Origin of the sequence: Staphylococcus gallinarum, assembly GCF_000875895.1 — a bacterium.
In the GTDB taxonomy this organism is placed as follows: Bacteria; Bacillota; Bacilli; order Staphylococcales; family Staphylococcaceae; genus Staphylococcus; species Staphylococcus gallinarum.
The window spans coordinates 1-54,186 of the sequence record NZ_JXCF01000018.1 but is presented as its reverse complement, the minus strand read 5'-3'; the positions used below and the strand labels follow the sequence as shown (position 1 = coordinate 54,186).

Annotated in this window: 52 protein-coding genes, 6 tRNA genes, 1 rRNA gene and 1 pseudogene; 11 read left to right on the top strand and 49 right to left on the bottom strand. The window is 33.6% G+C overall.

Annotated elements, in window-relative coordinates:
* The 13 genes and pseudogenes from SH09_RS09980 to fdaB form a co-directional block, all read right to left on the bottom strand.
* Positions 1-401, bottom strand: a pseudogene (locus SH09_RS09980) (serine hydroxymethyltransferase); the annotation flags it as partial.
* A 22-nt stretch (positions 402-423) separates the two neighbouring features.
* Positions 424-948 (bottom strand): TIGR01440 family protein, encoded by a 525-nt coding sequence (locus SH09_RS09975; RefSeq protein ID WP_042739501.1) that lies wholly within the window; start codon positions 946-948, stop codon positions 424-426.
* A gap of 140 nt (positions 949-1,088) precedes the next feature.
* Positions 1,089-1,514, bottom strand: a complete 426-nt coding sequence (locus tag SH09_RS09970) for a low molecular weight protein arginine phosphatase (RefSeq protein ID WP_042739500.1) — start codon at positions 1,512-1,514, stop codon at positions 1,089-1,091.
* The gene (locus tag SH09_RS09965; RefSeq protein WP_042739499.1) at positions 1,511-2,557 is read right to left on the bottom strand and encodes an L-threonylcarbamoyladenylate synthase; all 1,047 of its coding nucleotides are present in this window, start codon (positions 2,555-2,557) and stop codon (positions 1,511-1,513) included. Before SH09_RS09965 ends, SH09_RS09970 begins: the two co-directional genes overlap by 4 nt.
* Before the next feature lie 88 nt (positions 2,558-2,645).
* Positions 2,646-3,488 carry a peptide chain release factor N(5)-glutamine methyltransferase gene (gene prmC / locus SH09_RS09960; RefSeq protein ID WP_042739498.1) on the bottom strand — a complete coding sequence of 281 codons (843 nt, stop codon included), beginning with the start codon at positions 3,486-3,488 and terminating at the stop codon, positions 2,646-2,648.
* Entirely contained in the window at positions 3,475-4,551 is a 1,077-nt protein-coding gene (gene prfA / locus SH09_RS09955; RefSeq protein WP_042739497.1) for a peptide chain release factor 1, read from the bottom strand. Before prfA ends, prmC begins: the two co-directional genes overlap by 14 nt.
* Positions 4,551-5,150, bottom strand: coding sequence for a thymidine kinase (locus SH09_RS09950; protein ID WP_042739496.1), 600 nt, complete (start codon positions 5,148-5,150; stop codon positions 4,551-4,553). Before SH09_RS09950 ends, prfA begins: the two co-directional genes overlap by 1 nt.
* Before the next feature lie 194 nt (positions 5,151-5,344).
* Positions 5,345-5,602: a type B 50S ribosomal protein L31 gene (locus SH09_RS09945; RefSeq protein WP_042739495.1), complete on the bottom strand. Its 258-nt coding sequence runs from the start codon at positions 5,600-5,602 to the stop codon at positions 5,345-5,347.
* A gap of 143 nt (positions 5,603-5,745) precedes the next feature.
* Complete coding sequence (gene rho / locus SH09_RS09940) at positions 5,746-7,062, bottom strand: transcription termination factor Rho (protein WP_042739494.1); 1,317 nt, start codon at positions 7,060-7,062, stop codon at positions 5,746-5,748.
* 289 nt (positions 7,063-7,351) lie between these two features.
* Positions 7,352-8,779, bottom strand: a complete 1,428-nt coding sequence (locus SH09_RS09935) for an aldehyde dehydrogenase family protein (protein ID WP_042739493.1) — start codon at positions 8,777-8,779, stop codon at positions 7,352-7,354.
* Between the two features lie 314 nt (positions 8,780-9,093).
* Positions 9,094-9,414 carry a winged helix-turn-helix transcriptional regulator gene (locus SH09_RS09930; RefSeq protein ID WP_042739492.1) on the bottom strand — a complete coding sequence of 107 codons (321 nt, stop codon included), beginning with the start codon at positions 9,412-9,414 and terminating at the stop codon, positions 9,094-9,096.
* A 93-nt stretch (positions 9,415-9,507) separates the two neighbouring features.
* Positions 9,508-10,767, bottom strand: coding sequence for a UDP-N-acetylglucosamine 1-carboxyvinyltransferase (locus SH09_RS09925; protein WP_042739491.1), 1,260 nt, complete (start codon positions 10,765-10,767; stop codon positions 9,508-9,510).
* A gap of 328 nt (positions 10,768-11,095) precedes the next feature.
* Positions 11,096-11,956, bottom strand: coding sequence for a class IIb fructose-bisphosphate aldolase FdaB (fdaB, locus tag SH09_RS09920; RefSeq protein WP_042739490.1), 861 nt, complete (start codon positions 11,954-11,956; stop codon positions 11,096-11,098).
* A 218-nt stretch (positions 11,957-12,174) separates the two neighbouring features.
* On the opposite strand from fdaB, the gene SH09_RS09915 reads away from it, so the two are divergent.
* Positions 12,175-12,696, top strand: coding sequence for a DUF2529 family protein (locus tag SH09_RS09915; RefSeq protein WP_042739489.1), 522 nt, complete (start codon positions 12,175-12,177; stop codon positions 12,694-12,696).
* 161 nt (positions 12,697-12,857) lie between these two features.
* Here the strand turns inward: SH09_RS09915 and SH09_RS09910 are convergent, their stop codons facing one another.
* The 4 genes from SH09_RS09910 to SH09_RS09895 all read right to left on the bottom strand — a co-directional run bounded on the left by SH09_RS09910 (position 12,858) and on the right by SH09_RS09895 (position 16,756).
* A complete protein-coding gene (locus tag SH09_RS09910; protein WP_042739488.1) occupies positions 12,858-14,468 on the bottom strand; it encodes a CTP synthase in 1,611 nt (536 codons plus the stop codon).
* 326 nt (positions 14,469-14,794) lie between these two features.
* Complete coding sequence (gene rpoE, locus SH09_RS09905; protein WP_042739487.1) at positions 14,795-15,340, bottom strand: DNA-directed RNA polymerase subunit delta; 546 nt, start codon at positions 15,338-15,340, stop codon at positions 14,795-14,797.
* Positions 15,341-15,450: 110 nt separating this feature from the next.
* Positions 15,451-16,311: a GNAT family N-acetyltransferase gene (locus SH09_RS09900; protein WP_042739486.1), complete on the bottom strand. Its 861-nt coding sequence runs from the start codon at positions 16,309-16,311 to the stop codon at positions 15,451-15,453.
* A gap of 73 nt (positions 16,312-16,384) precedes the next feature.
* Positions 16,385-16,756 carry a VOC family protein gene (locus tag SH09_RS09895; RefSeq protein ID WP_042739485.1) on the bottom strand — a complete coding sequence of 124 codons (372 nt, stop codon included), beginning with the start codon at positions 16,754-16,756 and terminating at the stop codon, positions 16,385-16,387.
* A 90-nt stretch (positions 16,757-16,846) separates the two neighbouring features.
* Between SH09_RS09895 and coaW the strand changes: the two genes are divergently transcribed.
* Positions 16,847-17,644 (top strand): type II pantothenate kinase, encoded by a 798-nt coding sequence (gene coaW, locus SH09_RS09890; RefSeq protein ID WP_042739484.1) that lies wholly within the window; start codon positions 16,847-16,849, stop codon positions 17,642-17,644.
* A gap of 124 nt (positions 17,645-17,768) precedes the next feature.
* On the opposite strand, the gene SH09_RS09885 is transcribed toward coaW, so the two are convergent.
* The 3 genes from SH09_RS09885 to SH09_RS09875 all read right to left on the bottom strand — a co-directional run bounded on the left by SH09_RS09885 (position 17,769) and on the right by SH09_RS09875 (position 20,954).
* Complete coding sequence (locus SH09_RS09885; RefSeq protein WP_042739483.1) at positions 17,769-18,434, bottom strand: DUF2750 domain-containing protein; 666 nt, start codon at positions 18,432-18,434, stop codon at positions 17,769-17,771.
* Positions 18,435-18,576: 142 nt separating this feature from the next.
* Positions 18,577-19,773, bottom strand: coding sequence for an L-aspartate--L-methionine ligase LdmS (gene ldmS / locus SH09_RS09880; RefSeq protein ID WP_042739482.1), 1,197 nt, complete (start codon positions 19,771-19,773; stop codon positions 18,577-18,579).
* Positions 19,770-20,954, bottom strand: coding sequence for a M20 family metallopeptidase (locus SH09_RS09875; RefSeq protein WP_042739481.1), 1,185 nt, complete (start codon positions 20,952-20,954; stop codon positions 19,770-19,772). The genes ldmS and SH09_RS09875 overlap by 4 nt, the downstream gene beginning before the upstream one ends.
* A 273-nt stretch (positions 20,955-21,227) precedes the next feature.
* Here SH09_RS09875 and SH09_RS09870 point away from each other — a divergent pair, with 273 nt between their 5' ends.
* Positions 21,228-21,698 (top strand): S-ribosylhomocysteine lyase, encoded by a 471-nt coding sequence (locus tag SH09_RS09870; protein WP_042739480.1) that lies wholly within the window; start codon positions 21,228-21,230, stop codon positions 21,696-21,698.
* A 497-nt stretch (positions 21,699-22,195) separates the two neighbouring features.
* Here the strand turns inward: SH09_RS09870 and SH09_RS09865 are convergent, their stop codons facing one another.
* The 4 genes from SH09_RS09865 to deoC are packed head-to-tail and all read right to left on the bottom strand — an operon-like array spanning position 22,196 to position 25,753.
* Positions 22,196-22,549 (bottom strand): DoxX family protein, encoded by a 354-nt coding sequence (locus SH09_RS09865; RefSeq protein WP_042739479.1) that lies wholly within the window; start codon positions 22,547-22,549, stop codon positions 22,196-22,198.
* On the bottom strand, positions 22,546-23,733 hold the full coding sequence (gene deoB / locus SH09_RS09860) for a phosphopentomutase (RefSeq protein ID WP_042739478.1): 1,188 nt from the start codon (positions 23,731-23,733) through the stop codon (positions 22,546-22,548). The genes SH09_RS09865 and deoB overlap by 4 nt, the downstream gene beginning before the upstream one ends.
* A 12-nt stretch (positions 23,734-23,745) precedes the next feature.
* Positions 23,746-25,047 (bottom strand): pyrimidine-nucleoside phosphorylase, encoded by a 1,302-nt coding sequence (locus SH09_RS09855; protein WP_042739477.1) that lies wholly within the window; start codon positions 25,045-25,047, stop codon positions 23,746-23,748.
* Between the two features lie 43 nt (positions 25,048-25,090).
* Positions 25,091-25,753: a deoxyribose-phosphate aldolase gene (gene deoC / locus SH09_RS09850; protein ID WP_042739476.1), complete on the bottom strand. Its 663-nt coding sequence runs from the start codon at positions 25,751-25,753 to the stop codon at positions 25,091-25,093.
* Positions 25,754-25,927: 174 nt separating this feature from the next.
* Between deoC and deoD the strand changes: the two genes are divergently transcribed.
* Positions 25,928-26,638 (top strand): purine-nucleoside phosphorylase, encoded by a 711-nt coding sequence (deoD, locus tag SH09_RS09845; protein WP_042739475.1) that lies wholly within the window; start codon positions 25,928-25,930, stop codon positions 26,636-26,638.
* Positions 26,639-26,826: 188 nt separating this feature from the next.
* Here deoD and SH09_RS09840 read toward each other — a convergent pair whose 3' ends face one another.
* The 9 genes from SH09_RS09840 to SH09_RS09800 all read right to left on the bottom strand — a co-directional run bounded on the left by SH09_RS09840 (position 26,827) and on the right by SH09_RS09800 (position 35,023).
* Positions 26,827-27,273: a Dps family protein gene (locus SH09_RS09840; protein WP_042739474.1), complete on the bottom strand. Its 447-nt coding sequence runs from the start codon at positions 27,271-27,273 to the stop codon at positions 26,827-26,829.
* 183 nt (positions 27,274-27,456) lie between these two features.
* Entirely contained in the window at positions 27,457-28,320 is an 864-nt protein-coding gene (rbsK, locus tag SH09_RS09835; protein ID WP_042739473.1) for a ribokinase, read from the bottom strand.
* 27 nt (positions 28,321-28,347) lie between these two features.
* Positions 28,348-28,731: a thiol-disulfide oxidoreductase DCC family protein gene (locus SH09_RS09830; protein WP_042739472.1), complete on the bottom strand. Its 384-nt coding sequence runs from the start codon at positions 28,729-28,731 to the stop codon at positions 28,348-28,350.
* Positions 28,732-28,974: 243 nt separating this feature from the next.
* Complete coding sequence (locus tag SH09_RS09825) at positions 28,975-30,345, bottom strand: EVE domain-containing protein (RefSeq protein WP_042739471.1); 1,371 nt, start codon at positions 30,343-30,345, stop codon at positions 28,975-28,977.
* Between the two features lie 73 nt (positions 30,346-30,418).
* Entirely contained in the window at positions 30,419-31,399 is a 981-nt protein-coding gene (locus SH09_RS09820) for a YeiH family protein (RefSeq protein ID WP_042739470.1), read from the bottom strand.
* A gap of 208 nt (positions 31,400-31,607) precedes the next feature.
* Positions 31,608-31,838, bottom strand: a complete 231-nt coding sequence (locus SH09_RS09815) for a hypothetical protein (RefSeq protein ID WP_042739469.1) — start codon at positions 31,836-31,838, stop codon at positions 31,608-31,610.
* A 28-nt stretch (positions 31,839-31,866) separates the two neighbouring features.
* On the bottom strand, positions 31,867-32,802 hold the full coding sequence (locus SH09_RS09810) for a type I phosphomannose isomerase catalytic subunit (protein WP_042739468.1): 936 nt from the start codon (positions 32,800-32,802) through the stop codon (positions 31,867-31,869).
* A gap of 648 nt (positions 32,803-33,450) precedes the next feature.
* Positions 33,451-34,149, bottom strand: a complete 699-nt coding sequence (locus tag SH09_RS09805; RefSeq protein WP_042739467.1) for a FadR/GntR family transcriptional regulator — start codon at positions 34,147-34,149, stop codon at positions 33,451-33,453.
* 217 nt (positions 34,150-34,366) lie between these two features.
* Positions 34,367-35,023, bottom strand: coding sequence for an SDR family oxidoreductase (locus SH09_RS09800; protein ID WP_042739466.1), 657 nt, complete (start codon positions 35,021-35,023; stop codon positions 34,367-34,369).
* A gap of 154 nt (positions 35,024-35,177) precedes the next feature.
* Between SH09_RS09800 and SH09_RS09795 the strand changes: the two genes are divergently transcribed.
* Together SH09_RS09795 and czrB are read left to right on the top strand one after the other, a co-directional pair.
* Positions 35,178-35,477 (top strand): ArsR/SmtB family transcription factor, encoded by a 300-nt coding sequence (locus tag SH09_RS09795; RefSeq protein ID WP_042739465.1) that lies wholly within the window; start codon positions 35,178-35,180, stop codon positions 35,475-35,477.
* 19 nt (positions 35,478-35,496) lie between these two features.
* On the top strand, positions 35,497-36,465 hold the full coding sequence (czrB, locus tag SH09_RS09790) for a CDF family zinc efflux transporter CzrB (RefSeq protein ID WP_042739464.1): 969 nt from the start codon (positions 35,497-35,499) through the stop codon (positions 36,463-36,465).
* 237 nt (positions 36,466-36,702) lie between these two features.
* On the opposite strand, the gene SH09_RS09785 is transcribed toward czrB, so the two are convergent.
* Entirely contained in the window at positions 36,703-37,434 is a 732-nt protein-coding gene (locus SH09_RS09785; protein ID WP_042739463.1) for a metallophosphoesterase family protein, read from the bottom strand.
* A gap of 130 nt (positions 37,435-37,564) precedes the next feature.
* On the opposite strand from SH09_RS09785, the gene SH09_RS09780 reads away from it, so the two are divergent.
* Entirely contained in the window at positions 37,565-38,668 is a 1,104-nt protein-coding gene (locus tag SH09_RS09780) for a hypothetical protein (RefSeq protein WP_042739462.1), read from the top strand.
* Positions 38,669-39,168: 500 nt separating this feature from the next.
* On the opposite strand, the gene SH09_RS09775 is transcribed toward SH09_RS09780, so the two are convergent.
* From SH09_RS09775 to glmS, 4 genes are all read right to left on the bottom strand, one after another.
* On the bottom strand, positions 39,169-40,023 hold the full coding sequence (locus SH09_RS09775; RefSeq protein WP_042739461.1) for an HAD family hydrolase: 855 nt from the start codon (positions 40,021-40,023) through the stop codon (positions 39,169-39,171).
* A gap of 41 nt (positions 40,024-40,064) precedes the next feature.
* A complete protein-coding gene (locus SH09_RS09770; protein ID WP_042739460.1) occupies positions 40,065-40,874 on the bottom strand; it encodes an ABC transporter ATP-binding protein in 810 nt (269 codons plus the stop codon).
* Between the two features lie 58 nt (positions 40,875-40,932).
* Positions 40,933-41,289, bottom strand: a complete 357-nt coding sequence (locus SH09_RS09765; protein WP_042739459.1) for a DUF2200 domain-containing protein — start codon at positions 41,287-41,289, stop codon at positions 40,933-40,935.
* A 160-nt stretch (positions 41,290-41,449) separates the two neighbouring features.
* Positions 41,450-43,255, bottom strand: coding sequence for a glutamine--fructose-6-phosphate transaminase (isomerizing) (gene glmS, locus SH09_RS09760; RefSeq protein ID WP_042739458.1), 1,806 nt, complete (start codon positions 43,253-43,255; stop codon positions 41,450-41,452).
* A gap of 654 nt (positions 43,256-43,909) precedes the next feature.
* Here glmS and SH09_RS09755 point away from each other — a divergent pair.
* The 4 genes from SH09_RS09755 to SH09_RS09740 are packed head-to-tail and all read left to right on the top strand — an operon-like array spanning position 43,910 to position 49,054.
* Positions 43,910-45,436 (top strand): PTS mannitol transporter subunit IICB, encoded by a 1,527-nt coding sequence (locus tag SH09_RS09755; RefSeq protein WP_042739457.1) that lies wholly within the window; start codon positions 43,910-43,912, stop codon positions 45,434-45,436.
* 40 nt (positions 45,437-45,476) lie between these two features.
* A complete protein-coding gene (locus SH09_RS09750; RefSeq protein WP_042739456.1) occupies positions 45,477-47,504 on the top strand; it encodes a BglG family transcription antiterminator in 2,028 nt (675 codons plus the stop codon).
* 12 nt (positions 47,505-47,516) lie between these two features.
* Positions 47,517-47,951 (top strand): PTS sugar transporter subunit IIA, encoded by a 435-nt coding sequence (locus SH09_RS09745; RefSeq protein ID WP_042739455.1) that lies wholly within the window; start codon positions 47,517-47,519, stop codon positions 47,949-47,951.
* A complete protein-coding gene (locus SH09_RS09740) occupies positions 47,951-49,054 on the top strand; it encodes a mannitol-1-phosphate 5-dehydrogenase (protein WP_042739454.1) in 1,104 nt (367 codons plus the stop codon). The genes SH09_RS09745 and SH09_RS09740 overlap by 1 nt, the downstream gene beginning before the upstream one ends.
* A 104-nt stretch (positions 49,055-49,158) precedes the next feature.
* Here the strand turns inward: SH09_RS09740 and glmM are convergent, their stop codons facing one another.
* The 11 genes from glmM to rrf form a co-directional block, all read right to left on the bottom strand.
* Positions 49,159-50,511, bottom strand: a complete 1,353-nt coding sequence (glmM, locus tag SH09_RS09735; RefSeq protein WP_042739453.1) for a phosphoglucosamine mutase — start codon at positions 50,509-50,511, stop codon at positions 49,159-49,161.
* A 26-nt stretch (positions 50,512-50,537) separates the two neighbouring features.
* The gene (locus SH09_RS09730) at positions 50,538-51,470 is read right to left on the bottom strand and encodes a CdaR family protein (RefSeq protein WP_042739452.1); all 933 of its coding nucleotides are present in this window, start codon (positions 51,468-51,470) and stop codon (positions 50,538-50,540) included.
* Positions 51,471-52,277 carry a diadenylate cyclase CdaA gene (gene cdaA, locus SH09_RS09725; RefSeq protein ID WP_042739451.1) on the bottom strand — a complete coding sequence of 269 codons (807 nt, stop codon included), beginning with the start codon at positions 52,275-52,277 and terminating at the stop codon, positions 51,471-51,473. It abuts the gene before it with no gap.
* A 131-nt stretch (positions 52,278-52,408) separates the two neighbouring features.
* Complete coding sequence (gene rocF, locus SH09_RS09720) at positions 52,409-53,317, bottom strand: arginase (RefSeq protein WP_042739450.1); 909 nt, start codon at positions 53,315-53,317, stop codon at positions 52,409-52,411.
* Positions 53,318-53,576: 259 nt separating this feature from the next.
* Positions 53,577-53,649: transfer RNA gene (locus SH09_RS09715), tRNA-Lys, on the bottom strand.
* Between the two features lie 3 nt (positions 53,650-53,652).
* Positions 53,653-53,727, bottom strand: a tRNA-Gln gene (locus tag SH09_RS09710).
* Between the two features lie 4 nt (positions 53,728-53,731).
* Positions 53,732-53,815 (bottom strand) — tRNA-Tyr (locus tag SH09_RS09705).
* A gap of 15 nt (positions 53,816-53,830) precedes the next feature.
* Positions 53,831-53,906, bottom strand: a tRNA-Val gene (locus SH09_RS09700).
* 8 nt (positions 53,907-53,914) lie between these two features.
* Positions 53,915-53,986 (bottom strand) — tRNA-Glu (locus SH09_RS09695).
* 3 nt (positions 53,987-53,989) lie between these two features.
* A tRNA-Asn gene (locus tag SH09_RS09690) sits at positions 53,990-54,064 on the bottom strand.
* Positions 54,065-54,075: 11 nt separating this feature from the next.
* Positions 54,076-54,186 (bottom strand): 5S ribosomal RNA (gene rrf, locus SH09_RS09685); the annotation flags it as partial.

The following is a 54,186-nucleotide window of genomic DNA, read 5'->3' as shown; positions in this document are numbered from 1 at the left end:
TGACCACTAAAGTTAACAGGTGCACCGTGTGTTAAATGCCCACCATGACTTAAGTTCATTCCTAATACAGTATCACCGTGCTCCAATGCTACGAGATAAACCGCCATATTGGCTTGTGAACCAGAGTGAGGTTGCACGTTTACATGTTCTGCACCAAAGATTTGTTTCGCGCGTTCAATCGCTAACGTTTCTGATACATCTACATATTCACAACCGCCATAATATCTTCTGTTTGGATAACCTTCAGCATATTTGTTAGTTAATACTGAACCTTGTGCTTCCATAACAGCTTCTGAAACAAAGTTTTCTGAAGCGATAAGTTCGATGTTATTGTTTTGACGATTGAACTCATTTTGAATCACTTCATAGATTTCTTTATCTTGCTCTTGAATAAATGACATGGATATATTCCTCTTTTCTGTATTAGTTATATTTTGCTCTTTCGCCACCAATTTTTTTTGGTCTTGAAGAAGCTATTGTAACAACCGCTTCACCAATTTGCTTTACACTTGTACGTTCTGGAATTGCAACATGCTTGATGTGCATGCCTATTAACGTTTGACCAATATCTATACCTTTTGGCACAGTAATGTGTTCAACGACCATTGGCTCCTCCATATGCTGGTATGCATATGTGGCTAGACTACCACCAGCATGTACATCTGGAACTACAGTAACTTCTTCCATTGTTAAAGGGTTAAAATGAGAACGCTCGATTGTGACCGCTCGATTGATGTGTTCACAACCTTGGAAGACAAATGATACGCCTGTCTCACGTTCAATTTCCTTCAGCGCCGTGAATATTTCACGGGCGACGTCCATTGAACCTACAGAACCAATACGTTCTCCAATAACTTCTGACGTAGAGCAGCCAATGATACATAATTCATCTGCTTTAAAGAATGAATTTGACTTTAATTCATCGAGTAATAACTTTAAACTTTCCATTTTCCCACCCCTTTTAACTAAATAAAAAAAGTAATATGCAAATCCTAATAAAAAAAACATACGAAAATGATTGATAGCAAATTTGCTACACGTAATCATTATAACTTATTTAGTAACTCACTTATACCAATTTCATAAATTTATTGCTTTAATATTTTATTTTTTAATCTGTCAATTAAACAATTTAATTCATTAAATATTTCTCTATAGTCTTCTATTGTGCCACCAAACGGGTCTGAAACTTCTCCAGTTGTCCCGACATACTCATTTATGGTAAATACATTTTCTGTATTATTATACATTTGACACAATGCCAATTTATGAGAATTAGACATAGTAAGTATTAAATCTGCCGATAGATCACTTGCAACAAATTTTGTCGAATGCGATGGCATTGCCAAACTTTCAGTTAAACCAATTTGATGTGAATTATTTGAAATAGGATGTCCATCCATTGCGTATATACCTCTTGATGCGAATTCAATATTTGGTATTTTCTGTTTAGCTATACCTTCAGCCAATGGACTTCTACAAGTATTGCCAGTACATACAAAGATTACTTTCATAGTGTTTCACCTTCAACAATAGTTTGATTTGCAGCTTTCATAATACGATTCATGATTGCTGTAGTCTGATCATTTATGTCAAAACCATATATATATGCATTCTGAATATCTTCATTTTTATCCAATTCATGCAATATTTTATATAAATTGTGATTTGCACCCTTTATATCGTTTTTATTATTACATAATGGAATGAATTTTGCTTGATTAGGCACACATGTTTCATGATCCTTCGGTAAAATAAAGGCTGTTCGAGTCCAATCTTTTTCAGTATTTGGTTGACGTTCTAAATGTCGAACTATGGTTAAAGGCGTGTCTGGTGAATAATGCTTATATTTCATTCCTGGTGCAATAGGCTTTTCAGTGTTCAATGCTTTATCTTCTATACTTCCTGGCAAAATTTGTTCAATCATTTGCTTAGTTACAGAGCCAGGTCGTGCAATTCTATAAGGATACTGTGTACAATCTAATACTGTACTTTCCAATCCTTCTTCACTTTGCTCGGCCTTGATGATCCCATCAATTCTACCATTCAAATCATTGAAGACATGGTCAAATGTTGTGGGTGATGGTCTGCCACTCAAATTAGCACTTGGAGCAGCTATCGGTAAATAGACCTGTTTAAGAATAGCTCGACCAACCGGATGACTTGGCATTCTGACGGCAATTGAACCTAAACCTCCACTCACTCTATCACATAAATAGCCTTCCTTTAATGGAAGAATAAATGAAATTGGACCAGGCCAAAAATGTTTCATTAATATTTTTACATTCTCCGTTAAGTTTGTAGTAAATTGTTTCATTTGATCCATATCATAAATATGTACGATTAACGGATTGTCAGATGGTCTTCCTTTTGCTTCATAAATTTTTTTTATTGCTTCATCATTTCTAGCGTCTGCTCCCAACCCATATACAGTTTCTGTTGGTAAAGCAATTAATCCACCTTCATTATATATGGAAGCTATTTCGTTGATATGAGCTACATTTACATTGTTATTGATATCATTTTGATTACTAAAGTCCCATATTTTTGTGTCCACTTAAACACATCCTTTCCTGTACTTTTTTAATTTTAAAGCAAAATAAAAAGTTATGCACGCTCATGGTGAAACATGAGACATACATAACTTAGTCATGCCATTTAAAACTGATAATTCTATCATTATGGTTAATATCTTGAACAATCGATACCATTAGCTCTGGATACATTGTTTGAATTTTATCTTTTAACGTTGGTCCTTGGTTATAACCTATTTCAAAGACAACTTGCGCGCCAGGCAATAATACTTTTGGTAAATCAGCTAAAATATCATTATAAACACGATATCCTTGATCATTAGCAAATAGTGCTGAATGTGGTTCATATGATAAAACAGTATCCTCCATAAATGTTGCATCTGCTTGGTCTATATACGGTGGATTCGAAATCAGACCATTCACTTTAACGCCTTGTGCAATTAAAGGTTTCAATGCATCACCCTTTAGAAATTCTATATCGACTTGATGCTGTTGTGCGTTTTCTTTAGCTACTGTCAGTGCTTCTTCACTAATATCTGTCGCATACACAATCAATGAAGTGTCTATTTTCTTCAACATGATTGGAATATTTCCACTACCTGTACCAATATCGACGATCGTATCGCCATGCTTGAGGCTTTGAGAAAAATGCAACATAACTTCTTCTGTTTCTGGGCGTGGAATCAGACAATGACGGTTAACTTTGAAATTTTCACCATAAAAGGATTGATAGCCGACAATATATTGAATAGGCTCACCTTTCAACATTCGCGCTTTGGCAATATCAAACCGTTGTAATTGTTCAGTAGTCATTTCATCATTCAAGTGTACGATCAACGCTGCTCTAGACCATTGAAACATATCCATCATTAACCATTCTACTCTCGTCGTTTCAATATTCTGTTCGCTACATTCTAACTTCGCACGATCAAGTACTGATTTAAAGCTCACCATTATTTAATTCTTTCAATTTCTCAGTTTGTTCTGATACTGTTAGTGCGTCAATCACTTCATCTAACTTACCTTCCATAATTTGATCTAACTTTTGTAAAGTTAATCCAATACGGTGATCGGTCACACGACTCTGCGGATAATTATATGTTCTAATACGTTCAGAACGATCTCCTGAACCAACAGCCGATTTACGTTGCGCTGCGTATTTTTGTTGTTCTTCTTGCAATTTCATATCAAATAAACGTGCTTTCAATACTTTCATTGCCTTTTCACGGTTTTGAATTTGGGATTTCTCTGAAGATGTTGCAATAATACCCGTTGGTAAATGGGTAATACGAACTGCAGAATCTGTCGTATTTACGTGTTGTCCACCTGCACCACTTGAACGATACGTATCGACTTTAATATCTTCATTTCTTATCTTTATTTCAACATCTTCTACTTCTGGCAATACTGCAACTGTTGCTGTAGAAGTGTGAATACGGCCACCCGATTCAGTTTCGGGTACACGTTGAACTCGGTGTGCACCATTTTCAAATTTCAATTTACTATAAGCATCTGCTCCAGAAACTGAGAAACTAATTTCTTTGTAACCACCATGATCACTTTCAGCAGCTTCTACTATATCTGTCTTATAATTATGTGCTTCCGCATATTTAGAATACATTCTAAATAAGTCACCAGCAAAAATTGCAGCTTCATCGCCACCTGCAGCCGCTCGAATTTCAACAATTACGTTTTTGTCATCATTAGGGTCCTTTGGAATTAATAATAATTTCAATGATTCTTCTAATTCTGGTACACGACTCGCTAAACCTTGGCTTTCTTCTTTTAGCATTTCGATTTCATCTTTATCTTTGGTATCATTCAACATTTCTTCGATTTCAGAAATATCCTCTTTAACCTGTTTATATTCGCGATAAACTTCAACAGTTTTTTGTAAATCTGCTTGCTCTTTTGAATACTTTCTTAAGTTATCAGGATCATTTACAACGTCGGGATCACTTAATAGTTCATTTAATTGTTCATATCTTTCTTCTACAATATCTAATTGATCAAACACTACATTTCCTCCTTCTCATTATCACTAGGTGCAACAATATGATGCGCTCTACATCTAGGTTCATAACTTTCGTTTGCGCCCACCAATATAACTGGATCATCTACCTTAGCTGGTTTTCCATCAATCAATCTTTGGGTACGACTAGAAGAAGAACCACAGACAGCACATACTGCTTGTAATTTCGTTACATCTTCGCTAACTGCAAGTAAATGCGGTATTGGTTCAAAAGGCTCCCCTCTAAAATCCATATCTAATCCTGCAGTGATTACTCTATGGCCTCTTTCTGCTAATTGCTCAACTATATTTACAACTTTAGATTCAAAGAATTGTACTTCGTCAATGCCAATAACATCGACATCTGATAAATCGTGTTTAAGTATTTCAGCAGCAGTCGAAATATTAATCGCTTCGATTGCATTACCATTATGAGAAACAATCTTATCTTTATGATAGCGGTCATCGATAGCCGGTTTAAATACGACTACTTTTTGTTTAGCATAAAGACCACGTCTTAACCGACGTATTAATTCTTCCGATTTACCACTAAACATGCTTCCAGTAATACATTCAATCCACCCGGAATGATAAGTTTCATACATGATTCGTTCCACCTTTTTTCAAAACATAATCGTCTCATTATATCATATTTTTTTATTTGAAATGTGCAATTTTTGAAAGATATTTACTATTTTATGTATCAGCTTTATTCATCAATATACTTCTATTTAATAGCATATGACTATTTTAAACGAAAAAAGCATCCTCATAAAATGAGAATGCCTTAAACCAACGATTATTCGTTGCTTGATTTGTATCCGAATTTCTTGTTGAAACGTTCCACACGACCATCCGCAGCAGCGAATTTTTGGCGACCTGTGTAGAATGGATGTGAGTCAGATGAAATATCTAAACGAATAACTGGGTATTCATTTCCATCTTCCCATACCATTGTTTCAGATGATGATTTTGTTGAACCACTTAAGAATTTAAAATCTGTAGTTGTATCTAAAAAGATAACTTTGTGGTATTCAGGATGAATATTTTGTCTCATTACTTTCAGCTCCTTTGCCCTGAACCATCCGGAACAGAGTTGTTTGTGAGTTTTTTACCCAATACTACGTAATTATAATAGCTATACATGTAAAACGCAACCCTAAATCTAACATTACAGCTTAAACAAATATGTTTCTTCTATTAAATAATTGGCTTTCCTGTCTTTGTGCTTTCTTCTGCAGCTTTTTGTAACTGTTCAAAGAATTCTTTATTATCAGTTGTACGTTTTAATTTACGTACAAAACGTTCTGTAAAATCGAGTGAATCTGTAAACATATTACGCAATTGCCATAAAGATTCTAATTCTTTTGGTGAAATTAGTAATTCTTCTTTACGTGTTGAACTTCTACCAATATCAATAGCAGGGAATACACGACGTTCTGCAAGTTTACGATCAAGATGTAATTCCATATTACCCGTACCTTTAAACTCCTCATAAATCATGTCATCCATACGTGATCCAGTATCAACTAAAGCAGTCGCTAAAATAGTCATACTTCCACCAGCTTCAATATTTCTTGCCGCACCAAAGAATGCTTTAGGTTTGTGTAATGATGCTGGGTCTAGACCACCTGATAATGTTCGACCACTAGGTGGGATTACTAAGTTGTATGCACGTGCCAGTCGTGTAATTGAATCCATTAAGATAATAACGTCCTTACCAATTTCCACGAGTCTCTTTGCACGTTCTAATAATAATTCTGCTACTTTTACATGGTGTTGAGGCGGTTCATCAAATGTAGAATGAACTACTTCTGCAGTTTCAACAGATCTTTCAATATCTGTAACCTCTTCCGGTCTTTCTCCAACAAGTAGGACAAATAATTCTGCTTCTGGTTTATTCGTAGCAATCGCATTGGCAATTTCCTTTAGTAATGAGGTCTTACCTGCTTTTGGTGGTGCAACGATAAGTCCACGTTGACCAAGTCCAATCGGCGTGATCAAATCCATAATTCGTGTAGAATAATTTTGCTGTGTTGTTTCTAACATTATGCGTTCTTCTGGATATAAAGGTGTCAACGCTTGGAAATGCGGTCGTTTCTTTACTTCCTCTGCATTCTCATCATTAACAAAGTCAACTTGTAATAAACCATAGTATTTTTCATTATCCTTAGGCTTTCTAACTTTACCAGTCACTTTATCGCCACGTTTAATTTCGAAACGACGTATTTGACTAGCTGAAATATAGATATCTTTTTCACCTTTTGAATAATTTACAGTTCGAAGGAAACCATAACCATCTTGTTGGATATCATCTAAGATACCTTCCATATAATAGTTTCCATCTTTTTCCATTTGTGCTTCCATAATTGCAAGCACCAATTCTTTTTTATTTAATTTACTATAATTTATCAATTTAAGAGATTTTGCTTTTTGAGTGAGATCTTTAGTAGTGTAATTTTTGTATAATTCGTGGAACGATTCATACTGAGGTGATGTACGTTCTTTTTCAGGCATTATCTTGCACCCATTTCATAAATAAGTTTTTAAACAACGTAATAAATACTACGCTATTTACTTTTTTAACTATAGCAAATTTTCTTTTTAATTACAAAATGTATTTCATTTTCTCAAATTTAAAAATGATTACATAACTTAAAAACCACCACACCATGCGTATACATTACTTCAATAAAAAAAGAAAGCGACAACTTCTATTTCATTACACAATAGAAGTTGTCGCTATTAAGGTCATCTAAGATTCAATTTAAGTCTCAGACATTGACATATTATAATATTATTTAAATTAATTGAAGTAACCAGCGATAGCTTTAACTTCTAAGAATTCTTCGATACCGAAGTCTCCCCATTCGCGACCAATTCCAGATTTTTTATAACCGCCAAATGGTAGGTCTGGACGACGTGGTGCTTCATTAATTTGTATTGTACCCGCTTCAACTGAACGAGCAACTTTTAATAATGTGTCCTTATCAGTACCAAATACATAACCTGCTAAGCCATATTCTGTATCATTTGCAATTTCAATTGCTTCATCTAAATCATTATACGTAATAATTGACATTACCGGCCCAAATATCTCTTCACGAGCAATAACCATGTCATTATTCACATTATTGAAAATAGTTGGTCTTGCAAAATATCCAGTCTCTAGGCCTTCAGGTTTGCCAGGGCCACCGAATAATAATTCAGCACCTTCTGCAATGCCTTTATCGATATAAGATTGAACTTGGTCAAATTGTTTTTTACTGATAATTGGTCCGACACGCGTGCCTTCTTCTCTTGGATTTCCAACCTTAACATTGCTAAATTCTTCTTTAACTGCAGTTAGGAATTCCTCTTTAATACTTGCTGGTACGAGTGTTCTTGTACCGGCAGCACAAACCTGACCAGTATTATGAACAACTTTATTCGTTGCTGCTTTAGCAGCTTCTTTGATATCAGCATCTTCTAATACGATAAATGGTGATTTACCACCTAATTCAAGTGATACTTTTTTGAAATCTTCAGCCGCTTCTTTCATAATGCTTGATCCAGTTGGACCTGAACCTGTGAATGACATCATTCTTACTTTTGGATGTGCACTTAATGGACGTCCGACACCTTGTCCGTCACCATTAACCAAGTTAAACACACCTTTTGGTAGGCCAGCTTTTTCAAAGATTTCAGCCAAAATAACTGCCGCAAATGGTGTTTCTTCAGATGGTTTAAGGACCACTGGGCTACCTGCCGCAAATGCTGCTGCTAATTTTAATGACGTTTGATTCATTGGGAAGTTCCATGGTGTTACTAGTCCTGCAACGCCAATCGCTTCTTTTACAACCAAGTTATCTCCACGTCGTTCTTCAAATTCAAAGTCATTTAATGCATCACGTGCTGCAGTGAAATGATCTAAGCCCATTTGATAATGAACACTTTCCGCTACTGATGCAGGTGAACCTAATTCATCGATGATAGTATCAACTATGTCATCTTTTCTATTTTCATATTCTTTAACGATATTATCTAATAATTGTTGTCTTTCTTTAACAGAAGTATGTCTAAATTTTAAATATACACTTTCTGCTGCATCAACTGCTTTATCCACATCTTCTTTGTTCCCTTTAGCTACAGTGCCAGCAACCTCTTCAGTTGCAGGATTGATTACTTCTAAAGTCTCTCCACTAGCGCTTTCTACCCATTCTCCATTGATAAATTGTTTAGTGAAATTTCTCATTAATTATTCACTCCTTAAGTAAATTACTAATCATATTTTAACCTAGATATTTTAAAATTAAACTAAACTGCTCACAAAGATATATAATTTTATGAATAAAACGTTTTCGATTATAATTACACTTTGCATATGTGCACATTCTTTTATTCCCTGTGTTATGCTATTTAATACCAAATTTCAAACTATTATTGAAGGTTCATGAGAGTATGTATGAATTTGCAATAAAATAAAAAACTGTAAACAACACAATAGTTGTTTACAGTTTAAATAGAAGTCGAATGCTATTTTATTTATTAAATACTTTTTTCAATACATTAACTTTCGAGCTCAATATATTCTTGGGCCCACTTTTCCATTGGTACTAATGCTGCCGCTAGTGCATTACCTTTATCTGTAAGTTGGTATATGATATTGACTGGGCTAGTAGAAACAACATTCTTTTCAACTAGCCCCCATTCCATTAAATCAGTTAATTTAATGCTTAGTGCACGTGGCGTGATTGTTTTCAAATCACGTTTCATATCTGAAAAATGTGCTGATTTTTCAGTACACCGAGACAAATAATTAATGATTAAACCATTCCAACTTCTACCTACTATTTTAAAGGTTTCTTCAAGATAAGGGCAAACCTCCATGGTCATCACCTCATATCACTTAATATTATAATTGAAGATTAAAGTTAGGATAGTGCGCTTCAATTATTTAGTATATTTATTATACCACAAATCCTAAACTTCTTCAGTCCAAATGTCTGCACCAAGTGATTTCAATGTATTCACAATATTTGTATAACCTCTATGAATATGTTTCACATTATAAATAGTAGTTACACCTTCAGCAATTAATCCGGCAACAATTAGACTTGCACCCGCACGTAAATCACTCGCATAAACCTTAGCGCCTTTTAATTTAGATGGTTTGATCGTTGCAGTACCATTGTCAGCTACAATATCCGCACCCATATTTTTCAATTCGTCTACATGCTTAAAGCGTGCTGGATAAATCGTCTCAGTTACAAATGATACACCATCAGCCATAAATAACAACGGTGTAATCGGTTGTTGTAAATCTGTTGCAAATCCTGGATAAACAAGCGTCTTAATATCAACACTAGTATATTTGTTTCCACGTTTAATCTGAGTATGATCTTCACCAACATTAATATCTAAACCTAATTCTTTTAATTTTACGATCAATGGTTCAACGTGTGTAGGTATAATGTTATTTATTTTTATTTCTTCACCACAAGCAGCTGCAATACACATATAAGTGCCAGCTTCTATTCTATCAGGAATAACTTGATGTTCTGAGCCATGTAAATGTTTTACACCATTAATCTTTAATGTACTTGTACCTGCACCTTTAATATCAGCACCTAAGCTAATTAAGAATCTTGCAACATCTACTACTTCTGGTTCCTTTGCTGCATTTTCAATTACAGTTTGACCCTCAGCACGAACTGCAGCGAGCATAATATTGATTGTTGCGCCCACACTTACGATATCTAAAAAGATATTGGCACCGACTAATTTATCCGCTTCAATTTTCATAGAAGTTTCACTAGATTCATCGATTGTCGCACCCAAAGCTTTAAAACCTTTAATATGTTGATCTATGGGTCTTGGTCCTAATGGACATCCTCCTGGTAAACCGATAACACATTTATTAAATCTTCCAAGCATTGCTCCCATCATATAGTAAGAAGCACGTAATGATTCTACCTTTTGATTTGGTAATGGGGCATTTATTATTTCTTCAGGATCCACTTCGAGTGTCGTACCTGTTAAATTTGTTTTAATATTCAAATCACCTAATAAGCTCACCAATGTTTCAACATCTGAAATTTGTGGCAAACCTTTAATTGTTACATTATCTTCGGCCAATATAGCTGCCGGAATAATAGCAACTGCACTATTTTTTGCACCATTGATATTTACTTCACCTTTAAGTGTTTGACCACCTCTAATTTTTATCACTTCTTGACCCATTTATCCGTTCTCCTTTACCATACTTTCAATCGTTCTTTTTCTTAACATCATTAGCATTATACTATGAAAACATTAGTGTTTGCAAAATACATTAATCTAACAAAACCTATTAAAAATGATATTAAGTACATATACAGTATGTAAAAATTAATTGTTATACCTTTTATTTCCCAATGTTTCACAACTCAAATCATAAACAAAGGTTTTTTCTTATAAATTTTATGTAAATTTTAATTCCATTAACTGTTTATTTTTAGTTTTATTTGATTTTGATGTTAAAAAAAATAACTATTATACCGAAGTATAATAGTTATTTTTACGATTAAAATTATTTAGCACGGTTTGAAGTACCAAATTCTTTAATTTTACCGATTACAGTTGCTTTGATTGCTTCGCGAGCTGGACCTAAATATTTACGTGGATCATAAACTTCTTGATCATTGTTTAATACGTCACGAACAGCTTGTGCTGATGCAATTTGGTTTTCAGTATTTACATTGATTTTAGCAGTTCCAAATGGGATTGCTTTTTGGATATCTTTAGTTGGGATACCAGTACCACCGTGTAATACTAATGGTAAACCAGTTGAAGCACCGATTTCTTCCATTTCTTTAAATCCTAATTTTGGTTCACCTTTATAAGGTCCGTGTACTGAACCTAATGCTGGTGCAAGTGTATCAATACCAGTTCTTTCAACTAGTTCTTGACACTCTTTAGGATCTGCATAGATAACACCTTCAGCAACAACGTCATCTTCTTGTCCACCAACAGTTCCTAATTCTGCTTCAACAGAAACACCGTGTTCGTGAGCATACTCAACTACTTTAGCAGTAGTTGCAACATTTTCTTCGAATGGGTCATGTGAAGCATCAATCATTACTGATGTGAAACCAGCGTCGATTGCTTCTTTACATTTTTCAAAGCTTGAACCGTGGTCTAAATGAATCGCTACTGGAATAGTGATTTCTTTATCGTGCATTAAACCTTCAACCATTTTAACGACTGTGTAGAAACCACCCATGTAACGAGCAGCACCTTCAGAAACACCTAAGATTACAGGTGCGTTCTCTTCTTGAGAAGCTTCTAAAATAGCTTGTGTAAATTCTAAGTTATTTAAGTTGTATTGACCAACCGCATAACCGTTTTCTTTTGCATCGATTAACATTTCTTTCATTGAAACTAAAGGCATGAAAGTTCCTCCTTGGTGCTTTAAGCACATATTTTTACAATCTAATTATATCAAAACCATAAACTTTTTGCATTATTCTATACAATTGTAAGCGTTTTTATTTAAACTTTTATTTTTAATTTCTGCAAACTTCGTATTTTTGCACCTATTTTTATAAAATTGCAATATCTTAAAAGCTTATTTACAATAGTTAAATGAGTAGAATGGAGGTACGTTGTATGTCAAAAATATTGAATACGCAACTTAACGGAATTTTTAATCGCATTGAAACCCAAGAACTTGATATACAAATGGCTAGCCAATGTTTGATTCAAGCAATTGGCGGTGAAGGTCATGTCTATATAAAGGGCTACGATGATTTAAAGTTTTATGAGTCATATATTTTAGAAAGTGAAGAGCGATTGAAATCAAGCAAACGTTTAACTGATTTATCATCTATCGATCAATTAGATACAACAGATAGAGTATGCTTGTTCGCTCCTAATTATACTTCTACAGTCGCAAAGGATGTAGATGCATTAATAGCTGCAGATGTAGACTTTGTGTTGATTTGTAATAAGCCAAAGGATGTAGATTTTTCTGATCATTTATTTCACTTTGTTAATTTAAGCACGCCTAGACCCATTGTCTATACAGAGGACTATGACAAAGTTGTCACGCCTCACCCTATCGCTTTTAATTACATCTATTATGATATTTATACACAAATGGTTGAAATGATAAATGATTTAGATTTATAAATTATGTTGAATTTAAATCAATACTTCAATATCAATCGCATTATTCTGGTTGGGACAAATTCCATGTTCCAACCTTTTTATATTTCTTACTTCATTTTTATAAAAAAACTGCCGACCGATACACGGTCGACAGTCAAAAGATATTCAACTATATATTATAGTTATTTGTTATTTTGATGTTTCAATGAAGCTTCAACAAATGCTCTGAAAATTTGTTGTGGACGGTTAGGTCTTGATAAAAACTCAGGATGGAACTGACAAGCCACAAAGAAATCATTTTCTGGTATTTCTACCATTTCGACTAATCGACCATCTGGACTAGTACCAGAGAAGACCATTCCATTTTCTTCTAATTGCTCTCTATATTCATTGTTAAATTCATAACGATGACGATGACGTTCTTCAATATTTTGTGCATCATAAATTTTATGTGCTAATGTACCTTCTTTAATCGTACAAGGATATAAACCTAAGCGTAATGTACCACCTAAATCTTCTATATCCTTTTGTTCTGGAAGTAAATCAATGATTGGATAAGGTGTATTTGGATCTAATTCTGCTGAATGTGCACCTTCTAAACCGATAACATTTCTTGCAAATTCTACAGTAGCTAATTGCATACCTAAGCAGATACCAAAGTATGGTACATTATTTTCACGAGCATATTTGATTGCTGAAATTTTTCCTTCACTTGCACGGAACCCAAAACCACCTGGTACAAGGATACCATCAACATCAGCTAAATATTGTGCAACATTGTCATCTGTCACTTCACTTGAGTCAATCCATTTTACCTCTACATCTTTCTTGAATGGATAACCTGCATGTTTCAAGGATTCAACTACTGATAAGTAAGCATCTTGCAAGCTTACATATTTACCTACTAAGCCAATAGTTACTTTGCCATCTAAGTTATTCACTGTATCTAACAAGTACTGCCATTCATCTAATTGTGTATCATATTTTGCATCTAACTCTAAACGATCAATTACGATGTCATCCATATTTTGTTTACTTAATTGTAAAGGAATTTCATATAAAGAATCTGCATCACGACATTCGATAACACTTGCTTTATTAATGTCACAGAATAATGCAATTTTATCTTTTAAGTCTTGTGTTAATTCATACTCAGTACGTACAACAATTAAATCTGGTTGAATACCTAAACCACGTAATTCTTTAACACTGTGTTGTGTTGGTTTTGTTTTCATTTCGCCTGCAGCTTTAATATACGGTAGTAATGTACAGTGTACATACATCACATTTTCTCTACCTAAATCACTTCTAATCTGACGAATTGCTTCAATAAATGGTAATGATTCAATATCACCAGTCGTTCCACCAATCTCAGTAATGACTACATCCGCATTGGTACTTTCGCCAGCTAATAATAAGCGTTCTTTAATTTCATTTGTGATATGTGGAATAACTTGGACTGTACCACCTAAATAATCACCACGGCGTTCTTTTTTCAATACGTGAGAATATACTTTACCAGCTGTAACATTTGAATATTTATTTAAGTTGATATCGATAAATCTTTCATAGTGTCCTAAATCTAAATCTGTTTCAGCACCGTCATCAGTTACAAATACTTCACCATGTTGATACGGACTCATTGTACCTGGGTCAACATTTAAATAAGGATCAAATTTTTGAATTGTAACCTTCAATCCTCTATCTTTTAACAATCTTCCTAAAGATGCTGCTGTAATACCTTTACCTAATGAAGAAACTACTCCACCAGTTACAAAAATAAATTTTGTCATGTTCTGCCTCCTATAAATATAATGGTATAGAAATTAATACCAGCAATTGACATGCTTAACTTCAATTGAATCGTTAAACTTTAATCTAATGTTTTACATTTTTAAATTATTTTTAATGGGAGATTGGTTTAGCGTTAACAATAGCGCCAATACACAAGTAACGATATTAAAAATAATAAGTTAACTAGTTTATAAAATAAAAAAATCGCTCCCTCTCACAAATTTGTAAGGGGGAGCGTATATGATTTATACACGTCGTCCTAATTAAAGGAGCCCGAATAAAATTTTATCATGTTCACGAAAAAAGTCAATTAAATATCGCAGAATTAATTTTCTGTGAATTCATCTTCCTCGTACTCATCTTCTTCTTCTTCGTCTTCTAAGTCTTCATCTTCTTCATCAATTACAATATCAGACTCTTCAATCTCTTCGTCCACTTCTTCATCTTCTGGATCTTCAGGATCGTTTAGTGTCTCTTGGTCATCCGTTACTGTAGGGATATCATCATCGTCATCCGCTTCATCTTCACCAAGTAATTTCAATGTTTTATCTTCTTCATCATCGTCATCTAAAATATCAAATTTTTGAATAGTTGGCGCAATTTTCTCTTCAATATCATCAACTGAATACCAGTCACGTAAGCCCCAAATATTTTCACCAATATTTAAGAAACGTCCATCAGTGTTTAAGTCTGTATAGAATTGCACAATTCTATCTTCAATTTCGTGATCTTCATAATGTCCAATCGCTTTAAATTCATCAATGATATCATACAGATTCATTGTATCGCCTTTTTCGTGTAATAACGTGTAAGCCATGTCAATAAATGATTTCTCATCAACCATTTCTTTTGTATAATCTTGAATTCTCATATTATATATTCTTCCTTTCAAAGGCATTTATCCAAATCAGTACTATGTTTTCTTAAGTAATAATAACAAATGTAAATTATAAATGACAATGCTTGATTTCGCAATCGCTATTAATAATTTATATATTTTTCAAAAGTGATAAAATCATCAGCACTTTCAATTTCAACAAAATTACTATTTATACATAAAGGCTTTAATTCATTATGTTCCCCATATAAGGTGATTGTCAGCACAGCCACATCATTAAAATGCTTTCTAATATACGTTGATAATTGGCGTAATGCACTTTCAGCAATACCGTGATGTCTTTCATCTTCATTCACTTCAATAGATGAAATATTCATACGATTTTCATGCTTTTCAATCGCTATAAAGCCGACTTTCTGTCCATCTTTTAGTAAATCTATCATATGAATATTATATGGTGTTTCATCTGTACTCTTTTGTAATTTTAAAGATGAAACATATTTAGAGTCTAAATCTAAATAATACAATCTTTCTTTACCAATCGGACCTTCTTCTTTCGTTGCAGCATGCATAAATCCTGCGCGCTCGTATACATTCCAAGCACCTTTATTTTCTGCGTCAACCACTAAATACAAATGATTAAAGTTCGGAAATAAGATTTGCACATATTGCGGTAAATACATCATCATTTTAGTTCCGTATCCACAGCCTTGATATTTTTCATTAATGGATAATGAGCGAACATATACAACTTGATTTGGTGTATCATAACCTTCATGTTGATAATATTGGTGTAGTACAAAGAAACCTACCACTTCTCCATCACTGTTTAATGCAATGTTCGCTATTCTATCATCATCCTCTAACGCTTCATCTAATACATCCTTTGGCAGAGATGAATAAATTTGCTGGCGCTCACTTAATTCAAAATCATAGAGTGCTTCTTTGTATTTATCTTCATACACCTGCACTGTAATATCTTCAAATTGTTCTTTTGTAAACATATTTAATCCCCTATTTAAACTGTTTTATATATCTATCAAAAACATACCACTTATATGAACTTACTAACCGTTTTTATGAAGTTAAAAAACAATTCATCAGCCAATTCACTTGGTATTTATCTTTGACTTGTCCATGCATGGCATTAAAGAAAGTTTTATCTAATGGCATATGCGGATCCCCTTCCACACTGAGTGCCTCGTAAACTTGACGTTGTTCTTCCAAACGATCGAAAGTCAAAATAATATTGGTATTATCATTAGACGTTGGTCGACCATAACTGCTAGAAATATGTAATACTACATCATCACTTACATGTAATTCAGCATGTAATAAACGTCCATTCGTTTCATTTAATATCTTTATTTCTCCACTAAATGCCGTTTTATAGAAATCTAACGCTTCTTCTACATCATCAACAATAATGTAAGGACTTAATTGCATCATAAATCAATCGCTCCCTTTACTTTCATATTTGATTTTCTTATATTTTATTATACTATAAGTAAGAATGAAAATATTTGGGGGAATACCATTATGAAAATAGGCATTGATGCTGGGGGCACATTAATAAAAATAGTTCAAGACGAGAATGGCAAACGTTCATATAATACAAAGCTAACGACTGAGATCGATCAAGTTATAGAATGGTTAAATTCAATTGATGCAGAGCGTATCAGTTTAACTGGTGGTCAGGCTGCTACAATTCAACAACAACTTAAATGCGAATCTAATATATTTGTTGAATTCGATGCTTCGGCTGTCGGATTAAATATATTATTAACTGAACAAGGCCATCAACTAGATGATTACATATTTGCTAACGTTGGGACTGGTACATCAATTCATTATTATGACGGTAAAGCTCAAAAACGTGTTGGTGGTGTAGGTACCGGTGGCGGTATGATTCAAGGTTTAGGATATTTATTAACTGGCATTCAAGATTATCAGTTATTGACGGATACTGCTCAAGATGGCAATAGAGATATCATCGATTTAAAGGTAAAACATATCTATAAAAACACTCAACCTCCTATTCCAGGAGATTTAACGGCAGCTAATTTCGGTAATGTCTTACATAATTTAGATAAATCATTTACCGATGCCGATAAACTTTCTTCTGTAATTGGTGTAGTGGGTGAAGCAATTACAACGATGGCTATTACAGTAGCACGAGAACACAAAACCGAAAATGTCGCTTATATTGGCTCAACGTTTATCAATAATCAACTATTACGACACGTTATTGAAGATTATACTGTATTACGAGGATTCAAACCTTATTACATTGAACATGGTGCTTTTTCTGGTGCTCTTGGTGCACTTCATCTATAAAACGAAACAGGTCAACAAACGTATCTGAGACATTCCAGATACGTTTGTTGACCTTAATTTTTTATAAATAAATTATATAAGACATCATTCAAATCATCATATTTCAATTTCGTAATTACTCGTTCTATAGCGCAAGTTGATCAATCACTTTTTGCGCTGAAACAACGGTACCCACTACACCAGGTTTCAAATCAATAGCTACAGCTTTATCATCATCTCTTAACGTATCTAACCACTCATCAAAAACAGCGCCTTCAATCTCAACTAATTCAAGATTGTCAAAGTCTTCTCGACGGACTTTTTCCGCTCTACTTTTTATACTCCATACGGGCATAATATGTGGCCTTTGATGTTCATCGTCACTAATTAATGCAAATTGCTTTGCACCCTTTTCAGATAATCCAAAAACTGCATCCTCTTTTGCTACATCTTTAGCAAATTCCTTCAAACGTATACTATCTAAATCAGACATTAATTCATCACTAACTTTCACGACATCTATTAAATCACCATCTGATTTCGAAGTTGGATTGACCAACACTTGATCTCCTTCGTTAAATATATCATCTAATTCATAAGTAACAAATCGATCCACATCAATTTTCTTTACTTTATCAAACGCAATATCTTTAGCATCAAGGAATGGTTGAGCTAATGACTTGTCACTCCACAAACACACGCGTGACTCACCTAGTATTTCATAACTGACTAATTGCTTTGCTTCCGTTGCAACATAAAAGCACTCACTTACCAAAATATCTTGATAAAATGAATTTTCTTTATAGGACATCCTAACACCTTCATTTCATTTTATATTTTTAATCTAATCAAAATATAAATGACATATATAATACAGTCAAACACCTCAATTAGTATTTATAAACATGACATAGCAAATGTTTTGATTCACATTAAAATACATTATCTCATATTTATCCTTTTTTTAAATCTTCAAGGAACTGTAATTCTAATTTTTCTATTTGACTTTGTGATTCACCGTGCCAAATACAACCAAATCTTGAACTCACTTGCTCTTCTGTGTACCAATCACCATCATAGTATGATAACGGAAATAACACGCCTTTTTTAATATACTTTACAATCGTATTAAAAAAATGTTTATTATCCCCCGGTGAAATATAACTATAAAACTTATGGAATCCTTGGGTTAAAATCGGTTCGAGTAATAACATACTTGTAGAACCATTTTGTCTGAAATTCAAATCAATCGCAAAAATATCACCCTGTGCATCCTCTAATAAGTCAAAGCCTGCAACACCATAATATCCTTGAGCAACACCGATTTCCATAATTTCTTTACCAGCTTGTATCACTTTCTTTGGTACATCTTGAACATTCAAATTACCATTATAATGACCGTATTTGTCAGTCAGTTGTTGTGATGTTCCAATATATTGCACACCGAGTTTCGGCGTATATGCAAATTGCACACAATAGTTTGCAACTGCTTCAATTTTCTGTTCAATTATGATTGTGTCTGTTTCGCTTTTAGCCTTCTCGATTCGTTTGGATGCCTTATCTAAATCTGTTTGATTATAACAAATCATTACACCATAACCACCAGCTGTAGGTAGATCATCACCTGGTTTTAAAACAAATGGAAACTCCCAATGCTTGATTGCTTGTTCAAAGTCCTCTATATTCACTACTTCTCGTTTTGGCAAATATTTATTATTCGTCCACTCTGGTATACGAGATTTATTATTTAAAGCAACAAATATATCTTTATTCAATGCATAGTAGTGTTTTTTCAATATCGCTTCATCATGTATATATTGAAAATAAATTTTTTTATCAAGACTTTGCGCTAACGTAGCTAGTAATTGTTCATAACTAGATTTATCGTTAAATTTATAAATATTACTAGGCATATCTTGACCAATTAATTGAAATAATTGTGCTAAATTTTCTGTAACACTCGCTTCATGTACAATCACAGGCATTTGATTAGCAATCAATAATTCTCTACCAGTTAAAAAATTAGATTGGTGTTCTTCTGGCTCTAACCACGGATTTGAAATATATGATGGACGAGACGTATATACTATATTTGAATCATAAAGATCACTAAGTGTTATTTTAGGTCTTAGAGAACTTTGTTTTGTCATTTTTTGTGCTCCTTTATAAATTGATGTTGTTCAACAATTTCTTTAAATAGTGCGCTATCTTCTATTAATTCTAAGCCCATTAAGGATAATATTTTTGCGCCTCGAATTAATGCTTGATCACCGTGTGTACTACCTGCTGCTTCTCTAAAGCGGTGTGTGTGACCAACTAGATTTCGAGAACCTATTTTAATATGGGGATGAATCGTTGGTACAACATGACTCACATTTCCTGTATCTGTTGAACCATATCCGAAATCATCATCAATAACGGCTTCACCCATTTCAGTCGCATATTTTGCGAATAAATCGTCTAACTTTGAAGTTTTTACAAATTCATTCACACCATTTTGAATTGGGCCAAATTCATAGTCACAACCCGTTTGAATCGCTGCACCTCTCGCAATTTGACCAACTCTTTCAGTTAAGACGTCTAAATCTTTTCTAGTTGTTGCTCTAGTATAAAATCTTGCATGTGTGAAATCTGGAATAATATTTGCTGCCTTTCCTCCATCTAAAATTACTCCATGTACACGTTGACTCTTTTTAATGTGTTGTCTCAATTGTGCCACACCATTAAAATAAGAAATCATTGCATCTAAAGCATTTCTTGCTTCATGTGCATTTTCAGATGCATGTGTACTCTTACCATAGAACTTAATATCTAGCACATCTACTGCTAGAGTATTTATCGTACGATACGTTTCATTACCTGGATGCACCATTAATGCGATATCTAATTCATCAATAATGCCCTCCTTAACATATGATGCTTTGGCACTACCATTCTCTCCACCTTCTTCGGCAGGACAGCCCAAGACAATCACTTGTCCCCCAACTTTATCTATCACTTGCTTTAAGGCTATCCCAGCTAATACGCTTGCTGTTCCAATTATATTGTGTCCACATGCATGGCCTAGACCCGGCAAAGCATCATATTCCGCTAGATAACCAATTGTCGGACCGGGTTTCGATGAATCATATTTAGCTATAAACCCTGTAGCATGACCTGCAATATCAGTCTCTACCTCAAAATTATGGCGATTTAATTGCTCAATTAATGTTCGAGATGCAAAAATTTCTTCATTACCAAGTTCTGGTCTTTGATGTATTTGATGGCTTAATTCTATATATTTATTCTTTTCATTTTCTATATAATCTAAAATATTTTGTTTATTTTCCATTGCTGAAACCCTACTTTCCACATTACTACGAGCTAGTTATTACTTAAATTTTAAGAAATTATATGCAATACCAATTCATTTAATTATCTAATCAAGTGTACAAAACACTTTTAATTATTACTTATTCTATCGGCTTTATTGTATTCTGTCATTAATTTTCTGAAATTTAAAACATTTTTACTTTTGTATTAGTCTCTATACCACATTTAACAAATTGTAAAAGCAGGTTCATCTTGTTACAATAACTTTATTAAGATTTTAGGAGGAAGCATAATGCCAAAAATGAACGTTGAAAGTTTTAATTTAGATCATACAATTGTTGATGCGCCTTTTGTAAGACTTGCAGGAAAAATGGAAGGTGCCAATGGCGATGTCATTCATAAGTATGATATTCGTTTCAAACAACCAAACAAAGAGCATATGGAGATGCCTGGCCTTCACTCATTAGAACATCTAATGGCTGAAAATATTAGAAATCATTCTGATAAAGTTGTCGATCTAAGTCCAATGGGTTGTCAAACTGGATTTTATGTTTCATTCATTAACCATGATGATTATAATGATGTGTTAAATATCATCGAATTAACAATTAAAGATGTATTAGCAGCTACAGAAGTACCTGCTTGTAATGAGGTCCAATGTGGATGGGCAGCGAGTCATTCATTAGAAGGTGCCAAAGAAATAGCGCAAGCCTTTTTAGACAAACGTTCAGAATGGAACGATGTTTATGGTGAAAATAAATAACCATTTCACGCTATAAAGTATATAACTCCAAATAATTACCGAGTCATATACATCTTGATCGTGAGACTGCTCTAAGCATTACTAAGACCACCCTGGAACATAAATTCCAGAAAAATAGCACTCAGATAATTTAATTTATCTGAGTGCTTATTTTTATTCATCCTATTCGTATTGTTGGCTCGCTTTCCTAGGGGACAGTTTCAGCCTGTAGTCTTCAGCTCGTCCTACAACAGGAGTCTCGTCAAAATACATTGAAAACATTTGTGACTTTTAAATTACCATCACCTTAATAAACTCAACTACAAATTTTTTCTTATCATATACTTTCATCAATTATCTCGTCTTATTGTACATTAATGTCTCTATGCTGTTGAAATAAGTGACATAATCTCATTTCTACTCGTAAATTTTGATTATTTTAGAAAAACACAAAGAAAGGTATGCGTGACTTAATTAAGTCTTTGCATACCTTTCTTTATTATTTAATACATTCGTTTCTATAATTTACGAATTATGCCAATGAATAGAAACTGCATTGGTAAACGTAGATATAATGCCCAAGGCGAAAGCGTCTTATCCCCTAAAGGCAATTGTTTACGCGCCATATAAATATTTGCAGGGAATACTGCCAATAAGAACGCGGAAATTGCATTTTTCAAACGTGTAGTTGGTTGTTTAATCAATAATAATATACCAAAAATACACTCTATTATCCCTGTTACTATAACAGCTGTTCGTTTAAATGGTAAATATGCTGGTACAATTCGTGTGAAATTAGCCTCATTTTTAAAATGTAATACGCCTACAAATGAAAAAGCTAAACCGAACACGATACTTAAAAGTCGTTTCATTTTTCAACGCCCATTTCTTTTAAATAGCTTTTACCAAACTTAGGAAGTGCTACCCCAAAGTTATCAGCGATTGTCGCGCCTATTGAACTAAATGTATCGTCTACAGACAATTCATGACCTTGTTGGAATTTAGGACTATACATCAATACTGGAATATATTCCCTTGTATGATCCGTACCATCCGCAGTCGGATCATTACCATGATCTGCTGTAATAATCACTAAATCATCTTCTCGTAAATATTTCATTAGTTCAGGTAAACGCTCATCGAAGTCTTTAATCGCTTGTGCATAGCCTGGCTTATCGCGTCTGTGGCCATACAGTGCATCAAAGTCTACTAAGTTTAAGAAACTCAATCCTGTAAAGTCTTTTTGAACTGTTTCAATTAATTTATCCATACCATCCATATTATCTTTAGTACGAACCGCTTCGGTCACACCTTCGCCGTCATAAATATCATTGATTTTACCCAGTGCAATAACATCATAACCACTATCACTTAATTCATTCATCACTGTACGACCGAATGGTTTTAAAGCATAATCATGTCGGTTTGATGTACGTTTAAACGCGCCTGGCTCTCCGACATATGGACGAGCAATAATTCTACCAATCAAATATTTAGGATCTTTAGTTAATTCACGCACTTTTTCACATATGTCATAAAGTTCTTCTAATGGAATAACTTCTTCATGAGCAGCGATTTGCAATACAGGGTCAGCTGAAGTATAAACGATTAAATCGCCTGTCTTCATTTGATGTTCTCCCCACTCATCAATGATTTGAGTACCTGAAGCTGGTTTATTAGCAACGACTTTACGTCCAGTTAACCGTTCAATTTCTGAAACGAGTTCCTCTGGAAAGCCTTCTGGATAAACTTTAAATGGTTGCATAATATTTAAGCCCATTATTTCCCAATGACCTGTCATTGTATCCTTACCTACTGATGCTTCACTCATTTTTGTGTAAAAAGCTAGTGGTTTATCAACTTTGTCAACGACTGGTAAAGCTTCGATATTTCCTAATCCTAATTGTTGTAAATTAGGTAATGTTTGATCAAATCCTTCAAGTGTATGCTTTAAAGTATGGCTTCCCTCATCATTAAATGCTTTAGCATCCGGACCTTCGCCTATACCAACCGAATCCATAACTATTAAATGTACTCTGTTAAAAGGTGTCGTCATTGTGTTTCACTCCTATTCAGTAATTACTTTGTGAATTAATGTTGGTGCTTTACCGCTATCACTTATGGTAATGCTCGCGTTTAACTTCTCAATAACATCATCTACTTGTTCGCGATTACTGTGTATTGTTAATAATGATTCACCAGCTTTTACCTTATCTCCAACTTTTTTATTCAAGACAATGCCTACACTCAAATCAATATCGTCCTCTTTCGTTTGACGACCTGCTCCGAGCATCATTGATGCAACACCTACTTCGTTTGCTACAATTTCCGTTACGACCCCTGACTTTGTAGCTGGGTAGTCAATTTGATATTGTGCTTGCGGTAATTTTGATACATCATCTACTACTGATCCATCACCGTCTTGATTTTCAATAAATGTTTTAAAGCGTGCTAGTGCCGTTCCGTCAGCAATTGCATTTTCAAGTAAAGTACGCGCTTCTGCTAAGTCTTGTGCTTTTCCTCCAACAACTACCATTTGCGAACCTAACGTTAATACTAAATCAGTTAGGTCTTTTGGTCCTTGACCTTGTAATGTTTCAATTGCTTCTTTGACTTCTAATGCATTGCCAATCGCATTACCTAGGGGTTGACCCATGTCTGATATAATGGCCATCGTATTTCTACCTACATTATTGCCAATATTCACCATCGCACGTGCTAAAGATTCTGCATCTTCTAATGTCTTCATAAATGCACCGTTACCTGTTTTGACATCGAGGACAATCGCGTCAGCACCGGCTGCTATTTTTTTACTCATGATAGATGATGCAATTAATGGTATAGAATTCACTGTACCTGTTACATCACGTAAGCCATACAATTTTTTATCAGCGGGTGTTAAGTTCCCAGTTTGACCAATTACAGCTACTTTATCTTCATTTACTAACTTTACAAATTTCTCTTCCGAAATTTCAACATGAAAGCCCTCAATTGACTCTAATTTATCAATGGTACCGCCTGTATGTCCTAATCCTCTACCACTCATTTTTGCAACTGGTACACCTACTGCAGCAACCAATGGTGCAAGTACAAGCGTAGTCGTATCACCGACACCACCAGTAGAATGTTTATCCACTTTCACACCATTAATATTGGATAAATCAATAACATCTCCTGAATTAACCATTGCCATAGTTAACGCTGCTCTTTCTGCTTCATTCATATCTTGAAAATACACTGCCATGGCTAAACTAGAAGCTTGATAATCTGGTATATCCCCTTTAGTATAACCTTCAATAAAGAAATTAATTTCTTCTTCTGTTAGCGCTTGGCCATCACGTTTCTTTTCAATTAAATCTACCATTCTCATATGTGTAGACCTCCCTTATTTCAACAATAAATTGAAAATATAATTAGTAATCAGAATCACTTTCTAGACCTTGGATGATTTGGATACCTGCGCTTGCACCAATGCGTGTCGCTCCAGCTTCAATCATTTTATTAAAGTCTTCAAGATTTCTAACGCCTCCTGATGCTTTAACTTCGAGTGCATCTCCAACAGTATCTTTCATTAATTTAACATCTTCAGGTGTAGCGCCTCCTCCTGCAAAACCAGTAGATGTCTTAACAAAATCAGCACCAGCTGCTTTACTTAATTCAGATGCTTTTACTTTTTCTTCATCAGTTAATAAACAAGTTTCAATAATCACTTTGACAGTTTTTCCGTTAGCAGCGCCTACTACGCCTTCAATATCCTTTTGAACTAAATCATAATTCCCATCTTTTAATGCGCCAATATTAATTACCATATCTACTTCAGAAGCACCTTTTTTGATGACATCTTCAGTTTCAAAGATTTTAGTTTCTGTTGTTGTTGCTCCTAATGGGAAACCAATTACAGTACAAACTAAGACATCACTGTCAGTTAATTGTTCTACAGCATATTGCACATGTGTTGGATTGATACAAATTGATTTGAAATTATATTCTTTTGCTTCTGAAATTAATTTATCAATTTGATCCTTTGTCGCCTCAGGTTTTAATAATGTGTGGTCTATATATTTTGCGTAATTCATTTAGAATCCTCCTAAATTTTGTTTAAAGTAATATTTATCTTCACTTAAATTGTTAAAAGTAAATTTTCACTTGATTTATTGCCTTTCCCTTTACCTCTATACTACAAAAATTCGCAAAAATAATAAACAAATGTTATCTTTATTTTGATAAAGAATTTAAAGGAGAAGATGATTATGACAAAAGGTACACCTCATATTCAACCTAATGGGACTAAAATAGCTAAAACAGTATTAATGCCAGGGGATCCATTACGTGCAAAATACATTGCCGACAATTATTTAGAAAATGTAGAGCAATTCAACGAAGTAAGAAATATGTTTGGATACACAGGTACATATAAGGGTAAAGAAGTATCAGTTATGGGATCTGGAATGGGTATTCCTAGTATCGGTATCTATTCTTATGAATTATATAATTTCTTTGATGTAGACACGATTATTCGAATTGGTTCTTGTGGCGCATTACAAGAAAATGTCAATCTTTATGACATCATTATAGCTCAAGGTGCTTCAACAAACTCAAGCTATGTAGATCAATACAATATTCCTGGACATTATGCGCCATTAGCAGACTTTGATTTAATTTTAAAAGCAAAACAAAAAGCAGATGAAATTGGTGCAAAGTCACATGTAGGTAATATCTTATCTTCTGATACATTCTACAATGCAGATTCAACATTTAATGAAAGATGGCAACGTATGGGTATCTTAGGAATTGAAATGGAATCAGCTGCATTGTATCTAAATGCTACTTACGCTAACAAAAAAGCACTAGGCGTCTTTACAGTAAGTGATCATATATTAAGAGATGAAGCGACAACTGCCGAAGAACGTCAAAATTCATTTACTCAAATGATGGAAATTGCTTTAGAGATAGCTGAATAATTCGCATTCCAATCATTATGTGCTTAGGATATTAATACCTAACCATATTTAATAAACAGTTAAACTATGAAGAAATCTATAACGTTTGATTTCTTCATAGTTTTTTATTTGTAGAAAAAAGCCTTATGAACAGGCTAAATAGCACCATTCATAAGGCATTTGCAATACATTATATAATATTCTATCTATTATTGAGCTAGGTATGATTTTAACATCCAGTTATGTTTTTCAATGTTTGTTTGCATACCGATAAACATATCTTCAGTCACATCATCTTCTGCTTTAGACGCAACTTCAATTGCTTCTTCTAATTGTTTTGATACATTAGTAAAGTCTTTAGATAATTCTTCTACCATTTCTTCTGCTTTATAGCCTTTACCTGCTTCATCAATAATTGAAAGTTCTAAACTTTCTTTTAATGTTGCAACTGGATTTCCTCCAACAGCTAAAATACGTTCAGCTAAATCATCTACATATCCACTTGCTTCATCATATAACTCTTCAAATTTAGTGTGTAATGAAAAGAAGTTTGGTCCTTTAACATACCAATGGAAGTTGTGTAATTTAGTAAATGCTACAGTCCAGTTTGCCACTTGTTGATTTAATACTGTTACTACTTCTTGATTATTTGCCATTATATAACCTCTCCTTAATATTATTACTTTGCCTTTCTAATAGGCTTATCTCTCTATTGATTACATTAACTATTATATTATAATAATTATAATCTGTAAAGTGTTTGACCTACTTAAATTAGAATTATTATAATCTGAATGTGTGGTTGTCACACAATAGTCATTTACCCTAAAATCGAGTTGTTAATCTAAGTCTTTTCTGTATGGCATTGCACCTTGAGCACCCAAACCAGTCACTGAAAAACTGCCTGCTAAATTCGCAAAATCTACGGCTTTTTCTAATGTCTTATTATCATTTAGCGCAACTGCTAATGCACCATTAAATGTATCGCCTGCACCAGTTGTATCAATTACTTCCTTTTTGAATCCTGGTACTTTTTGTAGAGATCCATCAAAAAAGACGGCACCGTCAGCACCCTTTGTAACTATCAACTTCCTTGGATATGATTGCAAAGCACTGTCTACTTGATTATCAAACAGTAATTCACTCTCTGTTTCGTTCGGGGTTAACCAAGTCACCTTATCTAAAATGTCTTGCTGCAATTTACGATATGGTGCTGGATTAAGCATCACCTTTATTTGATGCTGTACTGCGTAATCTACGACCGCTTCGATTGTTTCCTCAGGTATCTCATGTTGCATGAGTATAATATCACCTGCTTGGAATTGTGCTAATTTTGGTAACACTCGCTCTGCAGTAACATATTGATTCGCCGCAGGTACGACAATAATTCTATTATCATTATCGTATAATGTGATATGTGCAGTACCAGAACTTTCATTATCTATGACGTCCATAAATTGTGTATCTACATTATTTTCTTTTAAGTTGCTTAGTATTTGTTGTCCATAGTCATCATCGCCTACTGCACCAATCATATAAACTTGATCGCTTAGACGAGCTGCTGCCACCGCTTGGTTCGCACCTTTCCCTCCTGGCGTTGTAAAAAATGATGACCCCATAACTGTCTCTCCAGCTTCTGGAATAATATCTGTCTTTACAACTAAATCAATCGATGCACTTCCTATTACAATTATATTTCCCATTTGTCTTTCCTCCGTTGTCATTACTCATTAGTCAATAAAAAATGATTGTTCATATTTATTTGGTTTATGCCAATGTGTCTTCCACATACGATTTCTATTGTTTGCAAACGTATTATAACCGAACTCTCTTAAAAATTTGGGTGTTAATCTGAGTAATATGCCCAACCATTTATATCCTGTCAGTGAAGTAATTAATGTTGCAATCGCATCTGATTTAAATTCAAATTGATCACCATTTTGCAAAATCACACTATTTTTCACATCAGCTTCTGGATAATTCTCAAATAAATGTTGCGCCGTTTCTCCTTGTAATTGCGCAAATTCATAGCGTTTCGACAGACCGTTTTGTATTAACCAAATCGCATAATTATAACAATATACACACGTTCCATCATAATAAATTATTGGCATCTATTTCACCCCTATTTGAAATTTGAAATTTCAATACCACTTGAATATTATTTCTTCATACCTCTATTATATCCTAAAACTATAATAATAAATCATAATATGATTTTCTAAGTGTTAATCTTTCATTTTGATTAGCTCCGACACAATAAAAAAACTTACCACGTCGCCATAATGTGATTAGCTCTATTTAAAACAAGCCAAATTAGGACAGTGGTAAGTTCAATTTAAATCATTCTATTTAATTTAATCGTCTTGCTTAACTTTTACAATCCTTGTATATTTCAAGAATTGCTCAGTATACTTATGTTTAATTTCGTTTAAGTCATCATATGTGATACCTACAATATGCCAATTCGGATTAAAGTGATAATATGAGTCTTTCTGTCTCGACCATTTAATCATATTACCTTCTTTATTATATCTAGGCATTGTCATTTCATAACCTTCTAACACATTAATGTATGTCTGAAAAATATCTGGATCCACACGATTAAAGTTATCAATCACTAAATAACTTTTATCTTTTCTCGGCATTAAATTAGTAATAAAGCCCTCACGATAATATAGTGCACCCGATTCATTAGGTAAATATTTACCATACAACATATCCTCTGAAAAGTCCGGATGTCCAGCAACCAATACCGGATTAGCATTTGTCTTTTGTAATAAATCTTCCGCTGCTTGTAAACCTTCCCCTTTATCGGCAACCAATAGTATAAATGGTTTCAAATCCTCACTTTGTGTATCAATAACCTGTTCATTTTTAACCATTTCAAATTGTGATTTTAAGCCGTCATTCTCACTCATTTCTATGATTGCTTCAAATTGTGTTTTTGACATACTGGCAATAGCTTGTTTGGCATTTTCTTGTAAGAAATATAGATTTTTTAATTTTGGATGTTTATTTAACGTGCCCAATGAAACAGGTTCAATTGCCTTGTCGAAATAAATTTCAATTGCCGTGCTATTCGTTCTACCCGGAATTGGCGGTTTTTCATGAATATGTCGACTTACTTCACCAACGCCTATTACAGATTGATCTTTTTTTCTATTATAAAAAACTAACTGATCTCCAATTTCTAATTGTGTGTAAAAATGATAGCCATTACGTTTAATGCCATTATATGTATGAGTGAAAATTGTGTGTGTAGACTCAGGTTCGTATTCTTCTTCTTCGGAAACAAAAAAGTATCTAGGCACTTTTGTTTCACCTTTTCCAAGACTAACAATCAAATCAAATTCATCTTTAGTAATTTGATTAAACAATGTTTCTTTCATATTGCTCATTCTAAATTCCAATTGCTCACTACGCTTTAAATAGTCTGCAGTCAATGGTTTAAGTTGCTCTTGTAATTGAAAATGCACTCTAATTTTGTTTTGCGCGCCAGTCTGCACACTAGTAATTTGACCAAAGCCTAATAAACCAGTATCCATCTGAACTTGATAAAATATAACATAGTCACCTATTTTTGCTTGTTTGAATGATCGGAAACCTTGTGAAGGACTAAATTGTGCACCTGATTCAAATAATGTGGTTTGCCCTACTAATGGTTCGTTATGATTCCAGCGATTGTATCCGCAATTCAACCAAAAATAACTCGTTTCCTCTGCCATTTAGATGCTCCTTATCTTAATTTATAAATTCTATCTTACCTATTATATGCAAAAACTGCTTATTGAACAAACATTACATTAAGTTAATTAGCTTCATTGTAATGATACTAGTTATTATGACAATGAGCCATGTAATTAAGCCTAACAAAATCGGTTTAATACCTGCTGATTTAAATTGTTTTAAGTTAACTGTTAAGCCGATTCCAGCCATAGCCATTGTTATTAAAAATACTGACAACTGTTGGAATATTTGAATCAATTGTGATGGAAAATGACATACAGTACTAATGATTGATGCGATAACAAACCAAAGGATAAACCAAGGAAATATATTTTTTATTGCAACGTTTGTATGTTGCTCTTTTTCTTTTTTAATCGTGCGATAGGTAAAGTATAAGACGACCGGAATTATCATTAACGTTCGTGTAAGTTTTACTATAGCACCTGTTGCTAGTGCTTGATCACCATAACTCGAAGTTGCCGCTATAACGCTAGATGTATCATTAATTGCTGTACCTCCAAAATAACCAAACGTAACTTGATTCATCTGGAATATGTGGCCTAATGGAGGAAATATAAAGACAGCAATGATATTAAATAGAAAAATTGTCGTTATCGCAAATGCTACTTCACTCTCTTTCGCTTTGATAACAGGACTTGTTGCTGCAATTGCCGAACCACCACAAATAGATGTGCCAACACCTATTAATATACCTAAGTTTTCATTGATTTTGAATAATTTCATAAATAGAAATACAGTGAAAAAAGCTGCAAATAATGTGACAACTATAATTGGTAATGATTTCCAACCAACGCTACCTATTGACTGAAAACTAAGACTAAACCCTAATACTATAATGCTATAATGCAGTATTTTTTTACTACTAAATTGTATCCCTGCTCGATATTTTGGAGCAATCCAAAATATATTGTTAATTATTATACCAATAATAATTGCAAAAATTGCACTTCCTATAACAGGAAACTTACTACCTAATATCGTTGCTACCATCGCAATCACTAAGGTCATAATAATACCTCTAACCTTTTCCACTGTCACCATTCCTTCTAAAAACTTTTCAAAGCGATTATCATAGCATCAAAATTAATCATCATGTCTACTTCTATTATTTCAATTAAATAAATTTCAACGCAAAAAGTAATTAATGCTTTAGATTTTTAATATATTGAATAAATATTATACAGTTTCACAAAAAAAGTATCTCCTACATTAATAAATGCAAAGATACTTATCTATTAAACTATTGTGTCACTGTAAACGCACCTAACAATGGCATTAAATTAATTAAAATACCACCTAAACGCAACATGCTACTAACCTGTTTATCTCGAATTGTCACTATTGCAGCAATCATACCAATTAAACTGATAGCCATAGGAATGAAGAGACTAGGATATTGTGGTATTTTTAAGAAAATACCTGCACCAGAAATAATGCCACATATTAACGAAATATATAGATATTTATACATCACACATCTCTCCTTTCACAATAAAGTACTATAAGTAACTTATGATTAATTCAAAGTCTCCTTCAAATATTGTATCTAAGTCATCTGAAGTTAAAATGAAATTCTGACCTTGTGTCACATCAAAAACAGTTCCATCTACTATCACTTGTCCTTCGCCACCAATAACCGATACTAAGACAAATTCTCTTGGTTTCATATAATTTAAAGTTCCAGAAATTTCCCACTTAACCATAGTAAAGAAATCATTAGAAACCAACTGTGTACGTCTATGATTCTCTATTATTTCTGTATCTGTCGCAATATTGATATTTTCAGTCGATATCTCAATCACATCTTTTGCTTTGTCATGGTCTAATGTGCGTTTTGTGTCATTTTCTGTTCTATCATAATCATATATTCTATATGTAACATCCGAAGATTGCATTGTTTCATATACTAATACACCTGCACCAATGGAATGCACTGTCCCAGCTGGAATAAAATAAAATTCGCCAGGTTTAACCTTAACTTTGTTAAATGCTGAATCAAATGCAGCGTCATCAATCACATCAATCGCTTCTTCTTTATGATCAACATTTAATCCATATACAATTTCTGCGCCTTCTTCTGCAGCAATAATATACCAACATTCTGATTTACCGTATTGGCCTGCTTCCATCTCAAATGCATAAGCATCATCTGGATGTACATGAACCGATAACGATTCTGTAGCATCAACAATCTTGGTCATTAATGGAAAGTCTTTACTTGGAAAGTCTCCAAATAATTCTCTATGTTCATTCCACAGATTTGCTAATGTTTGGCCCTTGTATGGTCCATTTAAAATTTCACAGTTACCGTTGGGATGTGCAGCTATGCCCCAGGCTTCTCCTGTCTTATCACTTGGAATATCATATCCTAAGTCTCTTAATTTTGTGCCACCCCATATTTTTTCATGGAAAATAGGCTTGAGAAATAATGCCATGACTTACACCTCCAAATTGTTCAATTTGTTTATTTATCTATCGAAATTTTTAAAATTATTTATCTATCTATGGATTAATAAAGCTTTCATTATATTGCTTACACGATTATTATTGTATCATAATTTTGCTCAAGTTATTAAAAACGTTTAATTTTTACTTCTATGTTTGTAGTCATTAATCTTTTAAATTTGAATTATCAAGTTAAATCATAACCCAAGCTTTGTTGTGACGTAACAACAGAAGAATTGCTATTTATTCAAACGATTTCACACCACCGATTATATAATATATTAAATTTGTTAAAATTAAATTAATTTTACACTTGCTTTCTCAAACTTAGTGATAGTATAATAATCTTCGGGTTACAAAATGTATCCCATGCGCATTCTGCGTATAAGGTAGTTAAAGATTAATTATGCACTTGAATGGGTTGTTAACCCCTTCAACAATATAAAATTTGCTAGGGAGTCCAAACATGGAAAGTTTGGGCTTCTTTTTTATGTAAAATTTTTAGTTTATATCCTATTAATAATGGTTAATCACATAAATGCAGCCAGTCTAAAAACTAGCTTTGAGTCACATATTGTCATCACAATCTTAAAAATCTATGAGCAACGTCTAACTTCGATACTCATAGATATAACTAATTAATATTGCTTAAAGTTTGTTAATATTGTATCCCTTACTTCTGTCAGGTGTGCCTCCATCGCCATGACTGCTTCACTGGAATCTTGTGATTTGATAGCGTTGTATATGCGTACATGTTCTTCATGTAAACGATGCATTGTTTTTTGAGCACTATATATAAATATTTTACGTGTTTCTTCCATGGAATCTTGAATTAAACCTGAAATATTATTAAGTAACTCTACTAGCAAAGTATTTTTCGCAGCTTTAGCAATCGCCAAATGAAATTGAAGATCCGCTTTTTCTCCTGAAGTTCCATCTGTAACTGCCTTTCCCATGTCATCTAGTGATTGCTTTAACTGAGCCAAGTCACTGTCATTACGATTTAAAGCAGCCTTTTCCACTGTAGCACTCTCAACTATTTCTCTCAATTCTAATAGTTCTTTAATTTGCTCGATCGATGTAAACTTGTCACCTAATTCAAAAAATGTAGGCTTTACTTGCTTAATAAATGTCCCATAACCTTGTTTTAATTCGATTACACCAATTGTTCGTAAAGCATTTAAAGCTTCTCGTATAGACGCAACACTAACACCGTATATTTGAGCCAACTGTTGTATTGAGGGTAAACGATCTCCAACTTTATATTCACCTGATTTAATGCTTTCTAATATGATATCTGCAACTTGTTCGTATATTTTTGTGTTTGAAATCTTCATAATAACCTCCACACGATATGTATTATTGTATCAAATTTTAATACTTGTGAGCTCAAAATTGAATAACTTTCTCAATAAAAAAAGAGTTAATCCATAAACGGATTAACTCTCAAGAAGAACAGCTCATAATGCTAAACTCCTACTAACATATGATTTATTATGATATACACCAATATAATCACATTTGACTTAGCACTTTATGCGTTCAACCATTTGTTTATTTAACAAATTCAGCTAAAGCTGATTTAATATCTTTTTCACCACTAATGATTTGGAATTCAGTATTAATATAATCATCAGATGACACAACTTCTTTTAATACTGTTGCAACATCCTCACGTGGTATTGATCCACGTCCTTCAAAGAATGCGCCTACTTCTATTTTGTTATTACCTGCTTCGTCCAATAAACCACCAGGATGTACGATTGTATATGGCACTGAGGCTTGCTTTAAATATTCATCAGCATAATGCTTTGCAATCGTATATGGTTTCAAGCTACCACTTGCATCAAATGCCTCACGACGAGAATCATATGTTGATACCATTACATATTGTTTTACATTATTAGCTTCACTTGCTTTGATTGATTTAATTGCACCGTCTAAATCAACACTTATTGTTTTATCTGCACCAGTGCTTCCACCAGAACCAACAGAAAAAATAACTTTATCAAATCCTTTAATTTTTTCTTTGAGCGTATCAATATCATCTGCTTCTACATCGATTAATAAACTATCTACGCCTTCTGCTTTTAATGATTCTACCTGGTCTTCTTTTCTTACACCAGCTGTAAATGCTTCATCACTATCTTTAAATTGATTTACTAAGTGTTTACCTACGCCACCATTTGCTCCAATAAGTAAAATACTCATATATTCGTTACCTCCTTATTGATTTCATAATAAAAGTCTACCACTTTTATAAGAATTTAAAACTAAAACGACTCATCCCATCATTTTGACAAAAAGACAAATATATATTAATATATGAATAAATGTTCATATATTAATATGGTGAGGTGAAAGTATGACAGAATCATTTGATGAATCAACTTTAGAACATGTAACAGAAATATTTAAAGCTTTAAGTGATGCAAACCGAATTAGGATTATGCACTTATTATCTCAAGGTGATTGTAGTGTTGGCCATATCGCACACACTTTGAATTTAAGTCAATCTAATGTTTCACACCAATTACGCACATTAAAGCAAGCACATCTCGTTAAATCAAATCGTTCGGGTCAATCTATGATTTATGCCTTAGACGATACACATGTCACTACATTACTAGATCAAGCAATACATCACGCAACACATAAAGCATAGATGAAAGGTGGAAATCCAAATGTCAGATCATCATGGACATAATCATGCACACGGTCATGTACACACAAACAATAAAAAGGTCTTATTAATTAGTTTTATTATAATCGGTTTATTTATGATTATCGAAATTATAGGTGGCTTTTTCGCTAATAGTTTAGCACTCTTATCAGACGGACTACACATGTTAAGTGATTCAGTTTCACTAGGCGTCGCATTATTAGCCTTTATATATGCTGAAAAAAATGCTACCAAGTCCAAAACCTTTGGCTACAAACGGTTTGAAATTCTAGCTGCCCTATTTAATGGTGTGACATTATTTGTTATAGGGGTAGTCATTATTATTGAGGCCATTCGTAGATTCTTTGTACCAGAAAATGTCCAATCCACTGAAATGTTTATCATTAGCGTCATTGGTTTAATTGTAAATATCATCGTTGCCTCATTTATGTTTAAAGGTGGAGATACCCACGAGAATATAAATATGCGTGGTGCTTTCTTACATGTGCTAGGAGATTTATTAGGATCAGTTGGAGCAATTATTGCAGCTATATTAATATGGTCATTTGGTTGGTACGTAGCTGACCCAATAGCGAGTATTATTGTCTCACTACTCATAATTAAAAGTAGTTGGGGTATTACTAAATCTTCACTCAATATCTTGATGGAAGGTACGCCATCAAATGTAGATATCAATCAAGTGATTGCATCTATAAAAAGCGAGCCTGCTATACATGCCGTACATGATTGCCACATTTGGACTATTTCCAATGAAATGAATGCATTAAGTTGCCATGCCGTTGTTGATAATGAAATGTCCATTGCCGAAGGTGAGCAGTTATTACATCGTATTGAGCAGACACTCGAACATTTAAATATTCAGCATATGACGATTCAATTAGAAACAAGTGCACATAAACATGATGATAAAACATTATGTTCCGCAGTACTAAATACACACCATCACAGTCATCATTCACATGCGCATTAACGATATATTAATGTAACCCCATATCTTGCAATAAATTAATATTATATAAAAAAGCTGATCCAACATTTGGAGTGTATATCAAGTCACTTCAAATGGAACAGCTTTTTTAGTTTATTATCAACTTATTTAGCTTAGGACACTTACTTAGTCAATCAACTTTATATCTTTTACCGATTTGATGACAGTGTCATATCTCATTTATGTCTTTTCATTCTTTACTTTTTTAACAATTCCTTATTAAATAAATTTATCAAAAATTAAAGCTTTACCAGGTACTTGCTTTTCATCAAATCCTTTTAGAAACTCTTCGTTATCATATGGGACCTTTATTCTATCACAAGCTATTTCATTATCATCTATTGTGACAATACCATAAACTGCATATGCCCCATTATTTAGACCTACCGAACCAGGGTTAAAATAAATTGTCGACTTATCATCAAATAAATGAACTGTATGATTATGACCAAATGTAATAAGATCTGCATCTTTATCTTCAAATAACTGGGTGATATTATCCTCAGTCGGTTCAACAATTGGACTAAACGGTTGACCATCGATTGGTGTTTGTAATTTATCATTCTCAATTTCATAATGGATAAATAAAACATCCTTATGATTAATTTTTTTCTCTAAAACACGCGGCAAGTTATTCAATGCATCATAATAATCTTCATCTAGATGATTCTCAATCCATTGATGATGTTCATAAAACTTATCTTTTAAATCACTTGGATATGGCGTATCATTCACTAAAGACATGACCGCTTCATCATGATTACCAGCAATAATTTCCATGTCATCTCTTTCAAAAATAGCATCTAAAACTTTATTGGTTTCATGCCCTACACCTATATTGTCTCCTAAATTATAAATTTTAGTGATATCTCCTCGTCGATCAATATCATCTAAAACTGCTTCTAATGCATCAAAATTTCCATGAACATCAGTTATAATTGCAAATTTCATGATTTTGCCACCTTTCCTTCATACTCAATTGGATATTTTAACATTTTATTTCAATTTTGCTACCTATTAATTTTAAAATCTTCAAATTTTTGATATCGTATTCTTATCATCAAAAAGGAGTGCTTAAATTTTGTTTAAATTTCATAAACTAGCTTTACAAAATGCTAAACCACAAAATGCTAAAATTTTATTGTTTACATTAGTGAGTTTTGTAATTCTATTTGCATTGACTTATTTAACTTTGATTCCAATGCAAACATCAATATATAGCTTTGTAATGTCAATGGCAATGCAACAACCAATTGCTAAACCGTTGTTCTTGCTCATATTAACTATTTTAATTCCATTAATTGTCGTTATCTTTGTAGGTTACCCTATTATTGCTGGAACTATCTACACAATCGATAAAGCAATTAATAAAGATCAAGCTAAATTTAAAGATATCTTTGCCATGTTTAAAAAGGGTAAATACTTAAAATCAGTTAAATTATCTCTATTTACTTTATTAACTGTGGTAGTATTTATGGCTATTAATTTATTACTAGCTAAATTACTAAATTTAGGAATTGTAAGTCTATACACTGCATTACAAGGACCTATTAGTGGTGCAGACCATGCATTAGCAATTTCACTTACTTTCCAAATTATTGCAGCCACAATCGTTTTATTTATCCAATCATTTATCATTTGGTTTATGGCTGTTGTTATTATCAATTTTACAGTTGCATTTATCAAATCACCAGAAGATGGTGCATGGAAGGCAGTCAAACGTGGCTTTAAAGGTGTTAAAAACGGCCAAAAAACTTGGTTCAAATTCTTCCTTGGCATCTTACTATTAAACCTAATTGTAATTATCTTAGCAAATCCGGTTAGTCAATTAATTTCTATTGGTACAGGCGGTATTTCACAAAATATAGCTACAGTAATTGTTTATATCGTAACAATCGTTGTTATTTTAGTAAGATTGTTTATCTATTACATTAATATTTTAGCAACAATTCAATATTATAACCTTGACGGCAAAAATATTGATCCTGACGCTAAAAAGAAAGCTAAAGCGAATAAGAGCGTTACAAATGCTACAGAAAAAGCTAAATCAAGTGCCTCTGATAAAACAGATTCAGCACAAGATAAAGCTAAATCTAATGTTTCAGAACAAACAGAGTCTGTACAAGATAAAGCTAAATCAGAAGGCTCTAAACTAAAAGACAACTATAATCAGTCAGAGAAATAACAATATAATTTTAAAACAATTTAAAACAAGTTTGGATATTTAATCCTAGAAAAGTAGCACTCAGATAATTGAATTCAATTTATCTGAGTGCTACTTTTTATTCAAGATCTAGTATTGTTGGCTCGCTTTCCTGGGGGACAGCTTCAGCCTGTAGTCTTCAGCTTGTCCTGTTTCCACAGGAGTCTCGCCAACATACTTTACAAAAACGTATGATTTTTACATTGAAATACTTTAGGTTGCCCGTATTAAATGTATCGTTTGTATAGGAATATAACTCAATTGGCATTACACATACTCAAATACCAAACAATCAAACATTCTAACCCTATGGTATTTACGCATCAAAACACAAAAAATAAGACACTTCGCACAATTTAATAGACATTATTAAAGTTAATCCACGAAGTGTCATATATAATATTTTCAGCATCCCTCAATAAAAAATATTTTTGTGATGCACTATAGCATTAACTTACTTATTAATAAATCATTACACATCTTTATTTTAAAAAGTGTTCTGCTAAATAGCGCGCTGCACCATTTTCCTCATTGGTATATGAAGTTACATCTTTTGTTAGAGACTGTATTTCAGGTCGCGCATTTTTCATTGCTACAGTATAATGACCAAACTCAAACATCGCTCTATCATTATCACTGTCACCAATGACTAGCGTTTCAGATTGCTCAATCCCAAAATGTTCTATCATTTCTTTGATACCTGTACCTTTATCAGTCTGATAAGCCATCGTTTCAGCATTAAAGCGAGAAGAATTTGATACACTAATTTGCAATGACTCAGCATCTTTCTTTAATTGCTCTCTATAAGCAGTAATTTTATCAAAATCAGTTGAGAATAAATATATTTTAGAATAAGTAGTACTTGGTAATTCAGATGACCAATCTACCTTTTCAACTATAGATTCTTTACGTGATGTCCATTCACTTTCTCCAACCTTACCAGGTGGCGTTTCAGCATCAAATAATGATTTAGCCCAAGCCTCATCTTCTGCAAGCACAATTCTGTTACCTTCAAACGGAAATACCTCATAATAAATTGATTGCTGTTGTGCACGGCTAACAATTTCATTTACTGCATTAAACGACAAACTGTGTTTAAAGATAATTTCGTCATTTACCATGCCAAGCGTACCATTTGAACTTATAATACCATCAACTTCAAATGTTTCTGGGACTAAATAATGAATTTCATTATGCGCTCTACCAGTTGCTAAAAACACCTTAAACCCTTTACTTCTCAATTGTGCAATTACATCTGCTGTTTCAGAATCTACTCTATTATTTTTATGTAAAATAGTTCCATCCATATCTAAAAATATTGCTTTTACATTATCCATTATTTGTTTGCCTCCAACATTTAATATCGTCCTAAATTATGTCACTTTCTCTGATTTTCCGCAATCTTATCCTCATTTAAAAATAAAGAATAACGACGATTTTGTTTTATAATACTTACATTTCTATTAAAATAGTTCGATAATGTGTCACTGTTTAACACACTTTCTATGTCCCCTTGCATAAAGCGTTGACCATTCTTTAACAAGAAACCTTTTTGAATCCGTTCAGTTATTTCTTCAACGAAATGTGTGACATAAATCACTGCCAATTCTGGATGTTGTTCATAAAGTTCATCTAATGTTGATAACAAATCTTCTCTAGCTATAAAGTCTAATCCAGAAGCTGGCTCATCTAGAATTAACAATTGTGGTTCTCCCATCAATGCTCTTGCGATTAATACCTTTTGTCTTTCACCTGTAGAAAGGTAACCATAATACTGCTGTTCAAATTCAGACATGCCAAGTTGTTGTAAGCTGCGTTTAGCTCTTTCAATATGTTCACTTGTCACTGATTGATAGACGCCTATAGATTTGAAAATACCACTAATCACAACGTCTAATACTATTTCGCCATCCTGGAAACGATCCATAAGACTATTTGATACAAATCCAATATTTTCACGAACAGCATCTGCAGAATAGCCTTGTTTACCAGGTTTCATATTAAATAAACTAATCTCACCTGATGTGATAGGTTCGTAGGCATTTAAAATATTTAATAGCGTTGTTTTACCCGCGCCATTCAAGCCATAGAGCATCCATTTTTCACCTTTTTGAATTTGCCAAGTTACATCTTGAATTATTTCTTTACCTTGCTTTCTTCTTGAGATTCCATTTAAGTCTATTAGCACGTTGATTAACCCCTTTTTTTAAAGTACATTGCTATAACAAACAAATTAACTATTCATCTTACTTTAATCGCTCTGTAATTTGTTCTATTGATTTCCCTTTTGCAAGTTCATCAATCAATTTATCTAAGTATCGAATTTCTTTCATTACAGATTCTTCCATATCCTCGACTTTCACTCCACAAATACGCCCAGTTATGTTATGTCTATCAGGATTTAACTCCGGTGCTTTTAAAATAAAATTTTCATAATCTGTACCGTCCTCAATAAGGTTGTCTAGATCTTGTTGACTATAACGTGTCATCCATTTTATAAGTTGATCTGCTTCACCTTTTGTTCGGCCCTTTTTTTCAACTTTATTGATTAAATGAGGATACACAAAACCAAATTCCATTGTATAAACTTTAGGTTTAGACATCATCAAATTCCTTTCACTAATCAATTATTTATTTCAATACACTAAGCATAATAAATGCACAACTTTTTAACAACGAATTGATTTCAAAAGTTGAAATAAAAGCATATAAAAAAACTGTCGATAAAGTGTAGACTCTACCGACAGTTTCTATTTACTATCATTATTCAACTGTAACTGATTTTGCTAAGTTACGTGGTTTATCAACATCTAAATCTCTGTGTAGTGCTGCATAATAAGAAATTAATTGTAATGCAACTACTGATACAAGTGGTGTCAATAATTCATGTACATGTGGGATAACATAAGTATCGCCTTCTTTATCTAAACCGTCCATTGAAATGATACAAGGATGTGCACCACGTGCTACAACTTCCTTAACATTACCACGGATTGAAAGGTTTACATTGTCTTGTGTAGCTAATGCAATGACTGGTGTTCCCTCTTCGATCAAGGCAATAGTACCATGTTTTAACTCTCCACCTGCAAAGCCTTCAGCTTGAATATACGAAATTTCTTTCAATTTCAATGCGCCTTCAAGACTTACATTATAATCAATTGTACGACCAATAAAGAATGCATTTCTAGTTGTCGCTAAGAAATCTTTTGAAATTTGTTCCATAATATCTGCGTCATCAACGATTGCTTCAATTGAAGTTGTAACTTTAGCAAGTTCACGTAATAAATCAATCTCCGCTTCTCGTCCATGTTCTTTAGCTACAATTTGTGACAAGATAGATAATACAGCAATTTGGGCTGTGTATGCTTTAGTTGATGCTACTGCAATTTCAGGACCAGCATGTAACAATAATGTGTGGTTAGCTTCACGTGATAGTGTTGAGCCAGCAACGTTAGTGATTGTTAATGATTTATGTCCTAATTTGTTAGTTTCAACAAGTACTGCTCTACTATCCGCAGTTTCACCTGATTGAGAGATATAGATAAATAATGGTTTTTCTGATAATAATGGCATGTTGTAAACAAACTCTGATGCTACATGCACTTCAGTAGGTACGCCTGCCCATTTTTCGATAAATTCTTTACCAACTAAACCAGCATGGTAACTTGTACCCGCAGCAATAATATAAATACGGTCTGCTTCTGCAACGTCTTTAATAATTTCTGCATCCATTTTCAAGTTTCCATCTTCATCTTGATATTCTTGAATAATACGACGCATAACTGCAGGTTGTTCGTGAATTTCCTTAAGCATATAGTGATCATATACACCCTTTTCAGCGTCAGATGCGTCAATTTGTGCTGTATATGCTTCTCTATCTTGGACATTACCTTGTTGATCTTTGATAACGACTTCATCTCGTTTAACAATTACAATTTCATGATCGTGAATCTCTTTATATTGATTTGTAACTTGTAACATAGCAATGGCATCAGATGCAATAACGTTAAAATCTTCACCAATTCCAACTAATAATGGAGATTTGTTTTTCGCAACAAAGATAGTCTCTTTATCTTCATTGTCAATTAAACCTAAAGCATATGAACCTTCTAATAATGAGATTACTTTAGAGAAAGCAGCTTCTGTTGTTAAGCCTTCATTTGAAAAATGTTCAACCAATTGCACAATCACTTCTGTATCAGTTTCAGATATAAATGATACATCTGCTAAATATTCGTTCTTTAATTCTTCATAGTTCTCGATTACACCATTATGAACCAATGTAAAACGGTTAGAACTTGAACGGTGTGGATGTGAATTTTCATAGTTAGGTACACCGTGTGTTGCCCAACGTGTATGTCCAATACCTACGTTTCCATCTGTGGATTCACTGTCAGCTACTTCTCTTAGGTCTGCTATTCTACCTTTTGATTTAAATACTGAAGTACCTTCGTCATTTGCAACAGCAACACCAGCTGAATCATAACCTCTATATTCTAATTTTTCTAATCCTTTTAATAATAATTCTTTAGCATTATCATGCCCGATATAACCTACGATTCCGCACATTTAATAATTCCTCCAATGATTAAGGCATTGGTATAAACGCTAAATATAAGTATGGTGCGTAATAAATAAATACAATTCTATAGACTAATTTTCATTAAATGGTTATAAATTACTCTAAAAAAGTACATACTTATCCCAATGACCTTTTTATAGTTTTTATTTAATTTGGCTAACTTATTAACTTTGTGCACTAGGTTACCCTAATGTTTTCCTTAATAAGTTCACGAATGAGCCACATCCGGGATAGCATCCGCCGATGGTTCGATAACTATCCTCCTCGTCTACAAGTTTCGATATCCTTATCTATTAAGATTTCTGATATAAATCTTAAATCTTCGATACAATACCTCATCACTTGCACAGGCGCTTTAAATTGATCAACTTACTTTCCTATCCTCCTTCCTTCAATACAACCTATTGTACAATGTTTAACTCATGCAATGCAAACATTAAATAAACTTTATAAATAGATTGGATTTAAATATCAAATTTTTATTATTTTAAATAAATAACCCGTAATAAATAATCATTTTCTTTGTACACATACATTTGTCACATGAGCTGTGACAAAGTTTAAATTACTTTCAGTTGTTTATATGACCTCCTCCCCCTACAATGAAGCTATACCAAATAGATAAAAAGGGGTGCAAAAATATGGCACAAGCTCAAACTGAGGAGAATAAAGGAATCGGTCGTAAGGTTCAAGCATTTGGATCATTTTTAAGTAGTATGATTATGCCGAATATCGGCGCCTTTATCGCATGGGGGTTTATTGCTGCAATATTCATTGATGGAGGCTGGTGGCCTAACAAAGATTTAAGCCAACTAGCAGGACCAATGATTACTTATTTAATTCCATTACTAATTGCTTATAGTGGTGGACGCTTGATTCACGAAATGCGTGGCGGCATTATCGCTGCTGTAGCAACGATGGGAGTAATCGTTGCACTACCAGATACGCCAATGTTATTAGGCGCTATGATAATGGGACCTTTAGTTGGTTGGTTAATGAAGAAGACAGACGAATTCATTCAGCCGAGAACACCACAAGGTTTCGAAATGTTATTTAACAACTTTTCTGCAGGTATTTTAGGCTTCATTATGACAATAATTGGCTTTAAAGTATTAGCACCAATTATGCAATTCATAATGCATATTCTTTCATTAGCTGTTGAAAGTTTAGTACATGCCCACTTATTACCTTTAGTAAGTATTATTGTCGAACCGGCTAAAATTGTATTTTTAAATAATGCAATAAATCATGGTGTGTTTACACCACTTGGTGCTGATCAAGCTGCATCAGCAGGTCAATCTATTCTATACACAATCGAATCAAATCCAGGGCCAGGTATAGGTATCCTAGTTGCTTATATGATTTTTGGTAAAGGAACTGCTAAAGCTACATCATACGGAGCTGGAATTATACATTTCTTAGGTGGTATTCATGAAATTTACTTCCCTTACGTATTGATGAGACCATTATTATTTATCGCAGTTATATTAGGCGGTATGACTGGTGTTGCAACATATTCTATGGTTGATTTCGGATTCAAGAGCCCTGCTTCACCAGGTTCATTTATTGTTTATATGTTAAATGCACCTAAAGGTGAATTCTTACAAATGGTACTTGGTGTATTATTAGCAGCACTTGTTTCATTTATCGTTGCTTCATTAATATTGAAATTCACTAAAGAACCAGAACAAGATTTAGAAGCTGCTACTGCTAAGATGGAAGCAAGTAAAGGTAAAAAATCAAGTGTAGCATCTAAATTATCAGGGAAAGAAGATAATAATATAACTTCTGCTACTGCAAGTGACAATGAGCGTGAAGAATCGGAAGAGGATTTACTAGATAATTATGATACCGAAAATGTTGATGCTCATGATTATAGTAAAGTAAACCATGTCATCTTTGCTTGTGATGCTGGTATGGGTTCAAGTGCTATGGGTGCAAGTATGTTAAGAAATAAATTTAAAAAAGCAGGCATTCAAAACGTTGACGTAACCAATACTGCAATAAATCAATTACCAGGCGATGCACAACTTGTAATTACACAAAAGAAACTTACAGATAGAGCAATCAAACAAGTTCCAAGTGCAATTCATATTTCTGTAGACAACTTCTTGAATTCACCAAGATATGATGAATTATTAGAAAATTTAAAAGAAGAAGAAAAATAAATACCTTAATTGTTAAAGGCATTCAATGGAGGATATAGCTATGTTTTTAAGTACTCGTGAAAAAGAAATTATCGAAATGTTAATTAAATATCACGGTCAATATGTCAAAATTTATGACATTGCTCAACATCTAGCTGTATCCTCTCGTACTATTCATCGGGAATTAAAATCTATAGAAATATTTCTCGACACATTCGATATTAAACTTGAGCGTGTTAATAAAAAAGGTATTCAATTAGTTGCAAATCAGGAATTAATGACTCGCCTTAAAAACACTATTTTAAAACAAGACACTATTGACTTATCTCAAGAAGAACAGAAAGTAATTATTTTATATGGGCTTATTCAGGCAAAGGAACCTATTAAACAATATAGTCTGGCCCACGAAATTGGTGTATCTACTCAAACATTAGCTAAACTGTTAGATGAATTAGAACATGAATTAACACAATACCAGTTACAGTTAATTAAAAAACGTGGAGAAGGTATTCGTTTAGAAGGTCCTGAATCTAAAAAAAGAGAGTTATTAAGCCAATTAATGGTTAATAACTTAAACAGTACAAGTGTCTATTCTGTAATTGAAAATCACTTTGTTTATCAATCACTCAATGCTTCACAACTTTCTATGGTTGATATGGACAAAATTTTCCAAGTTGAACGTATTCTTATGGACCACTTGGGGCAACTTCCCTACGCATTAACTGAATCAAGTTACTTAACACTTACTGTACACGTTGTCTTAAGTATTGATCGTATGTTAAATGGAGAATATGTTGGTTTAAGTGATGATATTTACAACAATGTTAAAGATACCTTTGAACATGAAGTTGCTCAAGCATTGGCATTACACCTTGAACATATATATGGTGTTCAGTTTACCCAAGCAGAAATTACATTTATCACGATACATTTACGTGGCGCTAAACGAAAGGCATCTACTGAAGACCTCAATGATGTCAAAGATGAAACGGTTATATCCAATTTTGTAGACAGAGTTGCACTAGCATCAAAAGTAACATTTAAAGATGCTACAACTTTGACAGAAGGTTTGAAATTGCATATTATACCTGCAATAAATCGCCTTAAAGCAAATATTGAAACATATAATCCGTTAACTGAAATGATTAAACAGAAATATCCTGTGCTATTTAAAGGGGTTAGCACAGCATTACAACAAACCTGGCCTGAATTACAATTTCCAGACAGTGAAATTGCATTTATTGTATTACATTTTGGTGGTGCGATATACAGCCAACAAACAAATACACTATCTATATTAGTCGTTTGCAGTAGTGGCATTGGTACGAGTCGTTTATTAGCGACGAGACTACAACAAACATTTAGTGAAATCACCCAAACAAAACAGGCATCCGTCGGTGATTTAAGACACTTAAATACCAGTGATTTTGATGCTATTATCTCAACTGTAGATTTAGATATTACTGTACCTTATATTACAGTTAATCCATTATTACCGGATGCTGACATTAATCACGTTGCTGCATTTTTAAAATCAAATGCCAACACTAAACCAATGACTACTGAGCCCAGTTTAGTCAATGAAATTACCGATTCTACTTCAACATTGTCCTTTATAAGAAAAGGTTTAGAACTCATAGATTCAGTTTATATTGATAATAGTAACATTAACAACTGGATAAGCTATTTAAGAGAGCAAACTTTAAAACATCAAATAATTAATGATTCATCAGCATTCGTTAAGTTATTACAACAACGTAATGAAGAACAAAGTTTTGCGTTAGATCCTTATCCAATTGCAATACCACATTTAAAGAGTGATTTAATTCAAAAGCCATTTATTTTAATTTCAATATTAGAAAAACCACTATTATTTAAAAAAGATAATCATACTGTAATAGAAATTCGCTATTTAATTAATATGTTTTTACCTGCGGATGACACAGTATTATCTGAAATTATTAGTGATTTATCTAGTAAGTTAGTCGAACATTTAGACAGTTTAGACGAATTTATGCAAGAACCTGAACAAATAACTGAAATTATAAAGCAAAGCTACCTTTCAAAAATAAAAAATTTACTTAACTAGGAGAGATTAACTATGACAGAATTATTTAGTAATGAAAATATCTTTATTAACGCAACAGTAAGCAACCAAAATGAAGCAATTGAAAAAGCAGGACAAGCGTTAGTATCAAGCGGTGCTGTAACTGATGCATATATCCAAGCTATGAAAGACCGTGAACAAGTTGTTTCAACATTTATGGGTAATGGTTTAGCGATACCACATGGTACTGACGAAGCAAAGGCAAGCGTTTTACAATCAGGACTAACGCTATTACAAATTCCTGAAGGTATTGATTGGGACGGAGAAGAAGTTAAAGTAGTTGTAGGTATCGCTGGAAAAGACGGTGAGCATTTAGACTTACTTTCTAAAATTGCAATTACATTTAGTGAAGAAGAAAATGTAGAACGTATCGTGAACGCTAAGTCAGCTGAAGAAATTAAACAAGTATTCGAGGAGGCTGACGCATAATGAAAGCATTACACTTTGGCGCTGGCAATATAGGCAGAGGATTTATCGGATATATTTTAGCGGATAATAATATCAAAGTCACTTTCGCAGATGTAAATACAGAAATTATAGACGCCTTAGATAAAGCACATGCTTATGATGTTATCTTAGCAGATGAAGCACGAACAACAACACGCGTACACAATGTGGATGCAATTAATTCAGCATCCCCTAGTGATAAATTAAAACAAGCTGTATTAGAAGCAGATATTATTACTACAGCAGTTGGTGTAAATATTTTACCAATTATCGCTAAATCATTTGCTTCATTTTTAAAGGAAAAGGAAACACCAGTAAATATTGTTGCATGTGAAAATGCAATTATGGCAACAGACACTTTAAAAGAAGCAATCCTTGATATCACTGGCCCATTAGGTGACCACATTCATTTCTCAAATTCAGCCGTTGATCGAATCGTACCACTACAAAGCAATGACAACATTTTAGATGTTATGGTTGAACCATTTTACGAATGGGTTGTAGAAAAGGATACTTGGTTTGGTCCAGAATTAGAACACATCAAATATGTTGATAAACTAACACCATATATTGAAAGAAAATTATTGACTGTTAATACGGGTCATGCCTTCTTAGCTTATGCTGGTAAATATCACAACAAACCTACAGTTTTAGATGCAGTTAAAGACCAAGGTATCAAACATGATTTATATGGAACACTTGAAGAAACAAGCCAATATATCACACATCAATTTGATTTCACACCTGAAGCTCAGGCACAGTATGTTGAAAAAATTATTAAACGATTTGAAAACCCACACCTATCAGATGAAGTAACACGTGTAGGTCGCGGTACTTTAAGAAAAATAGGACCACAAGATCGTATAATTAAACCGTTAAACTATTTATATAAAAATCAATTAAAGCATGATCATTTAGTAAAAACTGCTGCGCTCTTATTGAAATATGATGATAGTAACGATAAAGAAACCGTAGAAAAAAATAACTATATTAAATCATATGGTGTTGAAGCATTTTTAAAAGAGTATACTAAAACAGACGCTCAATTAACTGAAGAAATTGTTAAAGCATACGAATTACTTTAATAAGCAGCGTACTTATACCATCTCTTAACCAAAAAAGTACTACTAACCTGAGTAATCTATACTCATCGTTAATAGTACTTTTTTATAATTTAAAGTTTATTAATTTAATCTAAACCCATTTTCTCTTGTACAACGTCTGCAATTGTTTGTGCATAGCGTTGTGCATCTTCATCAGTGGCCGCTTCAATCATTACACGTACTAATGGCTCTGTACCAGAAGGTCTAACTAAAATTCGGCCATCGCCATTCATTTCTACTTCTACCTTAGTCATTGCTTCTTGTACATCAACATTCTCTTCAACACGATATTTATCTGTTACACGTACGTTAACTAAAGATTGTGGGTACTTTTTCATTTGCTTAGCTAATTGACTTAAGCTCTTACCAGTTAGTTTAATGACACTTGCTAATTGGACACCAGTTAACAAGCCATCACCCGTCGTATTATAATCCATCATGACGATATGTCCTGATTGTTCTCCGCCTAAATTATAATTGCCTCTTCGCATTTCTTCTACTACATAACGGTCTCCAACTTTAGTTTTATTTGATTGGATACCTTCGTTCTCTAATGCCTTGTAAAAACCTAGATTACTCATAACAGTTGAGACAATCATATTATCATTTAGTTCTTGATTTTTCGCCATTTCTTGACCGATAATAAACATGATTTGATCGCCATCAACGATTTCGCCATTTTCATCAACAGCAATTAATCTGTCACCATCTCCATCAAAAGCTAATCCAAAGTCACACTCATCTTCTACTACTTTCTTAGCCAAGACTTCAGGATGTGTAGAACCTACACCGTCATTAATATTATAACCGTTAGGGTTACAACCTACTGTTACAGTATCTGCTTCTAAATCTCCAAATAAATATGGCGCTAAAGAAGATGTCGAACCATTCGCACCATCAAGCGCAATCTTCATTCCATCAAAGTCTACATCTACTGTTGATTTGATATAGCTAATATACTTTTGTGCACCTTCAAAGTAATCTGAATAGTGAACAATATCTTCACCAACTGGGCGAGGTAAATCCGGATTTTCTTGATCTAATAATGCTTCAATTTCTTGTTCTTGATCATCAGATAATTTAAAACCGTCTGAACCGAAGAATTTAATACCATTATCTGCTACAGGATTATGAGAAGCTGATATCATAACACCTAATGCTGCTTCCATTTCACGTGTTAAATAAGCTACTCCAGGTGTTGAGATAACTCCTAAACGCATTACCTCTGCACCAATTGAAATCAAACCAGCAATAAGCGCTGACTCTAACATTTCACCTGAAACTCGAGTATCTCTACCAACTAGTACTTTAGGGTGTTTCTCTCCTTTGTTATGTGCTAATACATAGCCACCATAACGCCCTAATTTAAACGCAAGTTCTGGAGTTAATTCTTTATTTGCAACGCCCCTTACGCCGTCTGTACCAAAATATTTTGCCATCATTATATCTCCTTTATATTAGAAATCTATTTTACAGTAATATCAGCAGTTGTTTCTTGCGAACTAGCTTTAGTCACACTGTCCGGTATTTTTAATTTAATATTTTTCTTTGTAGACTCAGTAATATTATCTAAATTAATTTCTGCCTTTACAGAATTGATATCATCTAAGTCCTCTCTATTACCATATATTTCTATTTCTTTATCTTCTAAATCGATGTCATCTAACTTTAGATTATCTGGTAACTCACCAGTTGTTTGCGGTCTTACTTTAACCTTCTTGCTATAATCAGTTACCTTTACCGTTAGATTTACCTCTTTCGGTTCAATCGATACCTTTACTTTATTTAAATTTCTATCAAATGCAGTTATTGTCGCTGCATCTGTTAAATTTTTTGAAATTTTACTTTTGTTTTTATATGTTGCTTTTAAATATGCTATCTTATCGATCTGTTCTTGACCACCTGTAACCTTGACAGTATCAGGAGATACCTTTTGCGAGCTCACCTTATAATCTGAATCTAAATCACTATTACTCACATCTGGCTCAACCTTTAGGTTCTTGCTTACCTTTTTCTCAAGACTTACAGTTGCTTCCTTAGGTTTAACAGTATAATCGATATCCTCGCTTAAACCATTCACTTTAAATTGTGCAGTATGCTTCCCTGCCTTTTCACCAGTGAAATCTAGGACTGCACGAACATTCTCAGCATTCTCAGCCTTGAGCACTTGTGATTGAGGTCCTGAAATTTCAACATCAACCTTGTCAGGTACATCACTTGCATACAATGATTTATTATCATACTTAACCTGTACAGGTACCTCTTGTAGCGTATCATTTGATTTTTGTCCAAAATGATCCGCATCAAAAATATTACCGAACATGTTATTCGCAGATAAGAAAAAAACAACCGCTAAAACTAATGCAATTAATCTAAGCCCCCATTTACTTTCTAACATCTACTTCACACCTTTCTGTTGAAAGTGTGTGCCAAACCAATGTTCAGCCAATAGTTCTTCGAATGCTTCAGTCGAAATATCTTTACGCAATTTACCGTCGAAAGTAACAGATATCGAACCTGTTTCTTCAGATACAACAACAGTAAAAGCATCTGAAACCTCAGATATTCCTACAGCTGCTCTATGTCTGGTTCCTAAACTTTTCGCTATCTTTGCGCTATCAGAAAGTGGTAAATAACTTGCTGCACTTGCTATTTTATTTGCTTGTATAATCATAGCTCCATCATGTAATGGCGTATTAGGAATAAACACATTTGTGAGTAATTCCTGTGATATCTCAGAATTCATAGCAATACCTGTTTCAATATAATCTTGTAAACCTGTTTCCTTTTCAAAAACAATTAACGCTCCAATACGACGTTTAGCCATATATTGGACAGCTTTAGATACAGAGGAAATTAATTTACCTTCATCATTATTCAAGTTTGAAGAATAACGTTTGAACAAGCTTCCGCGTCCTAATTGTTCTAATGCTCGTCTAATCTCTGGTTGGAATATAACAATTAGCGCTAAAACACCCCATTGAATTACTAAGTCAAACAAACGAGATGTCGCTGTTAAATTCAACATCTTACTCAACTGTTGGCCAATTACAATGACCACAATACCTTTCAATAATTGAATGGCTTTAGTACCTTTAAAAACTGTAATGAGAAGATAAAGTACATACCAAACGATGAGTAAGTCGAGTACGCCGGCTATAATTTTTACTGTACTCCAGTTATCAAAAAAATTGGAAAAATCCATAACATCTCCTCCGGTATTCTGTTCCCATGGTATTATTATACCAATCTATAGCTAACCTGTCATATGAAGTATATATTTTTTACAATTAAAAAAGCTGATATAGCATTACACTTTATCAGCTTAAAATATATTTATAATAATGTTTCACCAAAGAAGCTACCAAGTAAACTCACTGCTTGTTCAGCTGTATGATTATTCTGATCTATCAGTGGATTAACTTCTACAACATCCATTGACGTAATTAATTTGGAATTATGTAATAATTCTAATGCAAAATGACTCTCTCTATAAGTTAAACCACCTAATACTCTTGTGCCAGTACCCGGTGTTTCAATTGGATCTAGGCCATCAACATCTAAAGATAAATGAATACCATCCGTTTTATCTTTTAAATAAGCAATAGATTCGTCAATTACTTGCTTAATACCAATACGATCAATATCAGCCATTGTATAGGTTTGGATATTGTTGTCTTTAATATATTGTCTTTCACCAATGTCTAAATCCCTCATACCAATTAGCACAATATTTTCTGGTTTAACTTTAGGTTTATTTCCTCCAACTTCAACTAACGACTTATCACCATCACCCGCTAAAATACGTAACGGCATACCGTGTACATTACCAGACGGTGATTCATCAGGTACATTCAAATCACCATGTGCATCATACCAAATAACACCTAGATTATCATAATGCTGACTTACACCAGAAATTGAGCCAATAGCAATTGAATGGTCTCCTCCCAATATAAGTGGGAAATGGTTTTCACTAATACTATTAGAAACAGCATTACATAAATTTTGTGAAACAATTTCAATTTCTTCTAAATTACGCAATCCATGCTGTTCAGAATTGAATTTTTCCAAATTCAAAGCTGGAACAGTTATATTACCTCTGTCATTTACCGTTAGACCTATCGCTTTTATTCTTTCAACTAAACCAGCATAACGTATTGCATCAGGTCCAAAATCGACACCTAACTTTCTTTGTCCAAATGTAGATGGTGCTCCAATAATATCTATAACTTGATTTGTCATTAATAAAAACCCCTTTGTCATCGTGTGATACTAGAATAAGGTAAAGAGAATTAACTTTCAAGTCAATATAATAAAGGTTTTTTTATATAAATTAAGCATTTTACATATACAATCAAAAAAATGGTTTATCATACATTTTATAGTAATAAAACAGCCACTTTAAGGATTAAAAATCATAATTATAAATATTAGTTTTTTAAAAATAAATTTATTAGAACAAATAAAAAAGCACTTCTCCGAAGAGAAATGCTTATCTAAGTGAGCCATAGAGGATTCGAACCTCTGACCCTCTGATTAAAAGTCAGATGCTCTACCAACTGAGCTAATGGCTCTAATGGCTGGGCTAGCTGGATTCGAACCAGCGCGTGACGGAGTCAAAGTCCGTTGCCTTACCGCTTGGCTATAGCCCATTAATGGTGGAGGGGGGCAGATTCGAACTGCCGAACCCGAAGGAGCGGATTTACAGTCCGCCGCGTTTAGCCACTTCGCTACCCCTCCGCATATTCAATTAAATGGTGGAGGATGACGGGTTCGAACCGCCGACCCTCTGCTTGTAAGGCAGATGCTCTCCCAGCTGAGCTAATCCTCCGTATGTAATGACCCCGACGGGACTCGAACCCGTGTTACCGCCGTGAAAGGGCGGTGTCTTAACCGCTTGACCACGGGGCCATATGGCTCCACAGGTAGGACTCGAACCTACGACCGATCGGTTAACAGCCGATAGCTCTACCACTGAGCTACTGTGGAATAATATAACTGCCTGGCAACGTCCTACTCTTGCGGAACGTAAGTCCGACTACCATCGGCGCTAAGGAGCTTAACTTCTGTGTTCGGCATGGGAACAGGTGTGACCTCCTTGCCATTGTCAC

Bases quoted from the DNA above. Each gene is read 5' to 3' on its own strand.
- SH09_RS09795 (WP_042739465.1), top strand. From the start codon at position 35,178: ATGACAGAATCATTTGATGAATCAACTTTAGAACATGTAACAGAAATA.
- SH09_RS09745 (WP_042739455.1), top strand. From the start codon at position 47,517: ATGACAGAATTATTTAGTAATGAAAATATCTTTATTAACGCAACAGTA.
- SH09_RS09855 (WP_042739477.1), bottom strand. From the start codon at position 25,047: ATGAGAATGGTAGATTTAATTGAAAAGAAACGTGATGGCCAAGCGCTA.
- SH09_RS09870 (WP_042739480.1), top strand. From the start codon at position 21,228: ATGCCAAAAATGAACGTTGAAAGTTTTAATTTAGATCATACAATTGTT.
- SH09_RS09755 (WP_042739457.1), top strand. From the start codon at position 43,910: ATGGCACAAGCTCAAACTGAGGAGAATAAAGGAATCGGTCGTAAGGTT.
- cdaA (WP_042739451.1), bottom strand. From the start codon at position 52,277: ATGGATTTTTCCAATTTTTTTGATAACTGGAGTACAGTAAAAATTATA.
- glmS (WP_042739458.1), bottom strand. From the start codon at position 43,255: ATGTGCGGAATCGTAGGTTATATCGGGCATGATAATGCTAAAGAATTA.
- rbsK (WP_042739473.1), bottom strand. From the start codon at position 28,320: ATGGGAAATATAATTGTAATAGGAAGTGCATCGATTGATTTAGTTGTA.
- coaW (WP_042739484.1), top strand. From the start codon at position 16,847: ATGAAAATAGGCATTGATGCTGGGGGCACATTAATAAAAATAGTTCAA.
- SH09_RS09765 (WP_042739459.1), bottom strand. From the start codon at position 41,289: ATGTCTAAACCTAAAGTTTATACAATGGAATTTGGTTTTGTGTATCCT.
- SH09_RS09815 (WP_042739469.1), bottom strand. From the start codon at position 31,838: ATGTATAAATATCTATATATTTCGTTAATATGTGGCATTATTTCTGGT.
- SH09_RS09740 (WP_042739454.1), top strand. From the start codon at position 47,951: ATGAAAGCATTACACTTTGGCGCTGGCAATATAGGCAGAGGATTTATC.
- SH09_RS09935 (WP_042739493.1), bottom strand. From the start codon at position 8,779: ATGAGAAATTTCACTAAACAATTTATCAATGGAGAATGGGTAGAAAGC.
- SH09_RS09925 (WP_042739491.1), bottom strand. From the start codon at position 10,767: ATGGGTCAAGAAGTGATAAAAATTAGAGGTGGTCAAACACTTAAAGGT.
- prmC (WP_042739498.1), bottom strand. From the start codon at position 3,488: ATGGTGAGCTTTAAATCAGTACTTGATCGTGCGAAGTTAGAATGTAGC.
- SH09_RS09840 (WP_042739474.1), bottom strand. From the start codon at position 27,273: ATGGCAAATAATCAAGAAGTAGTAACAGTATTAAATCAACAAGTGGCA.
- SH09_RS09810 (WP_042739468.1), bottom strand. From the start codon at position 32,802: ATGGCATTATTTCTCAAGCCTATTTTCCATGAAAAAATATGGGGTGGC.
- SH09_RS09915 (WP_042739489.1), top strand. From the start codon at position 12,175: ATGTCAAAAATATTGAATACGCAACTTAACGGAATTTTTAATCGCATT.
- rpoE (WP_042739487.1), bottom strand. From the start codon at position 15,340: ATGAGAATTCAAGATTATACAAAAGAAATGGTTGATGAGAAATCATTT.
- SH09_RS09910 (WP_042739488.1), bottom strand. From the start codon at position 14,468: ATGACAAAATTTATTTTTGTAACTGGTGGAGTAGTTTCTTCATTAGGT.
- SH09_RS09865 (WP_042739479.1), bottom strand. From the start codon at position 22,549: ATGAAACGACTTTTAAGTATCGTGTTCGGTTTAGCTTTTTCATTTGTA.
- deoB (WP_042739478.1), bottom strand. From the start codon at position 23,733: ATGACGACACCTTTTAACAGAGTACATTTAATAGTTATGGATTCGGTT.
- fdaB (WP_042739490.1), bottom strand. From the start codon at position 11,956: ATGCCTTTAGTTTCAATGAAAGAAATGTTAATCGATGCAAAAGAAAAC.
- SH09_RS09805 (WP_042739467.1), bottom strand. From the start codon at position 34,149: ATGAAGATTTCAAACACAAAAATATACGAACAAGTTGCAGATATCATA.
- SH09_RS09785 (WP_042739463.1), bottom strand. From the start codon at position 37,434: ATGAAATTTGCAATTATAACTGATGTTCATGGAAATTTTGATGCATTA.
- rocF (WP_042739450.1), bottom strand. From the start codon at position 53,317: ATGACAAATCAAGTTATAGATATTATTGGAGCACCATCTACATTTGGA.
- SH09_RS09945 (WP_042739495.1), bottom strand. From the start codon at position 5,602: ATGAGACAAAATATTCATCCTGAATACCACAAAGTTATCTTTTTAGAT.
- SH09_RS09775 (WP_042739461.1), bottom strand. From the start codon at position 40,023: ATGGATAATGTAAAAGCAATATTTTTAGATATGGATGGAACTATTTTA.
- rho (WP_042739494.1), bottom strand. From the start codon at position 7,062: ATGCCTGAAAAAGAACGTACATCACCTCAGTATGAATCGTTCCACGAA.
- SH09_RS09750 (WP_042739456.1), top strand. From the start codon at position 45,477: ATGTTTTTAAGTACTCGTGAAAAAGAAATTATCGAAATGTTAATTAAA.
- SH09_RS09950 (WP_042739496.1), bottom strand. From the start codon at position 5,150: ATGTATGAAACTTATCATTCCGGGTGGATTGAATGTATTACTGGAAGC.
- SH09_RS09730 (WP_042739452.1), bottom strand. From the start codon at position 51,470: ATGTTAGAAAGTAAATGGGGGCTTAGATTAATTGCATTAGTTTTAGCG.
- SH09_RS09875 (WP_042739481.1), bottom strand. From the start codon at position 20,954: ATGGAAAATAAACAAAATATTTTAGATTATATAGAAAATGAAAAGAAT.
- czrB (WP_042739464.1), top strand. From the start codon at position 35,497: ATGTCAGATCATCATGGACATAATCATGCACACGGTCATGTACACACA.
- glmM (WP_042739453.1), bottom strand. From the start codon at position 50,511: ATGGCAAAATATTTTGGTACAGACGGCGTAAGGGGCGTTGCAAATAAA.
- SH09_RS09975 (WP_042739501.1), bottom strand. From the start codon at position 948: ATGGAAAGTTTAAAGTTATTACTCGATGAATTAAAGTCAAATTCATTC.
- SH09_RS09930 (WP_042739492.1), bottom strand. From the start codon at position 9,414: ATGGAGGTTTGCCCTTATCTTGAAGAAACCTTTAAAATAGTAGGTAGA.
- SH09_RS09895 (WP_042739485.1), bottom strand. From the start codon at position 16,756: ATGATGCAATTAAGTCCTTACATTATTGTTGATGATGTAGAAGAAGCG.
- SH09_RS09900 (WP_042739486.1), bottom strand. From the start codon at position 16,311: ATGTTTACAAAAGAACAATTTGAAGATATTACAGTGCAGGTGTATGAA.
- SH09_RS09800 (WP_042739466.1), bottom strand. From the start codon at position 35,023: ATGAGTATTTTACTTATTGGAGCAAATGGTGGCGTAGGTAAACACTTA.
- ldmS (WP_042739482.1), bottom strand. From the start codon at position 19,773: ATGACAAAACAAAGTTCTCTAAGACCTAAAATAACACTTAGTGATCTT.
- SH09_RS09885 (WP_042739483.1), bottom strand. From the start codon at position 18,434: ATGTCCTATAAAGAAAATTCATTTTATCAAGATATTTTGGTAAGTGAG.
- deoC (WP_042739476.1), bottom strand. From the start codon at position 25,753: ATGAATTACGCAAAATATATAGACCACACATTATTAAAACCTGAGGCG.
- SH09_RS09970 (WP_042739500.1), bottom strand. From the start codon at position 1,514: ATGAAAGTAATCTTTGTATGTACTGGCAATACTTGTAGAAGTCCATTG.
- SH09_RS09830 (WP_042739472.1), bottom strand. From the start codon at position 28,731: ATGCCAATAATTTATTATGATGGAACGTGTGTATATTGTTATAATTAT.
- deoD (WP_042739475.1), top strand. From the start codon at position 25,928: ATGACAAAAGGTACACCTCATATTCAACCTAATGGGACTAAAATAGCT.
- SH09_RS09825 (WP_042739471.1), bottom strand. From the start codon at position 30,345: ATGGCAGAGGAAACGAGTTATTTTTGGTTGAATTGCGGATACAATCGC.